Here is a 56623-nt window from a genome sequence, read left to right on the forward strand (position 1 = left end):
AAGCGAAAGGGGCCCCAGCATCATGGCTGGGGCCCCTTTCGAAAAGAAGTCCGGCGGTGTCCTACTCTCCCACAGGGTCCCCCCTGCAGTACCATCGGCGCTGTGAGGCTTAGCTTCCGGGTTCGGAATGTAACCGGGCGTTTCCCTCACGCTATGGCCGCCGAAACACTATTGATGTTTCAGTCGAATCCTAGCGGATTCCTGTTCTCGACCGTCCATCGAGAACCACAAAGTGGACGCAAGCATCACGCTCATGTGATGTGTTATCAAGTCATCGGCCTATTAGTACCGGTCAGCTCCACGGGTCGTTAGTCCCCGCTTCCACATCCGGCCTATCAACCCAGTCGTCTGGCTGGGGGCCTCTCGCCCGAAGGCATGGAAGTCTCATCTTGAGGCCGGCTTCCCGCTTAGATGCTTTCAGCGGTTATCCATCCCGAACGTAGCTAATCAGCGGTGCTCCTGGCGGAACAACTGACACACCAGAGGTTCGTCCAACCCGGTCCTCTCGTACTAGGGTCAGATCCTCTCAAACTTCCTACGCGCACAGAGGATAGGGACCGAACTGTCTCACGACGTTCTAAACCCAGCTCGCGTGCCGCTTTAATGGGCGAACAGCCCAACCCTTGGGACCTACTCCAGCCCCAGGATGCGACGAGCCGACATCGAGGTGCCAAACCATGCCGTCGATATGGACTCTTGGGCAAGATCAGCCTGTTATCCCCGAGGTACCTTTTATCCGTTGAGCGACAGCGCTTCCACAAGCCACTGCCGGATCACTAGTCCCGACTTTCGTCCCTGCTCCAGTTGTCACTGTCACAGTCAAGCTCCCTTGTGCACTTACACTCGACACCTGATTGCCAACCAGGTTGAGGGAACCTTTGGGCGCCTCCGTTACTCTTTGGGAGGCAACCGCCCCAGTTAAACTACCCATCAGGCACTGTCCCTGAACCGGATCACGGTTCGAAGTTAGATATCCAGAGTGACCAGAGTGGTATTTCAACGATGACTCCACCTGAACTAGCGTCCAAGCTTCACAGTCTCCCACCTATCCTACACAAGTCACGCCGAATACCAATACCAAACTATAGTAAAGGTCACGGGGTCTTTCCGTCCTTCTGCGCGTAACGAGCATCTTTACTCGTAGTGCAATTTCGCCGAGTTCGCGGTTGAGACAGCTGGGAAGTCGTTACGCCATTCGTGCAGGTCGGAACTTACCCGACAAGGAATTTCGCTACCTTAGGATGGTTATAGTTACCACCGCCGTTTACTGGGGCTTAAATTCAGAGCTTCGCTTGCGCTAACCCTTCCTCTTAACCTTCCAGCACCGGGCAGGCGTCAGTCCGTATACATCGTCTTGCGACTTCGCACGGACCTGTGTTTTTAGTAAACAGTCGCTTCCCACTGGTCTCTGCGGCCGTCAAACGCTCAGGGAGCAAGTCCCATCACGCCTCAGGCCCCCCTTCTCCCGAAGTTACGGGGGCATTTTGCCGAGTTCCTTAACCACGATTCTCTCGATCTCCTTAGTATTCTCTACCTGACCACCTGAGTCGGTTTGGGGTACGGGTGACTTGAACCTCGCGTCGATGCTTTTCTCGGCAGCATAGGATCGTCGACTTCCCTCTAGGGTTCGGCATCGGCTCTCAGGGAATGTTGAAGACGGATTTGCCTATCTTCACCCCTACGACCTTGCCCGGACTCAACCATCGGCCCGGTTCGACTACCTTCCTGCGTCACACCTGTTAATACGCTAGCCGCACCAGCATAGGGTCGAGTGCTAGCCCAACGGCTCTCACCCCGAAGGGATCGATACCGAAGGATTCGGACTCTTAGCATCACTGGATTGACTTGGGCGGTTCTTCGCCAGCGCAGGAATATCAACCTGCTGTCCATCGACTACGCCTGTCGGCCTCGCCTTAGGTCCCGGCTTACCCAGGGAAGATTAGCTTGACCCTGGAACCCTTGGTCTTTCGGAGGACATGTTTCTCACATGTCTTTCGCTACTCATGCCTGCATTCTCACTCGTGCAGCATCCACGGCTGGTTTCCACCGCCGCTTCGCTCGCTGCACGACGCTCTCCTACCGATCCGCACGCCTGGACAGCCATCAAGTGGCTGCCGAGCTGTTGCGCGAATCCCATAACTTCGGTGGTGTGCTTGAGCCCCGTTACATTGTCGGCGCCGAATCACTTGACCAGTGAGCTATTACGCACTCTTTCAAGGGTGGCTGCTTCTAAGCCAACCTCCTGGTTGTCTAAGCAACTCGACATCCTTTTCCACTTAGCACACGCTTAGGGACCTTAGTTGATGGTCTGGGTTGTTTCCCTCTCGACTATGAAGCTTATCCCCCACAGTCTCACTGCTGCGCTCTCACTTACCGGCATTCGGAGTTTGGCTGACGTCAGTAACCTTTTAGGGCCCATCGGCCATCCAGTAGCTCTACCTCCGGCAAGAAACACGCAACGCTGCACCTAAATGCATTTCGGAGAGAACCAGCTATCACGAAGTTTGATTGGCCTTTCACCCCTATCCACAGCTCATCCCCTCAGTTTTCAACCTAAGTGGGTTCGGTCCTCCACGAGGTCTTACCCTCGCTTCAACCTGGCCATGGATAGATCACTTCGCTTCGGGTCTAGGACATGCGACTGAATCGCCCTATTCAGACTCGCTTTCGCTACGGCTACCCCACACGGGTTAACCTCGCCACATATCGCTAACTCGCAGGCTCATTCTTCAAAAGGCACGCCGTCACAGCTACTAGGGCTGCTCCGACGGTTTGTAAGCAAACGGTTTCAGGTACTATTTCACTCCCCTCCCGGGGTACTTTTCACCTTTCCCTCACGGTACTTGTCCGCTATCGGTCATCTGGGAGTATTTAGGCTTACCAGGTGGTCCTGGCAGATTCACACGGGATTTCTCGGGCCCCGTGCTACTTGGGATCCCCCTCGCGCCATAACAGCATTTCGACTACAGGACTGTCACCCTCTATGGTGAGCCGTTCCAAGCTCTTCGTCTATACTGCGCTGTAACGCTCGTCGATCGGCAGACCGACATGAGAGGTCCCGCAACCCCGATCGTGCAACGCCTGCCGGCTATCACACACGATCGGTTTGGCCTCTTCCGCTTTCGCTCGCCACTACTAACGGAATCACGGTTGTTTTCTCTTCCTGTGGGTACTGAGATGTTTCACTTCCCCACGTTCCCTCTACCCGCCCTATATATTCAGGCGGGAGTCACTGGGTCGGCACGCCGCCCAGCGGGGTTTCCCCATTCGGAAATCCTCGGATCGAGGCTCGTTTATCAGCTCCCCGAGGCTTATCGCAGATTACTACGTCCTTCATCGGCTCCAGATGCCAAGGCATCCACCGTTTGCTCTTAAAGACTTGATCACACATGAGTGTTGGTTATCGGAAGCACCCATACGGGTGCACCAAATAATTTTGATCAGAACATCCAGACCGAAGCCTGGAGCTCTAAGATGCTCGCGTCCACTGTGTAGTTCTCAACATACGGTCGGTACCAACACTCCCCAACAACTGCTGGTTCATGCCGGTCCGAGGGTCGAGCCGAAGCCGCCGAAGCAGCTCGTCCGGTCCCTCAGGACCCAACAGCGTGCACGCACCACACCCCACCCGAGGCATCCGTTCCTAGCCGGCAAGCCGACTGTACTGAGACATCCCCGAGGAGACGCGATGCACATGTCAATGTTCCACCCTTGAGCAACCAGCGATCGACGAACGCGACCGAACTGGCCTCTGGATCGGTTGCCCGACCAGATGCTCCTTAGAAAGGAGGTGATCCAGCCGCACCTTCCGGTACGGCTACCTTGTTACGACTTAGTCCTAATTACCGATCCCACCTTCGACGGCTCCCTCCACAAGGGTTAGGCCACCGGCTTCGGGTGTTACCGACTTTCATGACTTGACGGGCGGTGTGTACAAGGCCCGGGAACGTATTCACCGCAGCGTTGCTGATCTGCGATTACTAGCGACTCCGACTTCATGAGGTCGAGTTGCAGACCTCAATCCGAACTGAGACCGGCTTTTTGGGATTCGCTCCACCTTACGGTATCGCAGCCCATTGTACCGGCCATTGTAGCATGCGTGAAGCCCAAGACATAAGGGGCATGATGATTTGACCTCATCCCCACCTTCCTCCGAGTTGACCCCGGCAGTATCCCATGAGTTCCCACCATAACGTGCTGGCAACATAGGACGAGGGTTGCGCTCGTTGCGGGACTTAACCCAACATCTCACGACACGAGCTGACGACAACCATGCACCACCTGTTTACGAGTGTCCAAAGAGTTCACTGTCTCCAGTGCGTTCTCGTATATGTCAAGCCTTGGTAAGGTTCTTCGCGTTGCATCGAATTAATCCGCATGCTCCGCCGCTTGTGCGGGCCCCCGTCAATTCCTTTGAGTTTTAGCCTTGCGGCCGTACTCCCCAGGCGGGGAACTTAATGCGTTAGCTACGACACGGAGACCGTGGAATGGTCCCCACATCTAGTTCCCAACGTTTACGGCGTGGACTACCAGGGTATCTAAGCCTGTTTGCTCCCCACGCTTTCGCTCCTCAGCGTCAGTAACGGCCCAGAGATCTGCCTTCGCCATCGGTGTTCCTCCTGATATCTGCGCATTCCACCGCTACACCAGGAATTCCAATCTCCCCTACCGCACTCTAGTCTGCCCGTACCCACTGCAAGCCCGAGGTTGAGCCTCGGGATTTCACAGCAGACGCGACAGACCGCCTACGAGCTCTTTACGCCCAATAATTCCGGATAACGCTCGCACCCTACGTATTACCGCGGCTGCTGGCACGTAGTTAGCCGGTGCTTTTTCTGCAGGTACCGTCACTCTCGCTTCTTCCCTGCTAAAAGAGGTTTACAACCCGAAGGCCTTCGTCCCTCACGCGGCGTTGCTGCATCAGGCTTGCGCCCATTGTGCAATATTCCCCACTGCTGCCTCCCGTAGGAGTCTGGGCCGTGTCTCAGTCCCAGTGTGGCCGGTCACCCTCTCAGGCCGGCTACCCGTCGTAGGCTTGGTGAGCCATTACCTCACCAACTACCTGATAGGCCGCGAGCTCATCCTTGACCGAAGTTCTTTCCAACTGTTGAAGATGCCTTCACAGCTCGTATCCGGTATTAGACGTCGTTTCCAACGCTTATCCCAGAGTCAAGGGCAGATTGCTCACGTGTTACTCACCCGTTCGCCACTAATCCAGGGAAGCAAGCTCCCCCTTCATCGTTCGACTTGCATGTGTTAAGCACGCCGCCAGCGTTCATCCTGAGCCAGGATCAAACTCTCCATAAAGAATCTTTGCTCCCACCGGCAAGCCGGCGACAGCGAGTTTGAAGCTGACAAAAGAAGGTCTACTGACTTTCTCGTTTGTCAAAAAGGAATCTCAACGCATCCGAAGATGCGACGAGGTAAATTTGGCATTTGACATTGTGCACGCTGTTGAGTTCTCAAGGATCGGACGCTCACGACCGCACCCTCACGGGATTGCATCGAGGCCCTGCTTGCTTGCCACGCGACTCTCCGCGAGATGGCAACCTGTGAAGGCTAGCATCTCGACTCGGCCGGAGCGAATCCGGCGTGTCGCACGCTCATCCGGAGCTGAATCCGGTAGTGCGGGCGATCGGCGTCGAGTGGCTCTCCACTGTACGAGCGACGGCGGCGTGGCGCAAGACCTGCCGGCCGGCTCTTCGTGGAGGTGGTCCCTCTTGAGGCCCCGACCCGTTCCGGGCCCGGCACCTTTGGGGTGACGAGTAGGAACTCTACGGTGCGCACCCGCTGCGCACCCAAATCCGGCCGATCCCGGGCGTGTCGAGCGGGGAGGCCCGGGGTGCGTCGCGACAGACGCACGAAGGGGCCCCGCGGATGCGGAGCCCCTGCTGCGTGCGTCGGTCAGCCGGCGTCGACGCCGGCGAGCGCCTTCTTGCCGCGTCGCAGCACGGCGTACCTGCCGTGCAGCAGCCTGCCGTCGAGGGTCGCGGAGGCGTCGTCGATGCGCTGGTTGTTCACCGACACCCCGCCCTGGGCGATGGCTCGTCGCCCATCGGAGAGCGAGTCGACGAGCCCGGCCTCCTGCAGCAGCTGCAGCACGGGCGCGTCGGGCGTCGCCGTGACGAGCTCGAGCGAGGCGATCGCCGCCGCGAGCGTGTCGACGCCGAGGGCCGCGAGGTCCCCGGAGCCGAAGAGCGCGGCCGAGGCGTCCATCGCCTGCTGGGTCGCCTCGGCTCCGTGCACGTAGGCGGTCACCTCCGCGGCGAGCACCTTCTGCGCCTCACGTCGGAACGGCGCCTCGGCGACGGCGACCTCGAGCGCGTCGATGCGCTCCCGGGTCAGGAACGTGAACGCCCGCAGCAGCTGCACGACGATCGCGTCGTCCTGGTTGAGCCAGAACTGGTACATCGCGTACGGCGTCGTCAGGTTCGCGTCCAGCCAGACCGCGTTGCCCTCGCTCTTGCCGAACTTGCGTCCGTCGGGCTCGGTGATGAGCGGCGTCCCGATCGCGTGCACGTGCGCGCCCTCGGCCTTGCGGATCAGCTCGGTGCCTGCCGTGAGGTTGCCCCACTGGTCCGAGCCCCCCGTCTGCAGGGTGCACCCGTACGTGCGGTAGAGCTCGAGGAAGTCCATGCCCTGGAGCACCTGGTAGCTGAACTCGGCGTACGAGATGCCCTCGTCGGACTCGAGTCGCGCAGCGACGGCGTCCTTCTTCAGCATCGTGCCGACGCGGAAGTGCTTGCCGACCTCCCTGAGGAAGTCGACCGTCGACAGCGGCGCCGTCCAGTCGAGGTTGTTCACGAGGCGCATGGGATTGGCGCCGTCGGTCGCCACGAAGCGCGAGACCTGCCCCTGCAGGTACGACACCCATTCCGCGACGGTCTCGCGTGCGTTGAGCTGACGCTCGCTCGTGGGCTTGGGATCGCCGATGAGCCCCGTCGAGCCTCCGACGAGGCCGAGCGGGTGGTGGCCGGCGAGCTGCAGCCTGCGCATGACGACGAGCTGCGCGAGGTTGCCGAGGTGCAGGCTCGGCGCCGTCGGGTCGAAGCCGCAGTAGAACGTGATCGGCTCGCCACCGAGGGCCGTGCGCAGTGCGTCTGCGTCGGTCGAGACGTGCACGGACCCCCGATAGACGAGCTCGTCCCACACGGTCTCGAAGGTCGGATCGAGCTGGATGGGCGCGGTCTGCACGTGGTCCAGCGTAGCGATCTCGCGGACGAACGTGTCCGACGACATCAAGCCCAGAGGCTTGTTGACTGCGGATCAAGCCTGTAGGCTTGATATCGATCGATGCAGCCTGAGGACTGGAGGTGCTCCATGCACGTCATCGTGCTCACGATCGACCGGCGGGGCTCGCGCAGCCACGTCGACGACGTCGACGAGACGCGCTCGGCGCTCGCCGACCGGTGGCGGCGCGCGCTGCGCTCCCCCATCGCCCGCTTCGCCGGCGACGAGCTGCAGCTCGTCTCCACCGATGCCGCTGCGGTCGTGCGCATCGCCCTCGACCTCACGCGCTCTCGGGACTGGAGCGTCGGCATCGGCATCGGCGAGGGCACGATCGCCGACGACCCGGCAGCATCGAGCGGACCGGCGTTCTTCGCCGCTCGCCGTGCCGTCGATCGCGCGAAGCACGCACCCACGCGCGTCGCCGCGGAGGTCGACGACGACGCGCTGGCGCTGGGCGCCGAGGAGCTCGAGGCCGTGCTGTGGCTCATCGTCGCGCTTCGCGACCGCCGCACGCGGGAAGGCTGGGAGGTCGCCGACCTGCTCGAGCGACTCGCCACGCAGCGGGAGGTCGCCGACGTGCTCGAGATCTCCGCGAGCGCCGTCTCCGCGCGCGCGGTCGCCGCAGGCATCCGCATCGAGTCGGTGGGCGTCGCTACCGTCGTGGGCATGCTCGATCGGCTCGGAGGTGGCGCGGATGCGTGACAGGACCGTCGTGTGGCACGGCGTCGCCGCGGTCGCAGGCACCGTCGCGGTGGGAGCGCTCGCCGCAGCCGGGATCGCATGGAGCATCGAGCCGGCCTGGCTGCAGGTCCTCGTCGTCGCAGGGGTCACCGCCGCCGGCACCGCGCACGGCGCGAGCGTCGTGCACGTGGTCTTCCGCCTCGCCGACCCGCCGACGCTCGCGCAGCTCGACTCCCCCGGCTCGCCTCCACGCGCAAAGCCCGACCTCGCGCCCCCGCAGGGCACGATGCGCGGAGGGTCGATGATCGGCGTGCTGGAGCGCGCGTCGACGATCCTCGCGATCGCCGTCGCCGAGCCGACGATCGTCGCCGCGATCGTCGCGATCAAGGCCGTCGGCAGGTTCGGCGAGCTCTCGGGAGACGGCGAGGGGGCAGCGGCGCGCATGCGCGAGCGATTCCTCGTCGGGTCGCTCGCGAGCCTCACCGTCGCGGGCGTGTGGGGCGTCGCGGCGTGGCTGCTCGTGCGCTGAGGCGCACGGACGCGACTCAGTCGAGCGCGGCCAGACGCGCCTGCAGCGACGCGAGCTGGGTCGCGACCGCCGACGGCGCAGTGCCGCCGACGCCCGACCTGCTGGCGATCGCACCGTCGACGTCGAGCACGGCCCGCACGCCCGGCGTCAGGCGCGGGTCGATCGCGGCGTAGTCGTCGTCGCTGGGCTCGTGCAGCTCGATGCCGCGCTCCTCGCAGTGCTGCACGAGGGCGCCGGCGATCTCGTGCGCCTCGCGGAACGGCACGCGCTCGCGCACGAGCCACTCGGCCACGTCGGTCGCGAGCGCGAAGCCCTCCGGCGCCAGGGAGCGCATGCGCGCCTCGTCGAACGAGAGCGTCGCGACGAGCCCCGCGAAGGCGGGCAGCACGAGGTCGAGCTGGTCGACGATGTCGAAGATCGGCTCCTTGTCCTCCTGCAGGTCGCGGTTGTACGCGAGCGGCAGCGCCTTCAAGGTCGCGAGCAGGCCCGTGAGGTCGCCGAGGATGCGCCCGGCCTTGCCGCGCGCGAGCTCGGCGACGTCGGGGTTCTTCTTCTGCGGCATGATCGACGACCCCGTCGAGAACGCGTCGTGCAGCCGCACGAACCCGAACTCGCGCGTCGACCACAGGATGATCTCCTCCGACAGCCGGGAGACGTTCGTGGCGATCAGGGTGCCGATGAACGCCAGCTCGGCGACGACGTCGCGGGCGCTCGTCGCGTCGAGGGAGTTCTCGGTGGGGCCGGACAGCCCGAGCTCGCGGGCGACGAGCGCGGGGTCGAGGCCGAGCGACGAGCCCGCGAGGGCGCCTGCGCCGTACGGCGACGCGCTCGCCCGCTCCCGCCACTGCGCGAGGCGCTCGAGGTCGCGCACGAGCGGCCACGCGTGGGCGAGGAGGTGGTGCGAGAGCAGCACGGGCTGCGCGTGCTGCAGGTGCGTGCGACCGGGCATGGGTGCGGAGGGGTGCGCCTGCGCCTGCTCGACGAGCGCGGCGATCACGGCGCGCACGCCGCGCTCGACGCGATCCGAGGCCTCGAGCATCCACATGCGCACGAGGGTGGCGATCTGGTCGTTGCGGCTGCGGCCGGCGCGGATGCGACCCCCGAGGTCGGCACCTGCGATCGCGATCAGGCCGCGCTCGAGCGCGCCGTGCACGTCCTCGTCGGACTCCGCAGCCGTGAACGTGCCGTCGGCGACCTGCGCCGCGAGCTCGTCGAGCGCGGCATGCATGCCCTGCAGCTCGTCGTCGGTGAGGTGCCCGGCGGCGTGCAGCGCCGTCGCGTGCGCCTTGGAGCCACGGATGTCGTGCGGCGCGAGCCGCCAGTCGAAGTGCGTCGATCGCGACAGCGCCACGAGCTCCGGGCTCGGTCCGTCGGCGAACCGCCCACCCCACAGCGATCCCTCACGCGTTCCCATGCGTCGAGGCTATCGGCCGACGGCCGCCCTCGCCGACACGTCGCTCGCGGCCCGCGACGCCGCGGACATCGCCCATTCGAGCGGTCCCTTCGGCAGCAGCGCACGCCAGATCGTGCAGCCGATCGCGACGCCGACCGAGAGGCGCACCCACGCCCACGGGTCGGACGAGAAGCCGTCGACGAGCAGGAAGACGACGGCGTGCGCCGTGTAGGCGGTCAGGCTCATCGACCCGATCGCCGCGATCGGGAACAGCACCCACCGCGCCCACCGCTGCACGAGCAGGCACACGGCGATGACGACGAGCGCGACGCCTGCCGAGCCCAGCAGGTCGAACGTGGAGCCCGAGTGCCCCTCGGGGTCGACGAGCGTCGCGACGTCGATGCCCGCGAGCGCGGGCCATCCGCCCAGCAGCGCCTCGGCGTGCGGAGCGAGGGCGAGGGCGCCGAGGCTCGCGGCGGCGATCGAGACGACGCCCGCGCCGAGGATGCCGAGCCGCACGCGCCACCGTTCGATCGGCAGCCTGCCGATGGCCATGCCCAGCAGCGTGTAGCCGAACCACGTGAAGGCCGGGTAGAAGCCGGTGAGCGCGAGCTCGACGATCGCCGAGTCGGTCAGGCGCGCGTCGCGCAGCCCCTCCACGATGACGACGCGCAGCAGCGGCATCGTCAGCAGCCAGCCGAACCCGAAGGCCGCGAGCCCCCACCACGGCATCCGCAGGAACGGCAGGCTCATCGCGAAGAGCACGGCATAGAACTCGAGGATGACGACGAGCTCGGTGCCGAGCGCGACGACGGCGCCGCCGACGACGAAGATGAGCACGGCGCGCACGAGGATGCGCATGCGCGCCTGCAGCAGCGGCACGCCGTCCGGGATGCGCGTGCGACCGGCGATGATCGCGACGGCGACGCCCGCGAGCACCGCGAAGGTCGCCGACGCGTTGCCCCACGCGAGCTCGCTCCACGAGGCGGGCTCCAGCCACGCGAACTCGAAGGCGATGACGCCGGTGTGCACCGCGAACATGCCCAGCACCGCGAGCCCGCGGGCGATGTCGAGGCCGATGATGCGACCGCCGTCGCCGACGAGGCCCAGGAGCCTGCGCACGATCCACGGTCGACGGAGCGTCGAGCGAGGTGCGTCGTCGACGACGTCGTCGACGACGTCCGCGCCCTGCGACCGCGCGGGTGCCGTCGTCGCCACCCGCGCGTCGTCGCTCACGCCTGCTCGAGGAGCCAGGCCAGGAGCGCCTTCTGCGCGTGCAGGCGGTTCTCCGCCTCGTCCCAGATGACGCTCTGCGGACCGTCGATGACCTCGGCCTCGACCTCGAACCCGCGGTCGGCGGGAAGGCAGTGCAGGAAGATCGCGTCGCCCGCGGCCTTCGCCATGAGCTCGCGCGTCACCTGGTAGCCGCCGAAGGCAGCGACCCTGGCCGCCTTCTGCTCCTCGCGCCCCATCGACACCCAGGTGTCGGTCACGACCACGTCGACGCCTGCGACGGCCTCGGCGGGGTCCGACAGCAGCGTGATCGACCCGCCCGTCGTCGCGGCGATGCGGATGGCGTCGTCGACGACGTCGCGGCGCGGCCCGTACGAGACGGGGTTCGCGACGCGCAGGTGGATGCCGGCGGTCGCGCACGCGAGCAGGTACGAGTGCAGCATGTTGTCGCCGCCGTCGCCGACGAACGCGACGGTGAGGCCCTCGAGGTCGCCCTTGTGCTCGCGGATGGTGAGCAGGTCGGCGAGCAGCTGGCACGGGTGGAAGTCGTCGCTGAGCGCGTTGACGACGGGAACGGTCGTGCCGGCGGCCATCTCCTCGAGACCCGCCTGCGCGTAGGTGCGCCATGCGATCGCCGCGACCTGCCGCTCCAGCACGCGAGCCGTGTCGCTCGCGGTCTCCTTGCCGCCGAGCTGGCTCGAGGCCGTCGAGATGACGAGCGGCACGCCGCCGAGGTCGGCGATCCCGACCGCGAACGACACGCGCGTCCGCGTCGACGACTTGTCGAAGATCACGGCGACGGTCTGCGGGCCGGCGAGGGGCTGCTCGCCGAACCGGTCGGCCTTCATGCGCGCCGCGCGGTCGAGGATCGCCGACTGCTCCGCTGGGGTCAGGTCGTCGTCGCGCAGGAAGTGGCGGGTCATGCGTGTCCTCCAGGGTCGGGGTGGACCTCCGTGCCGGAGCCGGAGTCGGTGAAGATCTCGAGCAGCACGGCGTGCGGCTCGCGTCCGTCGACGATCGCCGCCTTGGCGACGCCGCTCTCGACGGCGTCGAGGCACGCCTGCATCTTCGGGATCATGCCGCTGGCGAGGCTCGGCAGCAGCGCACGCAGCTCGGCGACGCCGATCGACGTCACGAGCGACGAGGTGTCGGGCCAGTCGCGGTAGAGGCCTGCGACGTCGGTGAGCACGACGAGCTTCTCGGCCTGCAGCGCGATCGCGAGCGCCGCCGCCGCCGCGTCGGCGTTGACGTTGAGCGACTCGCCAGGCAGGTCGCGGTCGGAGGCGACCGAGGAGACGACGGGGATGACGCCGTCGTCGAGCAGTCGCTGCACCTGGCGAGGGTCGACGGCGACGACGTCGCCCACGTGGCCGAGGTCGACCTCGCGTCCGTCGACGACCACGCCGCGACGCACCGCCTGGAACAGGCCGGCATCCTCGCCCGACATGGTCGCCGCGTGCGGGCCGTGCTCGTTCACGAGCGACACGAGCGTCCGCGAGACCTCGCCGGTGAGCACCATGCGCACGACCTTCATCGCCTCGGCGCTCGTCACGCGGTAGCCGCCGACGAACTCGCTGTCGATGCCGTGCCGTGCGAGCTCCGCCGAGATCTGGGGACCGCCGCCGTGCACGACGACGGGCTTGATGCCCACGTGGTGGAGGTAGACGACGTCCTGCGCGAACGAGCGCTGCAGCTCCTCGTTCACCATGGCGTTGCCGCCGTACTTGATGACCATCGTCGCGCCACGGAACCGCTGCAGCCACGGCAGCGACTCGATGAGGGTCGCGGCCTTCGCAGCGGGGGTGGCGTCGGGCGCCGTCGTGCTCGGTGTCGTCATCGTGCTGCCTCAGCTGGCGTAGGCGGAGTTCTCGTGCACGTAGTCGTGCGTGAGGTCGTTCGTGCGGATCGTCGCGGCCGCATCGCCGACGCGCAGGTCGACGAGGATCGTGGTCGCGCGCGGCGTGAGGTCGACCTCCTCGCGCGGACGGTCGGGTCCGCCCTGCGTGCAGACGCGGACGCCGTTGAACGACACGTCGACGTCGTACGGGTCGAAGACGGCGTCGGTGGTGCCGATCGCGGCGAGCACGCGCCCCCAGTTGGGGTCGTTGCCGAAGATCGCGGCCTTGAACAGGTTGTTGCGGGCGATGGAGCGGCCGACGACGACGGCGTCGTCCTCGGTGGCGGCGCCGACGACCTCGATGGCGATGTCGTGGCTCGCGCCCTCCGCGTCGGCCTGCAGGCGTGCGGCGAGGTCGTCGCTCGCGGCCGTGACGGCGTCGGCGAGCTGCGCCGCCGTCGGCGTGACGCCGGAGGCGCCGGAGGCCAGCAGCACGACGGTGTCGTTCGTCGACATGCAGCCGTCGGAGTCGAGGCGGTCGAACGTCACGCGCGTCGCTGCTCGCAGCGCGGCATCGAGCGTCGCGGCGTCGGCGACGGCGTCGGTCGTGAGCACGACGAGCATCGTGGCGAGCCCGGGCGCCAGCATGCCGGCACCCTTCGCCATGCCGCCGACGCTCCAGCCGTCGCGAACGACGTGCACCTGCTTCGCGACGGAGTCGGTCGTCATGATCGCGTGCGCGGCGTCGTCGCCGCCGTCGACGTGGAGCGCGGCCGCGGCATCCCGCATGCCGTGCAGCACGCCGGCACGGAACGTCTCGTCGCCGACGCCGATGAGGCCCGTCGAGCACACGACGACGTCCTGCGCGTCGAGACCCACGAGCTCGGCGACGCGCTCTGCGGTCTGATGCGTCGTCTGGAACCCGAACGATCCGGTGAAGCAGTTCGCACCCCCGGAGTTGAGCGCGACGGCGCGAGCTCGGCCGTCGGCGATCGCCTGCTCGCTCCAGAGGACGGGGTTCGCCTTCGCGCGGTTGCTCGTGAACACCGCGGCGGCGGAATCGAGCGGGCCGTCGTTCACGACGAGCGCGACGTCGCGGGCTCCCGACGACTTGAGTCCCGCTGCGACGCCGGCTGCCAGGAACCCCTTCGGCGCCGTCACGCTCACGGAGCGAGCCCGTCGGTCGCGAGGCCCAGGTGCTCGTCGAGTCCCAGCGCGATGTTCGCTGACTGGATCGCGGCGCCTGCGGTGCCCTTGCCGAGGTTGTCGATCGCGCACACCACGACGACGCGGCCGGCGCGCTCGTCGACCGTGACGCCCATGATGGCGCTGTTCGAGCCGACGACGTCGCTCACCCGCGGCGTCTCGCCGTGGGGCAGCACGTGCACGAAGCGCTCGTCGACGTACGCCGAGTGCCAGGACGACAGCACGTCGTCGAGGCTCGCGCCCTCGCGCAACGGCGCCGTCACCGTCGCGAGGATCCCGCGCGCCATCGGCACGAGGACGGGCGTGAACGAGATGCGCACCTCGTCGGCGCCCGCCGCGCGGAGGTTCTGCTCGATCTCGGGCACGTGGCGGTGGGAGCCGCCGACGGCGTACGCCTGGGCGTTGCCGAGCAGCTCGGAGGCCAGCAGGTGCGGCTTGAGCGCACGGCCGGCGCCGCTGGGCCCGACCGCGAGCACCGCCACGACGTCGGTGGCATCGACGAGACCGGCCTGCACGCCTGGCGCGAGCGCGAGCGTGATGGCCGTGACGTTGCATCCCGGCACGGCGATGCGGCGCACGCCGCGCAGGTTGCGTCGCTGGCGTCCGTCGCCGTCGGGCAGCTCCGGCAGGCCGTACGGCCACGCGCCGCCCCATCCCTCGCCGTAGAACGCGGTCCAGTCGGCCTCGGAGCGCAGCCGGTGGTCGGCGCCGCAATCGACGACGAGCACGTCGTCGGGCAGCTGCGCCGCGATCGCTGCGCTCTGCCCGTGCGGCAGCGCGAGGAAGACGACGTCGTGCCCCTGCAGCTGCGCCGCCGTGGTCTCGACGAAGGAGAGCGATGCGAGCGATCGCAGGTTCGGATGGACGGCGAGGAGCGGCTGCCCGGCGTTCGAGTGCGCCGTGACGGTGACGACCTCGAGCTCCGGGTGCTGGGCGAGCAGGCGGAGCAGCTCGCCACCGGCGTAGCCACTCGCACCCGCCACGGCGACGGAGACAGACATGCTCCCAGGCTACTCGCGCGGCGGCGGCCGCCCCGCCACGGCTGCACCGTGCACGCGTCACGCCTCGAAGTCGACGCGCACCTCGCTCGTGACCTCGATGTCGCTGCCCTGCAACGCGATCGACGTGTCGGCGGCTGCCGCGCCCGCGCGCATGCCCATCGCCATGGGCTGGGCCCTGAAGGTCGGGCCGTCGTCGAGGCCGCCCTCGCGGATGCTCGCGATGCGCGGCGTCGAGAGTCCGGCCGCGGCAGCGAAGTCGGCGGCCTTGCGCTGCGCGTCGGCGATCGCCTCCGCGCGCGCCTTCGAGCCGAGCGCGTGCGTCGTCTCGTCGGCGAGCGACCACTGGATGCCGCCGACCTGATGCACGGGCTTCGTGGCGATGGAGCCGATCCACGCGCCGAGCGCCTCGAAGTCGAGGAACGTGATGTGCACGCTCGCGGCCGCGTCGAACACGACCTCGCGACGCTGGCCGTCGCCGATCCACTGCTCGTGGTGGCTGACGAAGACCCGGTCGGCGTGCCATCGCTCGGCCTGCCCCGCATCGACGAACGCACGGGCCTGGGCTGCGATCGCCGCGTGCGACTCGCTCACGGTGCGGATGGCGTCCTCTGGGTGCTTCGCGCGGTGCTGGGTCTGCACGACGACGGTCGCGCGCTCTGCGGGTGCACGCTCGACGCCGGTGCCGGACACGGTGATCTGGGTCATGGCCCGGATGCTACCCGCGTCGCCCGTGCCATCCCCATCCGACGGGTGATCGTCGCCACGGCGCGACGACGCCCCGTCAGTCGCGCAGCACCGCCCCGGTGCGCTCGGTCGCGACCGCGAGGCCCGCGAGCTTCGCCTCCGTCGCCTCCGCGGCCGTGAGCGTGCGCTCCGGGTCGCGGAACCGCAGCGCGAACGTCAGCGACTTCGCGCCGTCGAGATCGCCACCTCGGAAGTCGTCGACGAGCGCGACGTGCTCGAGCAGCGCGCCTGCGCCCTCGCGCACGGCACGCAGCACCTCGCCAGCGGGCACGGAGGCGTCGACGACGACCGAGAGGTCCTGCGTCGCCGCGGGCGTCGCACCGATCGCGGCCGTGTCGAGCCCCACTCGCGCGAGCGCGACGAGCATGTCGAGGTCGAGCTCGACGACCGCGACCTGCCGCGGCAGGTCGGCAGCGACGGCGAGCGAGGGCAGCAGCTCGGCGGCGACGCCGACGACCTGCTCGCCCACGAGCACCTCCGCGGTGCGTCCCGGGTGCAGCCAGTCGCGCTGCGCCTGCCGCACCTCGACCGCGACGCCCAGGGCGCGCGCGGCGCGACGGGCCACGTCGACGGCGTCTGCCACGCCGTACGGCTGCCGAGCCTGGCCCGGCTGCTTCTGCACGCGCGCACCCAGCAGCAGCGCGCCGACGTGGCGCGGCTGCGTCGGCAGCGCGTCGAGGGTCGCGAGCGTCGCGGCATCGGGGCGCACCGCGCCAGCCGGCACGGCATCCGTGCCGTGGTCGCCCTCGATGCGGAACACCGCCCCCACCTCGAAGATGCCGAGGTCGGTGAGACCACGTCCCACGTTGCGCTGCGCCGTCTCGACGAGGCCCGGCACGAGCGACGTGCGCAGGAACGGACGACGCTCGTCGAGCGGGTTCGTGAGTCGCACGGGCTCGTGGCCGACGCGTCGCGCATCCGCCTCCGACTGGAAGGGTGCGACGAGCACCTCGGTGAGGCCGCTCGAGGCGAGCGCGTTCGACACGGCGCGACGCAGCCGCTGCGGGCGCGTGAGACCGCGGCCGGACGGCGGCGACGGCAGCACGGACGGGATGCGGTCGTACCCGACGACGCGGGCGGCCTCCTCGACGAGGTCGACGCGCTCGGTGATGTCGGGACGCCACGTCGGCGGCGTCACGAGCCACGTGCCGCCCGCACCGTCGACGACGGTCGCGCCGATCGCGACGAGCGCGCGACGCGTCTCGTCGTCCTGATAGTCGGCGCCGGTCACGCGCGCCGCGTCCTGCGGCGCGAACGCGATGGTCGGCTGCGCAGGCGCCGTGCCGACGGATGCGCCGAGCTCGTCGGCCGTGCCGCCCGCGAGCTCGACGAGCAGGTCGACGACGCGCTGCGCGGCGACCGCCTGCAGCGCGGGGTCGACGCCGCGCTCGAACCGCTTCGACGCCTCGCTCCACAGCCGGTGCCTGCGCGCGGTGCGCGCGATGGAGACGCCGTGGAACCAGGCGGCCTCGACGAGCACGTCGGTCGTCGTCGCCGACATCTCGGTGCGGTCGCCGCCCATGACGCCCGCGAGCCCGACGGGACCCATGTCGTCGCAGATGAGCAGGTCCTCGACGTCGAGCGTGCGCGTGACGTCGTCGAGCGTGACGATCGTCTCGCCCGGCGTCGCACGGCGCACGACGATGCCGCCCTGCAGCAGGTCGAGGTCGTAGCCGTGGATCGGCTGGCCGAGCTCGAGCATGACGTAGTTCGTGATGTCGACGGCGATCGAGATGGGCCGCATGCCCGCGAGGGTCAGCCGCTGCTGCATCCAGCGCGGCGTCGGCCGGGTCGCGTCGATGCCGCGCACGGCGCGGGCGACGAAGGCTCCGCAGCCGGCGACGCCGCGGATGGGCGCGTCGTCGGCGATCGTCACGGGGAAGCCCGTGCCCTCGGCGGGCTCGATCGCGGCGGGGTCGTGGAAGGCCCAGCCGGTCGAGAGCGCGAGCTCGCGCGCCATGCCGCGGATCGACAGCACGTAGCCGCGATCGGGCGTCACGTTGACCTCGACCGCGACGTCGTCGAGGCCGAGGAGGGCGAGCGCGTCGTCGCCGGGGGTCGCGTCGTAGCCCTTGGCGTTCAGGCGCAGGATGCCGTCGTGGTCGTCGCCGAGGCCCAGCTCGCGCTCGGAGGCGATCATGCCGTCGGACACGTGTCCGTACGTCTTGCGCGCCGAGATCGCGAAGCCGCCCGGCAGCACGGCACCCGGCAGCGACACGACGACGAGGTCGTCGACGAGGAAGTTGCCTGCACCGCATACGATGCCGCGGGGCTCGGTCTCGCCGACGTCGACCTGCACCCAGCGGATCGTCTTGCCGTTCTTGTGCTGCTCCTCCTCGAACGACAGCACGCGGCCGACGACGAGCGGGCCCGTGACGTCGCCGCCGTGCAGCGCCTCCTCCTCGAGCCCGACGCGGACGAGCGCCGCGTGGACGTCGTCGCCGGTCGTGCCGGCAGGCACCTCCACGTGCTCGCGGAGCCAGGACATGGGGGCGCGCATCAGATGACCATCCCGAACTGCTCGGAGAAGCGGACGTCGCCCTCGATCATGTCGCGCATGTCGTCGAGCTGGTAGCGGAACTGGAGGGTGCGTTCGATGCCCATGCCGAACGCGAAGCCCGAGTAGCGGTCGGGGTCGACGCCGGCGGAGCGCAGCACGTTGGGGTGCACCATGCCGCAGCCGCCCCACTCGACCCAGCGCGGGCCTCCGCGCATGCCGGGATGCCACACGTCCATCTCGGCGCTCGGCTCGGTGAAGGGGAAGTGGTTGGGGCGCAGGCGGATCCTCGCGTCCTCGCCGAACATCGCACGGGCGAGGTGCTCCAGGGTGCCGCGCAGGTGCGCCATCGTGATGCCCTCGTCGACGGCGAGGCCCTCGATCTGCGTGAACACCGGCAGGTGCGTCGCGTCGATCTCGTCGGTGCGGTACGTGCGGCCGGGTGCGACGACGTAGACGGGCAGCTCGCGCGTGAGCAGCGAGCGCACCTGCACGGGGCTCGTCTGCGTGCGCATGACGAGGTGCTTGGAGGCCGGCTCGACGTAGAACGTGTCGGACTCCCCGCGTGCGGGGTGGTCGGGGTCGACGTTGAGGGCGTCGAAGTTGTACCACTCGTGCTCGAGCTCCGGCCCCTCCGCCACCTCCCAGCCCATGCCGGTGAAGATGTCGGCCATCTCGTCCATGAGCAGCGTGAGCGGATGCCGCGAGCCGGGTCGCTGCTGCGTCGGCAGCGCCGTGACGTCGACGGCCTCGGCCTGCAGCCGCGCCTGCTCCTCGGCGACGGCGAGCTCGCCCTGGCGCGCCTCGATCGCGTGCGCGACGCGGCCGCGAGCCTGGCCGATCGCGGCGCCCGCCTCCTTGCGCAGCTCGGGGGCGAGGTCGCGCAGCGAGCCGTTGAGCGAGGCGAGCTCGCTCCCCTGCCCGTTGTGCGCGGACTTGGCGGACTGCAGCTCGGCGACGGTGGTCGCCGACGCGATGGCATCGAGCGCGGCCGTCACGGCGGCCTCGAGCCTCGTCGTCAGATCGGGGATGGACACAGTGGTCCATCGTATCCGCGGCGAGCGCTCGACCCGATCAGGGGCGCGGCGCCTCCGGCGGCAGGTCGTCGCCCTCGTGCTGCGTGCGCAGCGCCTGCGTCGACAGCTGCAGCGGCTCGGTCTTCGTGCCGTCGAGGTTCTTGCCGCCCTTGCGGGGCTTCGAGACCTGCTTGGACGCGAAGCGGGCGACCCAGGAGAGGGAGAGGTTGAGCGCGAGGTAGATCGCGAGGAGCACGAAGAACATCGACAGCGCGTAGCGACCGGCACCGAAGAACTCCGCCAGGTCGCGACCGATCGTGATGAGGTCGGAGCTCGCGACGATGTAGCCGAGCGCCGTGTCCTTCAGCAGCACGACGAGCTGGGCGATGATGATCGGCAGCATGTTGCGCACCGCCTGCGGCAGCTCGATGAGCACCGTGGCCTGGAACGGGCGCAGGCCGATCGCGAGGCCGCTCTCGCGCTGCCCCCTCGGCAGCGACGCGATGCCCGATCGGATCGCCTCGCCGATGATCGCGCCGTTGTAGATGCCCAGCGCGATGACGACGGCCCAGAAGGCTCCCGTGTTCGCGACGATGAAGACGAACAGGATCATGAGCAGCACGGGCATGCCGCGGAAGAACTCGAGCACGATCGTCGCGGGGATGCGCACGAACGGCGTCTTCGCGGCGCGGGCCAGCGCGAAGGCGAAGCCGACCGCGAGCGCGAGGAGGCTGCCGAGCGCGAAGGCGCTCAGCGTCGTGCCGAGCCCCGCGAGCAGCGCGCGACGGCCCGTCCAGGTCTCGGGCTGCAGGTAGATGTCCCAGCGGTCCTGGTAGAACGCGCCGCCGAGCCAGAGCTGGTAGACGCCGAAGCCGAGCAGTCCTGCGAAGACGACGGCGAAGATGACCGACAGCAGGCGGGAGACGCGCTTGGCCTTCGGGCCGGGCACGTCGTAGAGGACGTTGGCGCTCATCGCTGCACCCTCCACTTCTTCTCGAGGTAGTCGGCGAGCTGGCCGAGCGGCACCGTGATGATCAGGTAGGAGAACGCGATGCCGACGAAGATCGACAGCGCCTGGTCGCCGTCCGTGTTGGAGAGCCGCTGCGCGACCGACGTGAGGGTGAAGATGAAGAAGCCCATCGCGACCGAGGTGTTCTTCGTCAGCGCGATGATCACGTTGATGAGCGGCGGCACGACCGAGCGGATCGCCTGCGGCAGGATGACGAGCGTCATGGTCTGCCCGAACCCGAGGCCGACCGACCGCGCAGCCTCGGCCTGGCCGACGGCGACGGAGTTGATGCCCGAGCGCACGGCCTCGGCGAAGAACGCGCTCGTGTAGAAGGTCAGCGCCGCGATCGCGCCGACGAGGAAGTCGAGCGTGAGCCCGACGCGCGGCAGCACGAACGCGGTGAAGAAGAACACGAGCGTCAGCGGCGTGTTCCTGGCCAGCTCGATGTAGATGGTGCTCGCGACGCGGAACGCCGCGACGGGAGAGACGCGCATGCCCGCGAGGACCGCGCCGAGCGGGAGGCCGACGAGCGTCGTGATCGCGACGAGCATGAGCGTGCTGCCCATGCCCTGCAACCAGAGGTCGCCGTTCTCGAAGAGTGCTTGCATGTCCCTCGTCCAAGGATGGTTCGTGGGGCCCGGATGTCCCGGGCCCCACGAATGCGGATCAGCGGATCAGTAGCGGTCGACGGCCGGGGGCTCCGGCGTCGGCAGGACCGCACCTGCGGTCTGCTCCCACAGGGAGTCCCACGTGCCGTCCTCGTACGAGGCCTCGAGCACGTCGTTGATCCAGTCGCGGAACTCGGTGTCCTCGAGCGCCAGGCCGATGCCGTAGGGCTCCTCGGTGAACGTCGCGCCGTCGCCGACGAGCTCGAACTCGCCCGCGTTCTGGTCGACGAAGCCCGAGAGGATCACGTTGTCGGTCGTGACCGCGACGACCTGGCCGTTGCGCAGCGGGTCGAGGCAGTTGGAGTAGGTGTCGGTCGCGACGAGCTCGGCGCCGTACTCGTCGACGATGTTCGCGGCCGGGGTCGATCCCTCGACCGAGCACACCGGCTGGCCCTCGACGTCCTCGGGACCCTCGATGCCCTCGGGGTTGCCCTCGGCGACCATCAGCGCCTGGCCGGCCTCGTAGTACGGGCCTGCGAAGGAGATGACCTCCTTGCGGGCGTCGTTGATCGTGTACGTCGCGACGACGATGTCGACCGTGCCGTTGGAGATGAAGGTCTCGCGGTTGGCGGAGACCGTCTCCTCGAACTCGATGTCGTCGAAGGCGATGCCGAGCTCCGCCGCGACGAGCGCGCCGATCGCGACGTCGAAGCCCACGGGCGAGCCGTCGGGGCCCACGAGGCCGAAGAGCGGCTGGTCGTACTTCGTGCCGATCGTGATCGAGCCCGCCTCGGCGAGCGCAGCCATCGTCGAGCCCTCGGGGAACTCGGGGTTCTCCGCGACCTCGAGGCCGTACGGGTTGTCGGCCGACGTCTCGGCGCCAGCGCCCGACTCCTCGTCGCCGTCGGACGTCGTGCCTGCGGGGCCGCCGCACGCCGTGAGGGCGAGCAGCGCGATCCCGGCGATGCCGAGACCCAGCTTGTTCATGCGCATGTGTGGTGCCTCCTGGTAGGGGGTGTGCTTCCTCGAGCCTCAGTGCGTGAGGATCTTCGAGAGGAAGTCCTGGGCGCGCGCGCTCTTGGGCGCGGCGAAGAACTCGTCGGGCGTCGTGTCTTCCACGATCGCGCCCTCCGCCATGAACACCACGCGATCGGCTGCCTTCTTGGCGAAGCCCATCTCGTGGGTCACGACGATCATCGTCATGCCCTCCTTGGCGAGACCCACCATGACGTCGAGCACCTCGTTGACCATCTCGGGGTCGAGGGCGCTCGTGGGCTCGTCGAAGAGCATGACCTTCGGCTGCATCGCGAGCGAGCGCGCGATCGCCACGCGCTGCTGCTGGCCGCCGGAGAGCTGCGCGGGCATCTTGTTGGCCTGGTTGGCGATGCCGACGCGATCGAGCAGGGCCATGCCGCGCTCCTCCGCCTCCTTGCGCCGCATCTTGCGCACCTGCATCGGGCCGAGGGTGACGTTCTCGAGGATCGACTTGTGCGCGAAGAGGTTGAACGACTGGAACACCATGCCGACGTCGGCGCGCAGACGCGCGAGCTGCTTGCCCTCGTTCGGCAGCAGGGTGCCGTCGATCTTGATCGAGCCGTCATCGATGGTCTCGAGGCGGTTGATCGCGCGGCAGAGCGTCGACTTGCCCGATCCCGACGGACCGAGCACGACGACGACCTGACCCTTGTCGATCGTGGTGGTGATGTCCTTCAGGACATGGAGCTCGCCATAGTGCTTGTTGACGTGCTCGATCTCGACCATCGGCTGCATGACCCCAGTCAAGCGCACCCCATGTGTCGTCGATGTTTCCGCCGAGAGATCGTCACCGAATGGTTATGGCGACGACCTCCCGGGTCACCCGTCGGCGTGGGCGAATGCCGACTGGTACAGGCACACCGATGCTGCGGTGGCGAGGTTCAGCGACTCGGCGCCGCCGTAGATCGGCACGCGCACGACGGCGTCGGCGAGCGCGAGCGTCTGCGGGTCGAGCCCGCGTGCCTCGTTGCCGAACAGCCACGCCGTCGGGCGCGCGAGCCGCTCGCGGATCGCGGGGGCGGTGAGGTCGTCGCCGGAGACGTCGGCGGCGAGCACCTGGAGGCCCGCCATGCGTGCGGCGAGCACGGCATCCTCGGTCGTGACGCCGACCGAGTGCGGCACGTGCAGGATCGACCCCGTCGTCGCACGGACGACCTTCGGGTTGTAGGGGTCGACGCTCGACCGCGTCACCACGACGCCGTCGGCACCGGCCGCGTCCGCGACGCGCAGGATCGTGCCGAGGTTGCCGGGATCCTGCACCTCGTGCAGCAGCACGGCGAGGGTCGCGCCCTCGAGCACGCGCTCGAGTCCGCGCGGCTGCTGCCTGCACACCGCGACGACGCCCTGGGGCTGCACGGTGTCGCTCAGCGCCGCGAGCACGCGGTCGCCCGCGATCTCGAGCGTGTCGCCGAGCGCGGCGGCGAGATCCGGGTGGCGGTCGACGAACGCCTGGGTCGCGAACGCCTCCGCGACGGCATCCGCCGCGATCGCCTCGCGCAGGGCGTTCGGGCCCTCCAACAGGAACAGCCCGGTCTCCGACCGGGCTGCTCGCTGCTGGAGTCTCGACGCCGCACGCACCAGCTGGTGCCGTGGGCTCTCGATCACCGGGTGACTACTCGGCGGTCTTCGCTGCCGAGGTGTCGGCCGGCAGTGCGGCCTTCGCCGTCGCGACGAGCGACGCGAACGTGGCGGGCTCGTGCACGGCGAGCTCGGCCAGGATGCGACGGTCGACCTCGACGCCGGCCAGGTTCAGACCCTGGATGAGGCGGTTGTACGTGAGGCCGTTCTGACGCGATGCGGCGTTGATGCGCTGGATCCAGAGGCGACGGAACTCGCCCTTCTTGGCGCGACGGTCGCGGTACGCGTAGGTGAGGGAGTGGGTGACCTGCTCCTTCGCCTTGCGATAGAGACGCGACCGCTGACCGCGGTAGCCCTCTGCGCGCTCGAGGATGACCCGACGCTTCTTGTGGGCGTTGACTGCCCGCTTGACACGTGCCATTGCTGTTCTCCTACGTTCTTCGGCTCAGCGGCCGAGCAGCTTCTTGATGACCTTGGCGTCCGCGGGCGCCAGCACCTTGTCCTTGTTGAGGCGACGCGTCTGGACCGACGACTTCACCTCGAGGTTGTGGCGCATGCCGGCCTGCTGCTTGCGGATCTTGCCGCTGCCGGTGACCTTGAAGCGCTTCTTCGCACCGGAGTGCGTCTTCTGCTTGGGCATGGATGCTCCTACTTCGATGCGGGCTTGGCGGCGGGAGTCGCCGGCTTGGCCGCGGGCTTGGCGGCAGCGGACGCTGCCGGCTTCGCCGCGGACGCTGCTGGCTTGGCAGCGGGTGCGGCTGGCTTCTCGTCCGCTGCGGGCTTCGCAGCAGAGTCGTCGGGCTTCGCAGCCGGCGCGGCGGCGGGCTTCGCGGCGAGCATGCGCGCCGCCGCCGATGCCGCGACGCCGGGACGCGCTGCGGGGACCTTCGGCGCCGTCGCACCCGAGCCGGAGCTCGAGGTCGAGCTCGGACGCGGCGGACGCGACTCGCGCGACTCGGACGAGCGGGGCTCGGACGAACGCGGCTCGCGCTCCTCGCGGTCACGGCGGGGCGGACGGTCGTCGCGATCGCGATCGCGGCCACCGCGCGACGGACGCGTCGCAGCCTGCTGGTTCGCCATCCGGGCCGCACGCGTCTCGCGGACGGGCTCGACGGCGCGAGCGGGACGCTGCGCCTCGATCTCGGCCTGGTGCGCAGCCTGCTCCTCGGCAGCGGCGCGACGCTTCTCCTGCTCCGCCTCGCGGATCTGGGCACGAGCGGCGTTCTGCTCGGCCTTCGCGTCGCTCTTCGAGCGCAGCGGGCCGACGATCATCGTCATGTTGCGGCCGTCCTGCGTCGGACGGTTCTCGACGACGCCCCACTCGCCGATGTCCTCGGCGAAGCGCTGCAGCAGGCGGACGCCCATCTCGGGACGCGACTGCTCGCGGCCGCGGAACAGGATCATGGCCTTGACCTTGTCGCCGTCCTGCAGGAAGCCCTCCGCGCGCTTGCGCTTGGTCTCGTAGTCGTGCTCGTCGATCTTCAGACGGAACCGGACCTCCTTGAGGACCGTGTTCGCCTGGTTGCGACGAGCCTCCTTGGCCTTCTGCGCCTGCTCGTACTTGAACTTGCCGAAGTCCATGATCTTCGCGACGGGCGGGCGTGCCTCGGGTGCGACCTCGACGAGGTCGAGATCGGCCTCGCGGGCGAGACGCAACGCAGCGTCGACTCCGACGATGCCGACCTGCTCGCCGGCGGGGCCGACGAGACGAACCTCGGGGACGCGGATGCGCTCGTTGATGCGGGGATCGCTGATGTGATGCTCCTGGTGCTTCGAGATCGATGGCACGGAGGAGGAGCCTTCAGATCGCGAGACGACCTGGCTCGGCACCCGCTGCCGTCACCGGCGGGGCGCCTGGACCCGATAGCCTCGAATACGGCTGCGGGTGGGAGAGACTCCACTTCCATGAGCCTGGGCGAGCCCAGACCAACCAGTAGCGTACCAGAAGCCCGGCATCCCGGGCGAGCATCAGACAGGGAGACCACCGGTGCAGGACGACGACCTGACGCGGGACATCGCAGAGGTGCCCGCAGTCGAGCTCATCAACACGGTGGCGATCCACCTGCTGAGCGCGGCGGCGGTGAAGCTGGGGCTCGGCGACGGGCCGGACGCGACGACCGAGGTCGACCTCGACGAGGCGCGCAAGCTCATCAACGCCCTCGCGGGCCTCGTGACGGCGGCGGCGGCCGAGATCGGCGGGATCCACGCCGCTCCCCTGCGCGACGGCCTGCGCTCGGTGCAGCTCGCGTTCCGCGAGGCCTCCGCCATCCCCGACGCGCCCGGCAAGGGCCCTGGCGAGCGGTTCACGGGCCCCGTCACCTGAGCGGCGCCGACGCGTGGTCGTCGGCTCCCGCACCGGTCAGCGCGCGCGGTAGACCGCGACGTTCGCGCCAGAGGCGATGCGCGTCGGCTGCGCGAGCCAGACGACCTCGATCGCGACGTCGGTCACGGCGTCCTGCCACGTCGAGCGACGCGTGCCGATCGCGGCGACCGTGCGCTCGAAGTCCGACTGCACGCTCGCGCGGTCGACGCCCGGCGATGCGATGGCGCGCACCTCGAGCTCGCGCCCCAGCAGCCGCGCCGTCGGATCGGCGTCGGCGAGCGCGACCGCCTCGACGCCGTCGATCGCGAGCAACGGCCCCACGAGCTCGGCCTGCACGATCGGATGCCGGTGCGGCGGCATCCACGGCTCCCCCGTCAGCAGCGCCACGAGCGCGCTGCGCCGCAGCACGACCTCCGACGGCGATCCTGGATCGACCACGACGCGCCCGGCGTCCTCGAGCGCCGCAGCCGCGCAGCGCTCGATCGACGCGGGCACGGGCCGCGCATCCGGCCGCCATGCGCGCATGGCCTCGGCGCTCGACGTCATCGGCAGGATGGGCGCGCCGTCGGGCCCTGCGACCGCGACGATCGAGAGCTCCTGGCTCGTCTCGGCCGTGCGGCCGCCGATCGTCTCGGTCCCGCCCGCCTCGGCGACGAGCGGCACGAGCAGCCGGGCTCCGCGCAGCGCCTCCACGACGCCTGCGACGTCGCCGGAGCCGTCGCGCAACGCTGCCGCAGCCACGAGGAACGCGGGCGGCGCGCTGCCGTCGTCACCCGCGTACGCCGTGTCGTGATGCTGGAACGTGCGACCGCCCCACGGGCGTCCGGCGGAGTCGCCCGTGCCCGTCACTTCCCCGCGACGTCGAGCGCCGCCTTGAGCGTGAAGGCGCCCGCGTACAGTGCCTTGCCGACGATCGCACCCTCGACGCCCACCGGCACGAGCTCGCGCAGCGCAGCGATGTCGTCGAGGCTCGACACGCCACCGGAGGCGACGATCGGCCGGTCGGTGCGCTCTGCGATCTGCTGCAGCAGCTCGACGTTCGGACCGTTGAGCATGCCGTCCTTCGTCACGTCGGTGACGACGTAGCGGCTGCATCCGGCGTCCTCGAGGCGGTCGAGCACCTCCCACAGGTCGCCGGAGTCCTGCGTCCAGCCGCGCGCGGCGAGCGTCGTGCCGCGCACGTCGAGACCGACGGCGATCTGGTCGCCGTACTCGGCGATGACGTGCGCCGTCCACTCGGGGTTCTCGAGGGCCGCCGTGCCGAGGTTGATGCGCTTCGCGCCGGTCTCGAGCGCCGCCTCGAGCGAGCGGTCGTCGCGGATGCCGCCGGAGAGCTCGATGAGCGCATCGCCCCGGACGGCCTTGATGACCTTGCGGATCGCGCCGCGATTCTCGCCGCGACCGAAGGCGGCGTCGAGGTCGACGAGGTGGATCCACTCGGCGCCCTGGTGCACCCAGTCGAGCGCGGCGTCGACGGGGCTGCCGAACGACTGCTCGGTGCCCGCCTTGCCCTGCGTGAGCCGCACGGCCTTGCCGTTCGCGACGTCGACGGCGGGCAGGAGGGTCAGGCGGGGTGCCTGGGAGAAGTCGGTCATGGATCGCTTTCGTCGGTGCCGGAGGGGATGCTACTGAGGGCTGAGCGTGCCGACCCAGTTGGCCAGCAGGCGCACGCCCGCCTCCCCCGACTTCTCGGGGTGGAACTGGGTGGCGCACAGCGGGCCGTTCTCGACCGCGGCGAGGAAGCGCTCGCCGTGCTCGGCCCACGTCGTGATGGGACGCCGGATGCGCGGGTGCGGGTCGATGAGCCACTCGGTCGCGGCATACGAGTGCACGAAGTAGAACCGCTCCCGCTCGAGCCCGGCGAACAGCCGCGACCCCTCGCCGGGCTCGACGGTGTTCCAGCCCATGTGCGGCAGCACGTCGGCGTCGAGCCTGCGCACGGTCCCCGGCCACTCGCCGAGCGCCGTCGTCTCCTCGCGCCCCTCCGAGCCGTGCTCGAACAGCACCTGCATGCCGACGCAGATGCCCAGCACGGGCCGCCCGCCCGCGAGCCTGCGGCCGATGAGCTCGCCACCGCGCACGGCCTCGATGCCCGCCATGCACGACGCGATCGAGCCGACGCCGGGCACGACGAGTCCGTCGGCCTCCATGATCGTCGCGCGGTCGGCGGTGAGCGTCACCCTCGCCCCGGCAGCCTCGAGGGCCTTCGCGGCGGAGTGGACGTTGCCCATCCCGTAGTCGAGCAGCGCGACGGTGGGGGTCAGAGCGCCCCCTTGGTGGAGGGGATGCCCGAGACGCGGGGGTCGGGCTCGACCGCGACGCGCAGCGCACGTGCGAGCGCCTTGAACTCGGCCTCGGCGACGTGGTGCGGGTCGCGGCCGGCGAGCGCCTCCACGTGCACGGTCATGCGCGCGTTGAATGCGATGGCCTCGAAGACGTGGCGCACGAGGGAGCCGGTGAAGTGGCCGCCGATGCGGTGCAGCTCGAACCCGGCCGGCTCGCCGGAGTGCACGAGGAAGGGGCGGCCGGACAGGTCGACGACCGCGCGAGCGAGCGCCTCGTCGAGCGGCACCGTCGCGTCGCCGTAGCGGCGGATGCCTGCCTTGTCGCCCAGCGCCTCGCCGAGCGCGAGGCCGAGGCAGATCGCCGTGTCCTCGACCGTGTGGTGCGCGTCGATGTCGGTGTCGCCCGTCGCGCGCACGCGCAGGTCGATGAGCGAGTGCTTCGACAGGGCCGTGAGCAGGTGGTCGTAGAACGGGACGGTCGTCGAGATCTCGCTCGTGCCGGTGCCGTCGAGGTCGAGCTCGAGCTCGATGGAGGACTCGCTCGTCGTGCGGGCGATGCGTGCGGTGCGCATGGTCATAGATCCTACGGTCGTGCGGAGGGCGCGAAGCGCGCGACGGATGCGAGGAAGGCGTCGGTCTCGGCCGGGGTGCCGGCCGTGACCCGCAGCGTGTGGGGGATGCCGACGTCGCGCACGAGCACGCCGTCGGCGAGCAGGCCCTCGAACGCGGCCTGGGGATCGGCCAGGCCGCCGAACAGCACGAAGTTCGCGTCGGACGGGTGCGGGGCGAGGCCGAGGCGCGCGAGCTCGACGACGATGCGGTCGCGCTGCGCGCGCAGCTCGTCGACTCGCGCGAGCATCGTGGGTGCGTGCCGCAACGCTGCGAGGGCAGCGGCCTGCGTCAGCGCCGAGAGGTGGTACGGCAGTCGCACGAGACGCAGGGCGTCGATGACGGCCGGGTCGGCGGCGAGGTAGCCGACGCGCACGCCCGCGTACGCGAACGCCTTGCTCATCGTGCGCGAGACGATGAGTCGCTCGAAGCGGGGCAGGAGCGTGAGCGCCGTCTGCGTCCTGTCGTGCGCGAACTCCCCGTACGCCTCGTCGACGAGCACCATGCCACGGGCTGCGGATGCTGCGGCCTCGATCGTCTCGATCGAGATCGCGGTGCCCGTGGGGTTGTTGGGCGCGCAGAGGAAGACGACGTCGGGGTCGTGGCGCTCGATGGCGGCGACGACCGTCTCGGGAGCGAGCGTGAAGTCGTCGGCGCGCGGCTCGACGACGTACTGCGCCCCCACGCCCTGAGCGAGCAGCGGGTACATCGAGTAGGTGGGCGAGAACGACAGCAGCGTGCGACCCGGACCGCCGAACGCCTGCAGCACGTGCTGCAGCACCTCGTTCGAGCCGTTCGCAGCCCAGATCCGCTCGGCGGTGAGCCCGTGGCCGAGATACGCCGCGAACGCCGCACGCAGCTCGGTGAACTCGCGGTCGGGGTAGCGATGCACGCCCGCGACCGCCTCGCGCACCGCAGCGACCACGTCGTCGACGACGACGTCGTCGATGGGGAACGCGTTCTCGTTGACGTTGAGCCGCACGGGCACGTCGAGCTGCGGCGCGCCGTAGGGCACGCGACCGACGAGGTCGGCACGGAGCGGGAGGTCGTCGAGCGAGGCCACCAGGCAAGCCTAGGCGCGAGCGCGTGCAGGAGACGACGAACGCCCCACCCCTGCACGGGGTGGGGCGTCGCGGCCGAGCCGATGCTCGGTGCGCGCGAGGCGCTGCGTCAGCGCGTGTACTCGGCGGGGATCGTCAGCTGCTGACCGGGCTGGATCGCGCCGCCGACCTCGTTGAGCTGCTGGATGTCGGCGATGACCTCGCGGGGGTCGACGTCGGGTGCGACCGCGGAGGCGATCGACCACAGCGTCTGCCCGGGCTGCACGACGACGGTCTCGTACGAGACCTCCGATGCCTGCTGCCCTGCGGATGCGGTGGCGGCCTGCAGCACGCCGAGCCCTCCGAGCGCCAGCACGGGGGCCGCGACGAGCACGGCGAGCGCACGACGTCCGCGCACCGTTACGCGGAGCTGGGGTGCCTGCAGGCGAGGGGCCTGGGTGGCGATCGTGGTCATGTCTCGCTCCTTCCGGGAGTCGGATCGCGGGTGCGGCGCTCGGCCGGGAGCGCTGCACCCGCGTTCCGTCATTCGAACGTACCTTCGGATCATCCGTTCGTCAAGAGCCGGAATAGCCCTCGATTGCTGGACGACACGCTCGAACACGCGTACGCCTCGGGGGTTCCGTCGGATACGCTTTCGAACGAGGCACAGTCAATCGGCGACCACCGACACGGTCGCTCGAGGAGGACGACGGCGATGACCCAGCGGCAGCTCACCGAGAAGCAGCAGGCGATCCTCGCCTGCATCCAGCAGTCCGTGCGCCAGCGCGGCTACCCGCCCAGCTATCGCGAGATCGGCGACGCCGTCGGGCTCTCCTCGCTCTCGAGCGTCACGCACCAGCTCGGCCAGCTCGAGCTCGCGGGTGCCATCCGACGCGATCCCGCTCGGCCCCGCGCCATCGAGGTGCTCGTCGAGTCCGTCGACCCCGCCGATGCCGTCGGCGCCGACGCGACGGCGTTCGTGCCGCTCGTCGGACGCATCGCCGCAGGCGTGCCCATCACGGCCGAGCAGCAGGTCGAGGAGGTCTTCCCCCTCCCCCGCTCGCTCGTCGGCAAGGGCGACGACCTCTTCATGCTCAAGGTCGTGGGCGAGTCGATGATCGACGCGGCGATCTGCGACGGCGACTGGGTCGTCGTCACGCAGCAGGCGACCGCCGAGAACGGCGACATCGTCGCGGCGATGCTCGACGACGAGGCGACGGTCAAGGTCTTCCGGCAGCGCGACGGCCACACGTGGCTGCTGCCGCGCAACTCGGCCTTCGAGCCGATCCTCGGCGACGCCGCGGTCGTGCTCGGCCGCGTCGTGGCCGTGCTCCGCTCCGTCTAGACCCCGGAGCGCCGGCGTCGCGGAGCGTCACACGGTGCGGAACTCCTCGAGTCCGTCGACGGCGTCCTCGGTGACGAGCACGTCGAGCCGGGTGCCGTCGGCGTCGTACGTCTCGCGCTCGAGCGTGAAGTGCTCGTGGATGCGCGAGACGACGTCGCCGCGGTCGAAGGGCACGAGCAGCGACATGGGCACCGTGGGCCGTGGGAGCAGCTCGGCGATGCGCTCGCGCAGCTCGGCGATGCCCCTGCCGGTCCTCGCGGAGACGAAGACGGCGGTGGGCACGAGCCCACGCAGCACGAGCAGCTCGTCGTCGGAGACGAGGTCGGCCTTGTTGAACGCGACGATCTCGGGGATGTCGCGCGCACCGGTCTCGCCGATGACCTCGCGCACGGTCGCGAGCTGTGCCGCGGGGTCGGGGTGGCTCGCGTCGACGACGTGCACGATGACGTCGGACTCGCCGACCTCCTCGAGCGTCGATCGGAACGCCTCGACGAGCTGATGCGGGAGGTTGCGCACGAACCCCACGGTGTCGGCGAGCGTGAACAGTCGGCCGTCCGGCGTCTCGGTGCGGCGCACGGTCGCGTCGAGCGTCGCGAACAGCGAGTTCTCGACGAGCACGCCTGCGTTCGTCAGTCGGTTGAGCAGGCTCGACTTGCCTGCGTTCGTGTACCCGGCGATCGCGACCGACGGCACCGCGTTGCGGTCGCGGTTGGCGCGCTTCGCCTTGCGGGCGGGCGCGAACTCCTTGATCTGCTTGCGCAGCCGCGCCATGCGCGTGTGGATGCGGCGACGGTCGAGCTCGATCTTCGTCTCGCCGGGGCCGCGCGAGCCCATGCCGGCGCCCTGACCGCCGACCTGTCCACCCGCCTGCCGCGACATCGACTCGCCCCAGCCGCGCAGGCGCGGCAGGAGGTACTCGAGCTGTGCGAGCTCGACCTGCGCCTTGCCCTCCCTGGACTTCGCATGCTGGCTGAAGATGTCGAGGATCACGGCCGTGCGGTCGATGACCTTCACCTTGACGACGTCCTCGAGCGCACGCCGCTGGCTGGGTGCGAGCTCGGTGTCGGCGATGACCGTGTCGGCGCCGGTCTCCTTGACGAGCGCGGCGAGCTCGGCGGCCTTGCCCTTGCCGACGTAGGTCGCCGCGTCGGGGTGCGGGCGGCGCTGCAGCACGCCGTCGAGCACGGTCGCGCCAGCGGTCTCGGCGAGGGCTGCGAGCTCGCGCAGCGAATGCTCGGCGTCGACGACGCCGCCGGCGTGCACGCCCACGAGCACGACGTTCTCGAGCCGCAGCTCGCGGTACTCGACCTCCGTGACGTCCTCGAGCTCGGTGCGCAGACCGCTGACGCGGCGCAGGGCCGCACGATCGGCGCGATCGAGCTGCTCGCCGTCGAAGTCGCCGTCGGCCGCACCCGGCTGCAGCGCCTGCGCAGCCGCGTCGAGCACGCGCTCGTCGGTGGTGTCCGCCCACTCGAGGATGCGATCCGCGCGCGAGGTGCCGTCCGCCATGCTGTCTCCTCCACTACGGTCGGTGCGTGACCGACCACTACTTCTCCGCCGCCGAGGGCGATGCGCCCACGCGCGAGGTGCGCGTGCCCCTCGCCGGCCGCGAGCACTCGCTGCTCACGGCGCCCGGGGTGTTCTCGGGCGACGGCCTCGACGTCGGCACGAGCGTGCTGCTCGACGAGACCCCGGAGCCGCCGCAGTCCGGCGACCTGCTCGACCTCGGCGCAGGCTGGGGCCCGATCGCCCTCTCGCTCGCGCTCCGCGCACCGGATGCGCGGGTGTGGGCGGTGGATGTGAATCCGAGGGCGGTGGACCTCGTCCGGCGCAATGCCGAGCGTGTCAGCGTAGCAAACGTCACGCCCGCCCTGCCCGGCGATGTGCCGGATGTTCGCTTCCAGGGGATCTGGTCGAACCCGCCGATCCGCATCGGCAAGCAGGCCCTGCACGCGCTGCTGCTGGAGTGGCTCCCCCGGCTGGCCGTGGGCGGGGAGGCGTGGCTCGTCGTGCAGAAGCACCTCGGCTCCGACTCGCTGCTGCGGTGGCTCGACGAGCAGGATGGACTGGCGGCCGAGCGCGCCACGTCGAAGAAGACGTTCCGCATCCTGCGCGTGACGCGCGTCGAGGCGGCGGAGCCTGGCGCCTAGAGGATGTCGGTCTGGCCGCGGAAGACGATCTGCGCGGGACCGGTGAGCCACGCGTGCTCGCCGTCGGGGCGGACGTCGACGTCGACGTGCACGACGCCGCCTGGCACCTCCACGCGCCAGCGGTCGGGCGCGCCGCCCGCCCAGTGCCGGGTCGCGAACGCGGCGGCGACGGCACCCGTGCCGCACGAGAGCGTCTCGCCCGAGCCGCGCTCGTGCACGCGCATGCGGATGCGCCCCTCGTCGCCGGAGATCCCCTGCGGCACGACGAGCTCGACGTTCGCGCCATCGGGCGCGACAGGGTCGAGCGTCGGCGCCTCGTGCAGGTCGAGGCTCGCGAGCTCGTCGTCGTCGGCGAGCGCGACGACGACGTGGGGGTTGCCGACGTCGACGCGCTGACCGGGTCTGGGCACGGCGAGCCCGCGAGCGCGCACGATCGGCTCGCCGTCCTCGAGGCGCACGAGCCCGAGGTCGGCGGCGAACCCGCCGTCGACGGCGCGCACGCGGCGGATGCCCGCGCGGGTGCCGACCGCGAGGTCCGCGACGTCCGCGAGCCCCTCCTCCTCGAGCAGGCGCGCGAAGACGCGGATGCCGTTGCCGCACATCTCGGCGACGCTGCCGTCGGCGTTGCGGTAGTCCATGAACCACTCGGTGCCGCCGCCGAGCGCGCGCTCCTGCTCGGGCATCGCGTCGGTGCGCGTCGCGAGGATGAGGCCGTCGCCGCCGATGCCGAAGCGCCGATCGCACAGCGCCGCGACCTGCTCCGGCGTGGGTCGCAGCTCGCCTGCCGGGTCGACGATCAGCACGAAGTCGTTGCCCGTGCCATGACCCTTCGCGAATGCGACCATGCCGTCGAGCCTAGGCGAGCAGGGTCGCCGCGATCGCATCGGCACCCACGGGACCGTCGACGTCGAGCGCGGGGTACCGCTGGAACCACGACACCTGCCTGCGCGCGTAGCGGCGGGTGAGCCGCTGCGTCTCGGCGATCGCCTCCTCGCGCGTGGCGCGTCCGCGGAGCTGGTCGAGCGCCTGCCGGTATCCGATGGCCGCCCGCGCCGTGGAGCCCCGCTCGAGCCCTGCGTCGACGAGCGCGCGCACCTCGTCGAGCATGCCCGCCGCCCACATGCCCTCGACGCGAGCGTCGAGCGCCGCCACGAGCTCGTCGCGCGCCCTGCGCACGTGCACGATCGTCGTGCCGGGCAGCACGTCGGGCAGCCCGACGGGGAACGGCTCGCCCGTCGCCGTGACGACCTCGAGCGCGCGCACGATGCGGCGACCGTTGTGCGGGCCGATCGCGTCCGCTGCGCGCGCGTCGACCGCCGCCAGGCGCGCGTGCATGGCCGCGGCGCCGTCGCGCAGCAGGTCGACCTCGAGCTGGGCGCGCAGCGCCTCGTCGGCGCCTGGGAAGTCGAGCGGCCCGAGCACGCTCGACGTGTACAGGCCGCTGCCACCGACGAGGATCGGCACCGCACCGCGCTGCTCGATCGCGGCGACGACCTCGCGCGCGCGCGGCTGGTACCAGGCGACGCTCGCCTCGTCGGTGACCTCGAGCGCGTCCATGAGGTGGTGCGGCACGCCGCGCCGCTCGTCGAGGGCGAGCTTGGCCGTGCCGACGTCCATGCCGCGGTAGAGCTGCATCGCGTCGGCGTTCACGACCTCCGCCTCGCGACCGTGCGCTGCCAGCGACGCGGCGACGTCGAGGGCGAGCTGCGACTTGCCGGTGCCGGTCGCGCCGACGATCGCGAGCATCAGGCGCGCAGGGTGGGCATGCCCAGGCGCACGGGCACCGCGCCGCGGGGCGTGCCGGGGCTCACGGGCACGCCGCACGACTCGGCCTGCGCGAGGTCCCACGCGTCGCCGGCGCGCGTGCGCCGCACCGCGACGGGTCCGCGGTCGGCCTCGAGGTGGAAGGTCGACGCACGCGTGATCTCGACGGTCGCGACGTCGCCGGGTCGCAGCTCGTGCTCGCCGGGCACGAGGTGCACGAGCCGATGGTCGGGTGCGCGTCCGGTGACGCGATGCGTCGCGGCGTCCTTGCGCCCCTCGCCGCTGCCGACGAGCACGTCGACCGTGCGACCGACCTGGCGCTGGTTCTCCTCGAACGTGATGTGGTCCTGCAGCGCGACGAGCCGCTCGAAGCGCTCCTGCACGACGGCCTTCGGCACCTGGTCCGGCATCGTCGCGGCAGGCGTGCCCGGGCGGATGGAGTACTGGAACGTGAACGCGGACGCGAAGCGCGACTGCTCGACGACGCGCAGCGTGTCGTCGAAGTCCTCGTCGGTCTCGCCTGGGAAGCCGACGATGAGGTCGGTGGTGATCGCCGCGTCGGGCATCGCGGCGCGCACGCGGTCGAGGATGCCGAGGAAGCGCGCCGACCGATACGACCGACGCATGGCCTTGAGGATGCGATCGGATCCCGACTGCAGCGGCATGTGCAGCTGCGGCATCACCGCGTCGGTCTCGGCCATCGCGTCGATGACGTCGTCGGTGAACGCCGCAGGGTGGGGACTCGTGAAGCGGATGCGCTCGATGCCGTCGATCTCGCCTGCCGCACGCAGCAGCTTGCCGAATGCGAGCCGGTCGCCGAACTCCACGCCGTACGAGTTCACGTTCTGGCCCAGCAGCGTCACCTCCGCGACGCCCTCGGCGGCGAGCGCCTCGAGCTCGGCGAGGATCTCGCCGGGGCGGCGGTCGCGCTCCTTGCCTCGCAGCGACGGCACGATGCAGAAGGTGCACGTGTTGTTGCAGCCGACCGAGATCGACACCCATGCCGAGTACGTCGACTCGCGCTTCGTGGGCAGCGTCGACGGGAAGGTCTCGAGCGACTCGAGGATCTCGAGCTGCGCCTCGTCGTTGTGTCGTGCGCGCTCGAGCAGCGTCGGCAGCGAGCCGAGGTTGTGGGTGCCGAAGACGACGTCGACCCACGGCGCCCGGTCGAGGATCGTGCCGCGATCCTTCTGCGCGAGGCAGCCGCCGACGGCGATCTGGAAGCCGTCGCGCTCGCGCTTCGTCTTCGCGAGCTGGCCGAGATTGCCGTAGAGCCGCGAGTCGGCGTTCTCGCGCACGGCGCACGTGTTGATGACGATGAGGTCGGGCTCGGCGCCTGCGGCCTCCGCGTAGCCGGCGTCGAGCAGCGATCCGCGCAGCCGCTCGGAGTCGTGCACGTTCATCTGGCAGCCGAAGGTGCGCACCTCGAACGTCCTGGTCATGCCATCCAGGGTACGACGCAGGGGACGGCGCGAACGCCGTCCCCTGCATGCCGTCCCGCGGGAGCCTCGGCTCCCCTCGGCGTCAGCGCTGGTTGAAGGTGACCGAGTACCCGGCGGTGCCGACGCCGTCGACGCCGGTCATCGTGAGCGAGGGCGTGACGCCCGTGAACGGCCCCGTGAGGTCGATGTAGTTGATCTCCTCGATCTGCGACAGCGTCATCTCGAGGGTGCCGTCCTGCACCGACCACGTGTCCTGCGCGGAGTCGAACGGCACGCCCGTCTCGTCGCTCCAGACCGTGATGTAGAGGGTGCCGTCGGCCTCGAACGAGAACTCGAGGTCGATGAAGATCTCGGGGCCCTCGACCGTGCCGATCCACTCGGTGTCGACGAGCGCGTCACCGGGGTCCTCGGCGGGCTCGCTCGTGGCGGGTGCAGACGTGCCGGGCTCGGACGTCGTGGGCGTCGTCGTCGTCGGCGTCGAGGTCTGCGGCGTCTGCGGGGAGGGGAGCTGGATGCAGCCGGCGAGCGTGAGGATCGCTGCCGCGCCGAGCGCGGCGGCGCCTGCGATGCGGGAGATGTTCATGGTGCGAGCGTACGCGGAGCAGCCGACCGCTTCCTGAACGCGCTGTGCGTGTCGCCTGGGTGCGTTCGTACGACGCCGCACGCGCGACGAGGGCGACGGACGGCGGTCCGTCGCCCTCGTCGTGCTGGGGCCGAGGTCAGCTGCCCTGCGAGATGTCGAGGGTCTGGCCCTCTGCCGTGCCCGAGCCCGTGAGGCTCATGGACCCGGTCGAGGCGGCACCCGTGTAGACCAGGTCGCCCGCGTTCGTGCTGATGGTCAGCGTCACGTCGCTGCCGGAGACGACCCAGGTGTCCTGGGGGACGTCGAAGCCGCCCTCGTCGTTCCACTCGGTGAAGTCGATGGTGCCGTCCTCGTTGAGCGTGAACGTCATCTGGTTGCCACCGTCGGAGCCGCTCCAGGTCGTGCCTGCGAGCTCGGTGGTCTGCTCACTGCTGCCGCCGCCGCCACCATCGGTGGGGTCCGCGGTCGAGCCGGAGTTGGTGGTGGGTGCGCCCGGCAGCTGGAAGCAGCCGGTCATGGTGAGCAGCGCGGCGGCAGCGATGGCCGGGAGCGCAAGGAGGCGGGAGGTCTTCATGCCGCCACCGTAGTCCAGCGCACGGCCACGACGGTGAACGTCGGCTGAATCTGCGCTCAGGGTGCCCCGAGCGCGTCGATGCGGGCCTTCGCCTCGTCGAGCGCACGTCGGCAGATGCCCGAGGCGAAGCCGCGCCTGGCCAGCTGGCCCGCGACGCGGCGCAGCACGACCTCGTCGATCGGCCCTCTGCGAAGGCGCTGCTCGGCGAAGCCGACCGCGCGCTCGAGCTCGTCGTCGTCGGAGGGCGCCTCGGCCCGATCCGCCTGCGCGATCCCACGTCGAGCGAGCTCCTGCTCGACGACGCGAGCGCCAGCCTTGCGCCGCGTGCGCACACGCTCGGCGACCGTCTCGGCGAGCGCCCGATCGTCGATGGCGCCCTCGTGCTCGAGACGATCGAGCGCCGCGTCGCGATCGTCGGCCTCGACGCCGTGCTCGTCGAGGCGCTTCGCGACCTCGGCTCTGCTGAGCGCACGCCTGCTCAGGACGCGCCGTGCGACGTCGAGCGCCTCCGCCGAGGCGCGCTCCTTGGCGGCGCGCACCTCGGCGAGGTCGACGACCCTCACGCTCCCACGCGCTCCGCGCGGCGGTCGGCGAGGGACTCGACGGGCGCGGCTGCGGCTGCGGCAGCAGCAGCCTTGCCGACCCCGAGCTTCGTCAGGATCTTCGTCTCGATCTCTGCGGCGATCTCGGGGTTGGTGCGCAGGAACTCGCGCGCCTTCTCCTTGCCCTGCCCGAGCTGGTCGCCGTCGTACGTGTACCAGGCGCCCGACTTCTTCACGATGTTGTGCTCGACGCCGAAGTCGATGAGGCTGCCCTCGCGCGAGATGCCGATGCCGTAGAGGATGTCGAACTCCGCCTGCTTGAACGGCGGTGCCATCTTGTTCTTCACGACCTTGACGCGCGTGCGGTTGCCGACCGCGTCGGTGCCGTCCTTGAGCGTCTCGATGCGACGGATGTCGAGGCGCACCGAGGCGTAGAACTTCAACGCCTTGCCGCCGGCGGTCGTCTCGGGGCTGCCGAAGAACACGCCGATCTTCTCGCGCAGCTGGTTGATGAAGATCATGGTCGTCTGCGTCTGGTTCAGACCACCCGTGAGCTTGCGGAGCGCCTGCGACATGAGGCGCGCCTGCAGGCCGACGTGGCTGTCGCCCATCTCGCCCTCGATCTCGGCACGGGGCACGAGCGCGGCGACCGAGTCGATGACGACGAGGTCGATCGAGCCGGAGCGCACGAGCATGTCGGCGATCTCGAGCGCCTGCTCGCCGGTGTCGGGCTGCGACACCAGGAGGGCGTCGATGTCGACGCCGAGCTTCTTCGCGTACTCGGGGTCGAGCGCGTGCTCGGCGTCGATGAACGCGGCGATGCCGCCGTTGCGCTGCGCGTTCGCGATCGCGTGCAGCGTGAGCGTGGTCTTGCCGGAGGACTCGGGACCGTAGATCTCGATGATGCGGCCACGAGGGAGTCCACCGATGCCGAGAGCGACGTCGAGGGCGATCGAGCCCGTCTGGATGACCTCGACCGGCGCGCGCTCGTCGCTGCCGAGGCGCATGACCGTGCCCTTGCCGAACTGCTTGTCGATCTGCGCGAGTGCCGCCTCGAGCGACTTCTCGCGATCTGCTTGCGTAGGCATCCTTCAACCCTCTCGTTCGTGTCCGCTCGCCCACAGGCAGCCGATGCTCGGCCGGGCGCAGTCACCACCGGTGACCGGCGGCGTCCTTGACCCGGCTCACGCTAGGCGGGACCGCCGACACGCGGTCGGCAGGAGCCCCTCCTGTGCAGAGCGCCGGGCTGTGGAACGCTGCGGGGCCAGCGTACGACGGATTCGAACGCATCTTCGAATGCGCACGCGGCGTGTCGCGCGCTCGTGGCGCGGTCGCCGCTCAGCGCTGCGGCGCGCGCCTGCCTGCCCCGTGGCGGCGCGGGTCCGGCACGTCCTGCGCCTCGCACAGCGCGAGCCACACGGTGCGAGGGGGCACGCCGTCGGCGAGCGCCTGCCTGCCCGTGCGGTCGTCGAGCCCTGGCAGCACGAGATCGGCGAGCAGCACGTCGCCGAGCCGTCCGAACTCGTCGTCGACCGCTCGCTGGAGCTCGCTGGTGCGCATGGTCCTCCACGATATGCGACGAGGGGCCACGCGATGCGCGGCCCCTCGTCGTGATGCGTCCTGTCAGCGACGCGCTCAGCGCGTCATGGTCGACAGCTCGCGCACGAGCTCGTCGGGCACCGCATCCGGGATGCGCTGCAGCGACGGCTCGAGCGAGCGCACGTCGATGCCCTCGAGCACGGCGAGACGGTCCCCCACCTCTCGCAGGATGCTCGACAGCGGCACGTCGAGCGCCTCCGCGACGGAGGCGAGGATCTCGCTCGACGCCTCCTTCTGACCGCGCTCCACCTCGGAGAGGTAGCCGAGCGCGACCGACGCGCGCGACGCGACCTGACGCAGCGTGCGTCCCTGCTGGAGGCGTACGTCGCGCAGCACGTCGCCCAGCTCCTGTCTCAGCAACACCATGGGATCCCCCTTCACCCTCGGCGGGTCACCAGCCTAGCGCTGGTCGTCCACCAAGATCTGACAACGTCAGTGTCACATCTCGTATTCCAGTTCGGACCCGGGACCGCCTGTGGATGGTCTGTGGGTCTGCGCGCTCGTCTCGCGCAGCGCGTCGACGAGCGCCGCGAGCGCCGCGTCGACCGACGCCGCACGGATCTGGGCACGCGTGCCCGAGAGGTCGAGCCGCACCGAGCGCGCGCCGCTGGCCGACGCGATGCCGACGTGCACCTCCCCCACGTCGTGGCCGCCCTGGCGATCGGGTCCTGCGACGCCCGTCGTCGCGACGCCGAGGGTCGCCGGACCCTGGACGCTCGCGAGCATGCGCACGCCCGCCGCCATGGCGGCGGCGACGTCGCCGTCGACCGGCCCGCGCTGGGCGAGCAGGGATGCGTCGACGCCGAGCACCGACGCCTTCATCGCCGTGTCGTACGCGACGACGCCGAGGCGCAGCACCGCGGAGGCTCCCGCGACGTCGACGATCGCGCTCGCGAGCGCGCCACCGGTCAGCGACTCCGCGACCGCGATCGTCGCACCCCGCTCGCGAGCGAGGCGCACGACGTCGGCTGCGCTCACCGCCGGCGGCCGCGTCGCACGTGCCACACGTACTCGAGGCCCGAGACGAACGTGAGGATCACGGCGATCGTCATGGTCGCGACGTGCACGATCGTCGCGGGCGCGTCCCCGATCCAGGATGCGAGCGGCAGCAGGGCCGCGGCGAGCGCGACGGCCTGCGCCCACGTCTTCGCCTTGCCGGGCCACGACGCGGGGATGACGATGTCGTTCGCGATCGCGAGTCGGTGCACCGTGATGCCGATCTCGCGCACGAGCACGACGATCGTGATCCACCACGGCAGCTCGCCGAGGATCGACAGCACGACGAACGCGGCGCCCGTGATCGCCTTGTCGGCGATGGGGTCGAAGAGCTTGCCGAAGTCGGTGACGAGGTTGCGGCTGCGCGCGATCCAGCCGTCGACGAAGTCGGTCGCGATGAGCACGACGAAGAGCACGGCGGCCACGAGCCGCACCGAGCCCATCTCGCCGTCGTCGGCGAGCACGAGCCAGACGAACAGCGGCGTGAGCACCACCCGGACGACCGAGATGACGTTCGGCACGCTCGCCACCGACGCCGGCGTCTCGCCGCGAGCCCAGACGCGGCCCCGCCAGGGGCTCAGGATGCTCATGCTCCCAGGCTACCCGTGGCCGACGCACCCTCGCCGCGACGTCAGTCGCGCCCCGTGAGCCCCCACGCGTCGTCGGAGGAGTCGTCGGCGTCGACGACCTCGAGGCCGCGGTTCGCCTCGTCGATCGACTCGGCGACGAGGTCGCGCTGCTGCGCGGGCGCAGCGGGCGCAGCGGGCGCAGCGGGCGCCGCCGGAGCCGCCGCGGCCGCGGGCGGCGTCTCTCCGCGCAGCGACGCGAGCACGCCAGCAAGCCCGTCGGGAGGCACGAGCACGTCGCGCGCCTTCGACCCCTCGGAGGGGCCGACGATCTCGCGGCTCTCCATGAGGTCCATGAGCCTGCCCGCCTTCGCGAAGCCGACGCGCAGCTTGCGCTGCAGCATCGACGTCGACCCGAACTGCGTCGTGATGACGAGCTCGGCGGCGGCGCAGAGGTCGTCGAGGTCGTCGCCGATGTCGGCGTCGATCTCCTTCTTCGTCGACACCTCCTCGACGTCCTGCCGATAGTCCGGCTGCGCCTGACCCGTGACGTGCTGCACGACGCGCGCGATCTCGGCCTCGTCGACCCACGCGCCCTGCACGCGCATCGCCTTCGACGACCCCATCGGCAGGAACAGGCCGTCGCCCTGGCCGATGAGCTTGTCGGCGCCCGGCTGGTCGAGGATGACGCGCGAGTCGGTGACGCTCGACACCGCGAACGCGAAGCGCGAGGGCACGTTGGCCTTGATGAGCCCCGTGACGACGTCGACCGACGGCCGCTGCGTCGCCAGCACGAGGTGGATGCCCGCGGCGCGCGCGAGCTGCGTGATGCGCACGATCGAGTCCTCGACGTCGCGCGGGGCGACCATCATGAGGTCGGCGAGCTCGTCGACGACGACGAGCAGGTACGGGTACGGCTTGAGGGTGCGCTCGCTGCCCGGCGGCAGCGCGAGCGTGCCCTCGCGCACGGCCGTGTTGAAGTCGTCGATGTGGCGGAAGCCGAACGACGCGAGGTCGTCGTACCGCATGTCCATCTCCTTCACGACCCACTGCAGCGCCTCCGCTGCCTTCTTCGGGTTCGTGATGATGGGCGTGATGAGGTGCGGCACGCCCTGGTAGGCGGTGAGCTCGACGCGCTTGGGGTCGACGAGCACCATGCGCACCTCGGACGGCTTCGCGCGCATGAGGATGCTCGTGATCATCGAGTTCACGAACGACGACTTGCCGGAGCCCGTGGAGCCCGCGACGAGCAGGTGGGGCATCTTCGCGAGGTTCGCGACGACGAAGCCGCCCTCGACGTCCTTGCCGATGCCGATCGTCATGGGATGCACCGACGTCGTCGCGCGCTTCGAGCGCAGCACGTCGCCGAGCTTCACCGTCTCGCGGTCGGGGTTCGGGATCTCGACGCCGATCGCGCTCTTGCCGGGGATGGGCGCGAGGATGCGCACCTCGTTCGACGCGACGGCGTACGCCAGGTTGTTCGACAGCGCCGTGACCCGCTCGACCTTGACGCCCTGGCCGACCTCGATCTCGTAGCGGGTGACGGTCGGGCCGCGCGAGAAGCCCGTGACGCGCGCGTCGACCTTGAAGTTGTCGAGCACGCTCGTGATGGCGGCGACCATGTCGTCGTTCGCCTGCGAGCGCGCCTTGCCTGGCGGGCCCTCCGAGAGCGACTGGATCGACGGCAGGCGGTACGGCCGGTCGCTGGGCGGTCCCGCGAGCGGCTGCATGCCCTCCGGCTCCGCGGGTGCCTCGTCGACGACGGGCGCCTCGCCCGTGATGCGCCGCACGGCCTCCTCGGCGTGCTCGAGGTGCGCGATGACCTCGGTCTCGTACGCGTCCTGCTCCGCCCACTGCTCGAGCACGCTCGTGGCGTCGTCGGATGCCGCGAGCGGCGTCGGCTCGACCGGCGCGGTCTCGGCGCGCTCGACGAGCACCGGGGTGTCGTATGCGGGGTCGACCTCGCGGCCGGTGGCGTTGCGACGCCAGAACGGCAGCGTGGCGTCGTCGCCCTCCTCCTGGTCGCCCTCGCGCTCCGCACGGGCGGCGAGGCGCTCGGAGCGCCGGCGCTCGCGCTCCTCCTCGCTCTCGGGGTCCATGCCGAAGAGGTAGCGGTACAGGTCGCCGACGCGCTGCACGATGCGGTTCGGTGGCGTCGCCGTGAGCACGAGGATGCCGACGACGACGAGCAGGCCGGCGACGATGCCTGCGCCGACGGGCGTGATGAGCGCGGCCAGCGGCGCCCCGAGCACCCAGCCGAGGATGCCGCCCGCCGTGGCGACGGCAGGCAGGCCGTCGGAGGCGGCGGGCTGGCCGAGCATGACGTGGCACAGCGCCGCGACCGAGACGACGAGCATCGCCAGGCCCACGCCGACGCGGCCGTTGTCGGCGACCGACGCGGGATGCCGGAACATCCACAGCGCGAGCAGCGCGAGCACGACGGGCAGCGCGATGGCCACCTGGCCCATGAGGCCGCCGAACGTGACGTCGCTCAGCACCTGGCTCACGGGGCTCGCCGGCAGGATCCACTCGACGACCGCACCCGCGATGGCGAGGAGCGTGAGCAGGAACGGCACGCCGTCGCGGCGCTCCTCCTTCGCGAGCGACTCGCGGCCGAAGACGCGCGCGGCACCGCCTGCGAGGTGCGCGAGCGCCATCCAGCCGCGCGCCACGGCGTTCGGACGCTCCTGCTCGACGGGGAGCACCTTCGTCTGCGCGCGCGTGGACGTCGACGTCTTCGAGGTCGCGCGCTTCGCGGCAGGCTTGCGCGCCGGCTTCGTGGTGGCCATGGCGCCACGGTAGCCGCGACGGACGACGCGGCTCGTGAGGCGCACCGTGCCGCGCCTCGACTCGCCCGGCCCTCGCGGCGCGGGCTCAGAATCGGATGGCGTCGATGACCTTCGACCGCACGGCGACGAGCGCCGGGATGATGCCTGCGAGCGCACCGACGGCCGTCGCGACGCACAGGCCCGTGACGGCCGCCGCCACCGGGAACGGCGGCAGCTCCCCCGCGATGCCGATCGAGACGACGCCGTCGACGAGCAGCACCCGGTACGCGAGCACGACGAGCATGATGCCGACGAGCCCCGCCGCGACGGTGCCGACGACCGACTCGAGCATGACGCCGACGAAGACGCGCGACTGGCTCGCGCCGAACGCGCGCCGGATGCCGAGCTCGCGCACGCGATGCCGCACGGTGATGACGGCGATGTTGATCAGGCTCAACGCACCCAGCAGCAGGACGACCCCCGAGATGCCCAGCAGGATCTGCTGCACGAACGCCGTCGGGTCGTTCGCGGGGTCGAAGTACGCCGCGTAGTCCTGCCGGTAGGCGTCGACCTGCGTGCCCTCGAACGCGCCCCGCAGGTCGCGCGACACCATCGTCTCGACGGCGTCCGCCGACTCCTCGGGCACCCACATCTCGATCGTCGGCTGCGCGGAGGCGGCCGCCTCCTCGCCGACGATCGCCATCGCCGTGTCCGGCAGGCCGAACACGTACGGGTAGCCCTCGTACATGCCGCCCTCGACGACGCCGACCACGACGGCCGTGCGACCGTCCGGCAGCGTCATCGTCGGATGCTGGTCGACGCTGGCAACGCCCATCATGTCGAGCGCGTACCGGTTCACGACGACGACGGGCGCGAGCCGCTCTGCGTCGGAGTCGACGAACCAGCGGCCCTCCGCGAGCGCGATGCGGTGCATCGCCTGGTAGTCGACGCCGACGCCCATCACCTGCGCGTCGGTGCGGACGCCCGCGAGGTCGACGGCACCGCCGAGCCACATCACGGGGCTCGTGTAGCGGATGTCGTAGCGGTCGGCGATCTCCTCGGCCTCGGCCATGACCTCGTCTGCGGCGGGCGACTCCCCCGTCGTCGAGTACACCGTGAAGGCGAACGTCGCGGGCCTGCCGGAGGACTGCTCCATCGACTCCGTCGACACCTGCCGCACGATGTCGCCCATCGCGACCGACGCCGTGAGGGCCGCGACGGCGACCGCGACGCCCACGAGGCTCAGCAGCACGCGCACCCTGTGGATGCGCAGCTGCGCGAGCGCCTCGACGAACGTGGCGGCGACGACCCTCATGCGGGCACCTCAGCGACCTGCTCTGCAGGCGACAGCACGCCGACGTCGAGCCGATGCATGCGCTCGGCGCGTGCGGCGACGTTGACGTCGTGCGTGATCGTGACGAGCGCCGCACGCGAGTCGCGCGCGACCGACTCGAGCAGATCCATGATCTGCGCGCCCGTCTCAAGGTCGAGCGCGCCGGTGGGCTCGTCGGCGAGGATGAGCCTCGGCGACCGCACGAGCGCTCGAGCGATCGCGACGCGCTGCTGCTCGCCGCCGGACAGGGTCGTCACCTGCGAGTCGGCGCGGTGCCCGAGCGACACGCGCTCGAGCATGTCGCGCGCGAGTCGGTCGCGGCGCCAGAAGTGGGCACCCGAGCCGTACAGCAGCGGCATCTGCACGTTCTCGAGCGCCGTGAGGCCCTCGATGAGGTGGAACTGCTGGAACACGAAGCCGACCGCGAGGGCGCGCAGCCGGTCGCGGCGCCGTGCCGACATGAGCAGCACGGGCTCGTCGTCGAACCGCATGCGACCCGTCGTCGGCTGGTCGAGCAGGCCGAGGATGTTGAGCAGCGTCGACTTGCCCGAGCCCGACCGGCCGACGATCGAGACGCGATCGCCCGCGTCGACCGCGAGGTCGATGCCGCGGAGGATCTCGAGCGGCGGCCGGTCGGGCAGCACGACGTGGCGCGTGACGTCCTCGAGCGACAGCAGGGTCACGGGATGACCTCGCCGCACACCATCGGGTCGAAGGTCATCGGGTCGGCGCAGGGGTCGACGACGGGCTCCCCGCCCGGCACGAACTGCAGCACCTCGTCGCCCTCGGCGAGGCCGCTGCGGATCTCGATCTGCTGCCCGTCGGTGAGGCCGAGCTCGACCTGCACCTCCTCCTGCGCGCCGTCGGCGCCGATGCGCACGACCGTGCCGGTGTCGGCGCTGCCGAGCACGGCCGTCGTCGGCAGCGTCAGGACGCCCTCCGCGACGCCGCCTGCGATGGTGACGTCGGCCGCGAGGCCGGAGAAGACGCGCACGTCGCCAGGCACCTGGCAGCGCATCGTCGCCGTCGACACGCCCGTGCCGCCCTCGCCGGCGGGCGAGCCGGCTGCCGGCGTGGGCTGCAGCACCGTGAGACCCGTGCACGCGAAGGGTGCAGGGCCACCTGGGATCTGCACCTGCGCCTCGGTGGGCTGCGTCGTGAGCCGGTACTGCTCCTGCGCCGTGAGCGCGGCGTCGACGTGGAACGTGGCGGGCTGCACCGCACCCGTCTCGGTGCCGACCTGCACCTCCTGGTTCAGCAGCAGCTCGAAGCCGGTGAGCACGCCGGCGGTCGGCGAGGCGATCGTGAACAGCCGCACCGTCGGGGCGGGCAGCGAGCCGTCGTCGTTCGGCTGCGTCGCGGGCGTCTCGACGCGCACGACGTACAGCTCGGTGCCCGCAGCGACGCCCTGGCCGTCGGTCGCGAGGATGCGCGTGACGGTGCCGGTCTGCGTCGAGCGGACCGCGACGGTGTCGTCCGGCAGCACCTGGCCCTCGAGCGCGAGGTCGTTGCGCACGGTGCCGACGCTCGCCGCCACGAGCGGCTCCTCCATCGCCGCGGTGGGCGGCAGGTCGCCGCCGGCCTCGGAGGCGGCAGGGTCGGGGAAGAAGGCGAGCTTCACGAGCGCGACCGCGATGATCGCGAACACGACGAGCCGCAGCGCGGGCCACACGACGGTGCGCCACACGCCAGGGCCGCGCGACTGGCGCTCGGCACGCCGCGCCGCCTTCCGCTCGGCGGCCTCGAGCCGGCGCTGCGCAGCGCCGGCCCGGCGCTCGTCGCCACCGAGCGCCGCGTGCTGCGGCCGGCCCGACTCGAGCGCCGGCGTCGTCGACGCATCGGTCGACGCCGCAGGCTCCCGGCCGTGCGTCGGGGGCGTGCCGACGCCCTCGGGTCCGTCGATCCGTCCGCCGTCTGCGCTCATGCCCGCCTCGCTCCACGCCGAACGTGCGTCGGCCAGGAGCGAGGCTATGCGGCCGTCCTGCGAGCCCGCCTCATCCTCGCGGACGAGACTCGGTCACGCTTCGATCACGCCTCGATGACGACCGGGACGATCATCGGGCGGCGGCGGATGCGCGTGCCCACCCAGCGTCCGACGGTGCGGCGCACGGCCTGCGAGAACTGATGCGTGTCGCGCACGCCCTGGCCGGCGGCCTCCTCGAGCGCCGCGAGGATCTTCGGGCGGATCTCGTCGAAGATCGAGTCGTCCTCCGCGAAGCCGCGCGCGTGGATCTCGGGGCCGACGACGCACCTGCCGGTCTGCGCCTCGATCGCGATGAAGATCGAGATGAAGCCCTCCTCGGCGAGGATGCGGCGGTCCTTGAGGTCCGCGTCGTCGAGACGGCCCACCGACGAGCCGTCGACGTACACGAAGCCGATCTCGAGCTGGCCCGCGACGCGGACGTCGCCGCCGCGCAGATCCCACACCGTGCCGTTCTCGCCGACGAACGCGCGCTCGTGCGGCACGCCCGTCTGCCGTGCGAGCGACGCCGCCGCGTGCAGGTGCCGGAACTCGCCGTGCACGGGGATGACGTTGCGCGGGCCGAGGATGTTGTAGCAGTAGAGCAGCTCGCCCGCCGACGCGTGGCCGGAGACGTGCACCTTCGCGTTGCCCTTGTGCACGACGTTCGCACCGAGCTTCATGAGGCCGTTGATCACGCGGTACACGGCGTTCTCGTTGCCGGGGATGAGGCTCGAGGCGAGGATGACGGTGTCGCGCTCGCCGACGACGATCTGATGCTCGCCGTTCGCGATGCGCGACAGCACCGCCATCGGCTCGCCCTGCGAGCCCGTCGACATGAACACGATCTTCGACTCGGGCAGGTCGTGCGCCTTCTTCGCGTCGATGAGCACGCCGTCGGGCACCGTCAGGTAGCCGAGGTCGGCGGCGATGCCCATGTTGCGCACCATCGAGCGACCCATGAACGCGACGCGGCGACCGTGCGCGTGCGCGGCGTCGAGCACCTGCTGCACGCGGTGGACGTGGCTCGAGAACGATGCGACGACGACCTTGCCCTGCGTCGCGGCGATGACCTGCTCGAGCACGGGTCCGATGCCGCGCTCGGGGGCGGTGAAGCCGGGGACGTCGGCGTTCGTCGAGTCGACGAGGAACGCGTCGACGCCCTCCTCGCCGAGCCTGGCGAACGCGCGCAGGTCGGTGATGCGGTCGTCGAGCGGCAGCTGGTCCATCTTGAAGTCGCCCGTGGCGAGCACGAGGCCGGCCGTCGTGCGGATCGCGATGGCAAGCGCATCCGGGATGGAGTGGTTCACGGCGATGAACTCGAGGCCGAAGGGTCCGAGCTGCTCGCTGCCGCCCTCGCGCACGGTGTGCGTGTACGGCTTGATGCGATGCTCCTTGAGCTTCGCCTCGACGAGCGCGAGCGTGAGCTGCGAGCCGATGAGCGGGATGTCCTGACGCAGCCGCAGCAGGTACGGCACGGCGCCGATGTGATCCTCGTGGCCGTGCGTGAGCACGACGGCCTCGATGTCGTCGAGGCGATCCCGGATGGGGCCGAAGTCGGGCAGGATCAGGTCGACGCCCGGCTGATGCTCCTCTGGGAACAGCACGCCGCAGTCGACGATCAGCAGTCGCCCGTCGATCTCGAAGACCGTCATGTTGCGGCCGACCTCGCCGAGGCCGCCGAGCGGGACGATGCGAAGGGTGCCGGGCTCGAGCGGAGCCGGCTGTGCGATGCCCGTCATGGGCCTCCTCTTGACGTCAGCGCGTCGTCCCGTGCACCTTCGGCAGCGCACCACCCGCAGCCGCGTTCCGGTCGGGCCGGAAGCGGGTCAGGTCGAGGCCGTCGATGTCGCGCACGAGCGCGATCTCGTCCTCGATGAGCGCTGCCTCGGAGTCCTCGGGACCGACGAGCGGCAGGCGCACGCGCGGGCTGGAGATGCGGCCGAGCGCGTGCAGGATGTACTTGGTCGCGACCGTGCCCGGCACGTGCGTCATCGTCGCTCGCACGAGCGGCTCCAGCGCCTTGTGCTGCGCCTGCGCCGTGCGCAGGTCGCCCGCGTTCACCGCGTCGACGATCGTGCGGTACGGGCCAGGCGCGATGTTCGCCGTCACGCCGATGAGCCCCGCGGCGCCGACGGCCAGGTGCGGCAGCACCATCGCGTCGTCGCCGGAGAAGTAGAGCAGGTCGGTCTGGTTGAGCACGCGGCTCACCTCTGCCAGGTCGCACTTGGCGTCCTTCACGGCGAGGATGTTCGGGTGCTTCGCAGCGCGCAGGATCGTCTCGTAGCGGATGGGGACGCCCGTGCGGCCGGGGATGTCGTAGAGGATGACCGGCAGGTCGGTCGCGTCCGCGATCATGCGGAAGTGCGTGAGCAGGCCGGCCTGCGTCGGCTTGTTGTAGTACGGCGTGACGATCATGACGCCGTCGGCGCCCGCCTTCTCCGCCTGGCGGTACAGGTCGATCGCATGGGCGGTCTCGTTCGAGCCGCCGCCCTGGATGATCTTCGCCCGGCTGCCGGCGACGTCCTTCGCGACCTCGACGAGTCGGATCTTCTCCGGGTCGGTGAGGGTCGAGGTCTCGCCCGTGGTGCCGGAGACGACGATGCCGTCCGCACCCTGCGTGACGACGTCGTCGATGAGGCGCTCGACGTCTGCCCAGTCGACCTCGCCGTCGGCCTGCAGCGGCGTCACGAGGGCGACGAGGACCTGGCCGAAGGGGTTGTGGATCACGTGCTCCAGGCTATCGCGCGTCGCGTCGAGGCATGTCGCCGGAGGGCACTGCGACGACGCGGGCGAGCGTGCGGAAGCGGTAGCGCAGCCCACCCGCCGACTCGTGCCACCCCTCCTCGGGGTCGAGCACGGTCGTCGCCCACTCGGGCCCGAGCTCAGGGGCGGTCGTGTCGCCGTCGAGGTCGGCGTCGATCTCGGTGAGCTCGATCGTGTCGGCGAGCGCGAGCGCCTGCCGGTACACCTGGCCGCCGCCGATGATCCACACCGTCTCGGCGTCGTCCTCCTCCGCGACGATGCGCGCGACGTCGAGGGCGGTCTCGAGCGTCGAGACGACCGTCGCTCCCGGCGCCTCGTAGGTGTCGTCGGAGGTGATGACGACGTTCGTGCGCCCCGGCAGCGCCGTCGGCGGCGAGCCGAACGACTCCCACGTGCGACGCCCCATGACGACGGGCGAGCCCATCGTGACCCGCTTGAAGCGCCGCATGTCCTCCGGCAGGCGCCACGGCATGTCGCCGCCCGCGCCGATGACGTGGCCGTGGGCCTCTGCCCAGATGAGCCCGATCCTCTGCGTCATGCTCGGTGCGCCGCTCAGACCGCGACGGGCGCCTTGATGCCCGGGTGGTGCTCGTAGCCGACGACCTCGAAGTCGTCGTAGTCGTAGTCGAGGATGCTCGCCGGCGTGCGCGCGATGCGGAGCGTCGGCAGCGGGAACGGCTCGCGGGAGAGCTGGCGCTCGACCTGCTCGACGTGGTTGTCGTAGACGTGGCAGTCGCCGCCCGTCCACACGAGGTCGCCGACCTCGAGCCCCGTCTGCTGCGCGAGCATGTGCGTGAGCAGCGCGTAGGAGGCGATGTTGAACGGCACGCCGAGGAACATGTCGGCCGAGCGCTGGTAGATCTGCAGCGACAGGCGGCCGTCGGCGACGAACACCTGGAAGAACGCGTGGCACGGCGCGAGCGCCATGTCGGGGATGTCGGCGGGGTTCCACGCCGAGACGATGAGCCTGCGCGAGTCGGGGTTCGATCGGATCTGCTCGACGAGCTGCGAGAGCTGGTCGATCGACTCGCCAGACGGGGTCGGCCACGAGCGCCACTGCACGCCGTAGACGGGGCCGAGGTCGCCGTCGGCGTCTGCCCACTCGTCCCAGATCGTCACGCCGCGCTCCTGCAGCCACCGCACGTTCGAGTCGCCGCGCAGGAACCACAGCAGCTCGAGGGCGATGGACTTGAAGTGCACGCGCTTCGTCGTCACGAGGGGGAACCCCTCCGACAGGTCGTAGCGCAGCTGCCTGCCGAACACGCTGCGCGTGCCCGTGCCGGTGCGGTCGCCCTTCGCGACGCCGTTCGCGACGACGTCGGCCAGGAGGGTCTCGTAGGGCTGGCTCATGATGGCTCCCAGTCTCGCATCTGCCACCGACTACGCGGCTGCACGGCTCAGGCGGATCGCCTCGCGTGCCGAGCGCCGGGCACGCCGGCGGTCGCGGGCGGCGTCGTACGCCATCGACAGCCGCAGCCACGACTCCCACGACTCCGGATGCGCCTCGACGTCGGCCTTCGCGACCGGGAAGGCGTCGTCGGCGGCGTCCTTGTCGGCGCGTCCGCTCGGCGCCTTCGGCAGCGGCGTGGGCATGCCGCCTGCGGCATCGAGCCTGCGCACGAGGCGGTCGAGGCGCACGCCGAACACGAGCTCGGTCACGAGCGCCCACGCCCCGATGGCGGCGAGCACGATGAGCGCGGCGCCGAGGCCGATGCCGAGGATCTCGCCGCTGGCCATGAGCTGCACGGCCCACGAGCCGGCGAGGACGACGTAGAGGGTGAGCACGCCGCCCATGAACCACGCGAACGCGCGGCTCATCGTGCGAGGCCGAGCAGGTCGTCGAGCCCGACGACGACGCCTGCAGGCGACGCCGCGCGCAGCGCGAGCAGGATGCCCGCGGCGTACGCGTCGTGCCCGAGCGTGTCGTGGCGGATCGTGAGCGTCTCGCCCGTGCCGCCCAGCACGACCTCCTGCCGAGCGCTCACGCCAGGCAGCCGCAGCGCATGCACGGGGATGCCGGCGACGAGCGTGCCGCGGCCGGGCTCGTCGGGCGTCGGCGCGTGCACGTCGCGCACCGCGGCGATCGCCTCCGCCGTGCGCACCGCGGTGCCGCTGGGGGCATCGACCTTGCGCTCGTGATGGGTCTCGACGATCTCGACCGCGCCGAGGTGCCTGGCCGCGATCGTCGCGAGGTGCGTGCCCACGACGGATCCGATCGAGAAGTTCGGCACGATGCGCACGCCGGAGGCGCCACCCTCGCGCAGCGCGTCGACGCGTGCGGCACCCCATCCGCTCGTGCCGACGACGATCGGCACGCCCTGCGCGACGGCAGCGTCGACGATGCGCTCGGATGCGGCGTGGATCGTGGCGTCGAAGACGACGTCGAGCCCGTGGAGGTCGAGGTCGCCGCGCGGGTCGAGCTCGACGGCCTCGAGGTCGTCGGTCGACGCGATGGCGGCGACGGCGGCGGCGCCGAGCCGTCCGCTCGCGCCCAGGACGCCCACACGCAGCATGCCCGAAGCCTACCGGCGCACGGCAGCGCCGCCGTCGGCGCTACCGTGGCGGCGTGCTGACGCTCCACGACGCCTCCCCCGACGATGCCGACGCCCGAGCGCTGCTCGATGCCTACCTCGCGGACCGCGTCGCGACATGGGCGGACGCGTCACGGCCCTACCAGCCGAAGACGGCGCCGAGCGCGCAGCTCACCCCGCCGGACGGCGCACTGCTGGTCGCTCGCCTCGACGGCGAGCCGGTCGGCGTCGGCGGCGTGCGCCGCATCCCGTCCGACGATGGCGCGTGGTTCGAGGTCAAGCACCTGTTCGCCACGCATGCCGCGCGTGGGCACGGCGTCGGCAAGGCGCTGCTGGCGGCGCTCGAGGAGCGTGCGGTCGCGCTCGGCGCGACCGACGTCGTGCTCGACACGAACAGCTCGCTCGCCGCGGCAGGAGGCCTCTACGCCGCCGCGGGATTCGTGCCCGTCGCGCCCTTCAACGACAACCCCAACGCGAACGCCTGGTACCGCAAGCGCGTCGAGCGCTGAGCGGAGCGGGCGCTGACCGGAGCGAGGCTCAGACGGGCAGCTGCGTCGGCATGCCGGTGCGCAGCTCGACCGGCAGGTGCCCGAGGTCGTTGTGGCACAGCAGCTGCGGAGGGCGACCCGGGCGCATGTGGATGACGGTGAGGCCGCCGTTGGCCTGGTTGAGCGTCATCCACTTCCAGTCGGGCGCGTCGAGCACGTGGCGCACGAACCAGCCGATGACGAAGTTGTGGGTCACGAGCAGCACGTCGCTGCGCTCGCCGCGGGGCATGAGCCACTGCTCGACGGCGTCGGCCATCTGCGCGCTGCCGGCATCGACCTCCGCGTCCGTGACTCCGGAGAAGAACGACTGGTAGGCGTGCGGCATGTCGGGCTCGACGCCGGAGGGCACGCAGTCCATCAGCAGCGCGTGCGGCTGGAACGGCGTCGCGGGCATGAGCTCGCGCATGGCGCGCGCCGTGTCCTCGCCGCGGACGAGCGGCGAGTGGTACGCCTCGGTGAAGCCGACGCCGCTGAGCCGCTCGGCGACGAGATGCGCCTGACGCACGCCACGGGCCGACAGGGGGCCGTCGTCGACGCCGTGCTCGGCATCCTGCTGCTCGCCGTGACGCACGAGGTACAGATGATGCGGCACGTGCGTTCCTCTCCGGCTCCGCGCGACGTCGCGAGCAGCCGTGGACACCATACCCACCCGACCCTGTGGCTCAGCCCAGCGCAGCCGGGATGGAGCCAGGACGCGGGCTCAGGCGAGCGACGCGAACGCGTCGGCGCGCACGGGACCGACGGCGGCGACGGAGCGACGGCCCGACGCGAGCTCCGCGGCGATCGCCCGCACCTCGTCGGCCGTGACCCGGTCGACGGCGGCGAGCACGGCGTCGAGGTCGGAGAACTCCCCCATCGTCAGCTCCGCGCGACCCAGACGCGACATCCGCGAGTCGGAGTCCTCGAGCGCGAGCGCGCTCGCGCCCGCGATCTGCCCCTTCGCACGCACGAGCTCCTCGTCGGTGACGCCGTCGGCCGCGAGACGGTCGAGCTCGCCGAGCATGATGCGCGCCACCTCGCCCGCCTTCTTCGGCGTGCAGCCCGCGTACATGCCGAACGAGCCGGCGTCCGAGTACAGCGACGCGTACGAGTACACCGAGTACGCCAGGCCCCGACGCTCGCGGACCTCCTGGAACAGGCGCGACGACATGCCGGCGCCGAGCACCGTGTTCATCACCGACATGTGCGTGCGGCGACGATCGGATGCGAGGAGGCCCGGCATGCCGATCATGAGGTTCACCTGCTCGAGCGGCCGGTCGATGACCTCGATGCCGCCGCCGACGATCGCGGCCGCGTCGGTGACGCGTCGCGCACGCGGCGCCGAGGGGGCGTCGTCCCAGCCGCAGTCGGCCAGCGCCCGCTGCACGAGCGTCACGAGCTCGTCGTGGTCGACGGCGCCCGCAACCGTCACGACGAGGTCGCGTGCCCGGTAGTGCTCGCGGTAGTGCGCGGCGACGTCGTCGCGCGACACGGCGAGGATCGTGTCCTTCGTGCCGCCGATGGGCCGACCGAGCGCATGCTCGCCGTAGACCAGCCGCGCCAGCAGCTCGCCTGCGACGTCACCGGGGTCGTCGTCAGCCATCGCGAGCTCCTCGAGGATGACCCCGCGCTCGCTCTCGAACTCGTCCGCGTCGAGCAGCGACGACGTGACCATGTCGGCGATGACCTCGACCGCCATCGGCAGGTCGCGGTCGCGCACCTTGGCGTAGTAGCAGGTGTGCTCCTTCGCGGTGAGCGCGTTCTGCTCGCCGCCGACGGCGTCGAACGCGACCGCGATGTCGAACGCGGTGCGGCGCTGCGTGCCCTTGAAGAGCAGGTGCTCGAGGAAGTGCGTCGATCCGTACGTCACGGGCTGCTCGTCGCGCGAGCCGACCGGCACCCAGAACCCGATCGTGACGCTCGACGCACCCGGCACGTGCTCGCTGAGCACGCGCAGCCCCGTCGGCAGCACCGTGCGCCGCACGAGCGCACCGCCCGAGGCGGCGATGGTGGTGTCCGGGGACTCGAGCGGCAACGGCACGGGCGCAGACATGCCTCCAGCCTACGTGCGTCTGCACCCGCCTCCCGACGCGCGCGGATCAGGCGAGGAAGGCGTCGACCTCGGCTGCCGACGGGATGGATGCCGTCGCGCCGACGCGCGTGACCGAGATCGCCGCCGCCGCCATGGCGCGCGCGGCCGCCGCGTCGAGGCTCGCGCCGTCTGCGAGCGCCGCCGCGAGGGTGCCGGAGAACGTGTCGCCAGCGGCGGTGGAGTCGATGGCGTCGACGACGTGGCCTGGCAGCGTGCGTGCGCCGTCGCCGTCGACGAGCACGGCCCCCGCCTTGCCGAGCGTGACGATGGCGGCCTCGACGCCGCGATCGAGGAACCAGCGCGCCGCCTGCTCGGCCGACGCGGCATCGGTCACCTCGACGCCCGTGAGCAGCCCCGCCTCGTGCTCGTTGGGCTTCACGAGCGCCACATGCTGCCAGATCGACTCGGGCAGCGGCGCCGCGGGCGCCGGATCGAGCACCACGCGGATGCCACGGGCACGGGCTCGTGCAGCGGCCGCGAGCACGACCTGCTGCGCGACCTCGAGCTGCAGCAGCAGCACGTCGGCGTCGGTCGCGTCGATCGCGGCCTCGGCCTGCTCGACCGTGAGATGCGCGTTCGCGAGCGGCACGACGACGATCGAGTTGTCGCCGCCGGCGACGCGGATGTGCGCGATGCCCGTGCCGCCGTCGACGACGCGCACGCCGTCGGCGTCGACGCCCGCCGCGCGCAGGCCGTCGAGGGCGACGTCGGCGAAGGCGTCCGATCCGACGCACCCCACCATGGCCGTGCTCGCGCCGGCCTTCGCAGCGGCGACGGCCTGGTTCGCGCCCTTGCCGCCGAGCCCCGTCTCGAGCGCGGAGCCCGTGATGGTCTCCCCCGCCGCTGCCATGCGGTCGGCGACGACCGTGACGTCCACGTTGATGCTGCCGACGACGATGACGCTCATGCCCACGAGCCTAGGCGCGGACGAGCGCTCCCAGCGCGCGTGTCATCTGCGCAGTGGTGCTCGGGTGCGGTGGCGGCGCGGGTACGCGGCGGTGATGCGCCAGCGGCGGGGTCGGGTGCGGGATCGGCGGGTGCGTGGTGCGGCGGTGCGGTCGCCTGCGGGTTCGGCCGCGTCGGGTGCGATGTCGGGTGCGCGCGTGATGGTGAGGGCGCCGCGGTGGACCTCGGTGTGGTGGTGCTGGCAGAGGAGGATGCCGTTGTCGACGTCGGTGGTGCCGCCGTGCGACCAGGGCAGGACGTGGTGGGTCTCGCACCAGCCGGGCGG

At 70.5% G+C, this 56623-nt stretch carries 55 protein-coding genes, 3 rRNA genes and 1 pseudogene; 6 read left to right on the forward strand and 53 right to left on the reverse strand.

Annotation, left to right across the window (positions count from 1 at the left end; all coding sequences use genetic code 11):
• Positions 1 to 48 precede the first annotated feature (48 nt).
• The 4 genes from rrf to tyrS all read right to left on the reverse strand — a co-directional run bounded on the left by rrf (position 49) and on the right by tyrS (position 7239).
• Positions 49 to 165, reverse strand: a 5S ribosomal RNA gene (gene rrf, locus ACZ6H8_RS07050).
• A 97-nt stretch (positions 166 to 262) separates the two neighbouring features.
• Positions 263 to 3385: ribosomal RNA gene (locus ACZ6H8_RS07055) — 23S ribosomal RNA — on the reverse strand.
• A gap of 398 nt (positions 3386 to 3783) precedes the next feature.
• A 16S ribosomal RNA gene (locus ACZ6H8_RS07060) occupies positions 3784 to 5307 on the reverse strand.
• The 16S, 23S and 5S rRNA genes sit together here, the layout of an rRNA operon.
• A 597-nt stretch (positions 5308 to 5904) precedes the next feature.
• The gene (tyrS, locus tag ACZ6H8_RS07065; RefSeq protein WP_464145932.1) at positions 5905 to 7239 is read right to left on the reverse strand and encodes a tyrosine--tRNA ligase; all 1335 of its coding nucleotides are present in this window, start codon (positions 7237 to 7239) and stop codon (positions 5905 to 5907) included.
• A gap of 81 nt (positions 7240 to 7320) precedes the next feature.
• Between tyrS and ACZ6H8_RS07070 the strand changes: the two genes are divergently transcribed.
• Positions 7321 to 7932: a DNA-binding protein gene (locus ACZ6H8_RS07070; protein ID WP_464145843.1), complete on the forward strand. Its 612-nt coding sequence runs from the start codon at positions 7321 to 7323 to the stop codon at positions 7930 to 7932.
• Entirely contained in the window at positions 7925 to 8440 is a 516-nt protein-coding gene (locus ACZ6H8_RS07075) for a hypothetical protein (RefSeq protein WP_464145845.1), read from the forward strand. The genes ACZ6H8_RS07070 and ACZ6H8_RS07075 overlap by 8 nt, the downstream gene beginning before the upstream one ends.
• 16 nt (positions 8441 to 8456) lie before the next feature.
• On the opposite strand, the gene argH is transcribed toward ACZ6H8_RS07075, so the two are convergent.
• The 17 genes from argH to infC form a co-directional block, all read right to left on the reverse strand.
• Positions 8457 to 9854, reverse strand: coding sequence for an argininosuccinate lyase (gene argH, locus ACZ6H8_RS07080; RefSeq protein ID WP_464145847.1), 1398 nt, complete (start codon positions 9852 to 9854; stop codon positions 8457 to 8459).
• A gap of 9 nt (positions 9855 to 9863) precedes the next feature.
• Positions 9864 to 11069, reverse strand: coding sequence for a heparan-alpha-glucosaminide N-acetyltransferase domain-containing protein (locus ACZ6H8_RS07085; protein WP_464145848.1), 1206 nt, complete (start codon positions 11067 to 11069; stop codon positions 9864 to 9866).
• On the reverse strand, positions 11066 to 11989 hold the full coding sequence (gene argF, locus ACZ6H8_RS07090) for an ornithine carbamoyltransferase (RefSeq protein ID WP_464145850.1): 924 nt from the start codon (positions 11987 to 11989) through the stop codon (positions 11066 to 11068). The genes ACZ6H8_RS07085 and argF overlap by 4 nt, the downstream gene beginning before the upstream one ends.
• Positions 11986 to 12903 carry an acetylglutamate kinase gene (gene argB / locus ACZ6H8_RS07095; RefSeq protein ID WP_464145852.1) on the reverse strand — a complete coding sequence of 306 codons (918 nt, stop codon included), beginning with the start codon at positions 12901 to 12903 and terminating at the stop codon, positions 11986 to 11988. The genes argF and argB overlap by 4 nt, the downstream gene beginning before the upstream one ends.
• 9 nt (positions 12904 to 12912) lie before the next feature.
• A complete protein-coding gene (argJ, locus tag ACZ6H8_RS07100; protein ID WP_464145854.1) occupies positions 12913 to 14070 on the reverse strand; it encodes a bifunctional glutamate N-acetyltransferase/amino-acid acetyltransferase ArgJ in 1158 nt (385 codons plus the stop codon).
• Positions 14067 to 15110, reverse strand: a complete 1044-nt coding sequence (gene argC, locus ACZ6H8_RS07105) for an N-acetyl-gamma-glutamyl-phosphate reductase (protein ID WP_464145855.1) — start codon at positions 15108 to 15110, stop codon at positions 14067 to 14069. Before argC ends, argJ begins: the two co-directional genes overlap by 4 nt.
• Positions 15111 to 15167: 57 nt before the next feature.
• A complete protein-coding gene (locus ACZ6H8_RS07110) occupies positions 15168 to 15815 on the reverse strand; it encodes an SIMPL domain-containing protein (RefSeq protein WP_464145857.1) in 648 nt (215 codons plus the stop codon).
• A gap of 76 nt (positions 15816 to 15891) precedes the next feature.
• Positions 15892 to 18354 (reverse strand): phenylalanine--tRNA ligase subunit beta, encoded by a 2463-nt coding sequence (pheT, locus tag ACZ6H8_RS07115; RefSeq protein ID WP_464145859.1) that lies wholly within the window; start codon positions 18352 to 18354, stop codon positions 15892 to 15894.
• Positions 18354 to 19382, reverse strand: coding sequence for a phenylalanine--tRNA ligase subunit alpha (pheS, locus tag ACZ6H8_RS07120; RefSeq protein WP_464145934.1), 1029 nt, complete (start codon positions 19380 to 19382; stop codon positions 18354 to 18356). The genes pheT and pheS overlap by 1 nt, the downstream gene beginning before the upstream one ends.
• Before the next feature lie 43 nt (positions 19383 to 19425).
• Positions 19426 to 20340 (reverse strand): amino acid ABC transporter permease, encoded by a 915-nt coding sequence (locus tag ACZ6H8_RS07125; protein ID WP_464145861.1) that lies wholly within the window; start codon positions 20338 to 20340, stop codon positions 19426 to 19428.
• Positions 20337 to 20984: an amino acid ABC transporter permease gene (locus tag ACZ6H8_RS07130; protein ID WP_464145863.1), complete on the reverse strand. Its 648-nt coding sequence runs from the start codon at positions 20982 to 20984 to the stop codon at positions 20337 to 20339. The genes ACZ6H8_RS07125 and ACZ6H8_RS07130 overlap by 4 nt, the downstream gene beginning before the upstream one ends.
• A 66-nt stretch (positions 20985 to 21050) precedes the next feature.
• On the reverse strand, positions 21051 to 21977 hold the full coding sequence (locus tag ACZ6H8_RS07135) for a glutamate ABC transporter substrate-binding protein (protein ID WP_464145865.1): 927 nt from the start codon (positions 21975 to 21977) through the stop codon (positions 21051 to 21053).
• A gap of 39 nt (positions 21978 to 22016) precedes the next feature.
• Positions 22017 to 22745 carry an amino acid ABC transporter ATP-binding protein gene (locus ACZ6H8_RS07140; RefSeq protein ID WP_464145936.1) on the reverse strand — a complete coding sequence of 243 codons (729 nt, stop codon included), beginning with the start codon at positions 22743 to 22745 and terminating at the stop codon, positions 22017 to 22019.
• Positions 22746 to 22838: 93 nt separating this feature from the next.
• Positions 22839 to 23624: a TrmH family RNA methyltransferase gene (locus tag ACZ6H8_RS07145; protein WP_464145867.1), complete on the reverse strand. Its 786-nt coding sequence runs from the start codon at positions 23622 to 23624 to the stop codon at positions 22839 to 22841.
• A gap of 7 nt (positions 23625 to 23631) precedes the next feature.
• Positions 23632 to 24018, reverse strand: coding sequence for a 50S ribosomal protein L20 (rplT, locus tag ACZ6H8_RS07150; protein WP_464145869.1), 387 nt, complete (start codon positions 24016 to 24018; stop codon positions 23632 to 23634).
• Between the two features lie 24 nt (positions 24019 to 24042).
• On the reverse strand, positions 24043 to 24237 hold the full coding sequence (gene rpmI, locus ACZ6H8_RS07155) for a 50S ribosomal protein L35 (protein ID WP_092502023.1): 195 nt from the start codon (positions 24235 to 24237) through the stop codon (positions 24043 to 24045).
• A gap of 8 nt (positions 24238 to 24245) precedes the next feature.
• A complete protein-coding gene (gene infC, locus ACZ6H8_RS07160; RefSeq protein ID WP_464145871.1) occupies positions 24246 to 25385 on the reverse strand; it encodes a translation initiation factor IF-3 in 1140 nt (379 codons plus the stop codon).
• A 166-nt stretch (positions 25386 to 25551) separates the two neighbouring features.
• On the opposite strand from infC, the gene ACZ6H8_RS07165 reads away from it, so the two are divergent.
• Positions 25552 to 25920, forward strand: coding sequence for a DUF1844 domain-containing protein (locus ACZ6H8_RS07165; RefSeq protein WP_464145938.1), 369 nt, complete (start codon positions 25552 to 25554; stop codon positions 25918 to 25920).
• 36 nt (positions 25921 to 25956) lie between these two features.
• Here the strand turns inward: ACZ6H8_RS07165 and ACZ6H8_RS07170 are convergent, their stop codons facing one another.
• From ACZ6H8_RS07170 to ACZ6H8_RS07195, 6 genes are all read right to left on the reverse strand, one after another.
• Entirely contained in the window at positions 25957 to 26769 is an 813-nt protein-coding gene (locus ACZ6H8_RS07170; RefSeq protein WP_464145872.1) for an SseB family protein, read from the reverse strand.
• Positions 26766 to 27515: a bifunctional 1-(5-phosphoribosyl)-5-((5-phosphoribosylamino)methylideneamino)imidazole-4-carboxamide isomerase/phosphoribosylanthranilate isomerase PriA gene (priA, locus tag ACZ6H8_RS07175; RefSeq protein ID WP_464145874.1), complete on the reverse strand. Its 750-nt coding sequence runs from the start codon at positions 27513 to 27515 to the stop codon at positions 26766 to 26768. The genes ACZ6H8_RS07170 and priA overlap by 4 nt, the downstream gene beginning before the upstream one ends.
• Positions 27516 to 27545: 30 nt before the next feature.
• Positions 27546 to 28184 (reverse strand): imidazole glycerol phosphate synthase subunit HisH, encoded by a 639-nt coding sequence (gene hisH / locus ACZ6H8_RS07180; RefSeq protein ID WP_464145940.1) that lies wholly within the window; start codon positions 28182 to 28184, stop codon positions 27546 to 27548.
• Positions 28181 to 28783, reverse strand: a complete 603-nt coding sequence (hisB, locus tag ACZ6H8_RS07185; protein ID WP_464145876.1) for an imidazoleglycerol-phosphate dehydratase HisB — start codon at positions 28781 to 28783, stop codon at positions 28181 to 28183. Before hisB ends, hisH begins: the two co-directional genes overlap by 4 nt.
• Positions 28784 to 28788: 5 nt before the next feature.
• Complete coding sequence (locus ACZ6H8_RS07190) at positions 28789 to 29877, reverse strand: histidinol-phosphate transaminase (protein WP_464145878.1); 1089 nt, start codon at positions 29875 to 29877, stop codon at positions 28789 to 28791.
• 107 nt (positions 29878 to 29984) lie between these two features.
• The gene (locus ACZ6H8_RS07195; RefSeq protein WP_464145880.1) at positions 29985 to 30329 is read right to left on the reverse strand and encodes a LysM peptidoglycan-binding domain-containing protein; all 345 of its coding nucleotides are present in this window, start codon (positions 30327 to 30329) and stop codon (positions 29985 to 29987) included.
• A 172-nt stretch (positions 30330 to 30501) separates the two neighbouring features.
• Here ACZ6H8_RS07195 and lexA point away from each other — a divergent pair.
• A pseudogene (gene lexA / locus ACZ6H8_RS07200) lies at positions 30502 to 31199 on the forward strand (transcriptional repressor LexA).
• 27 nt (positions 31200 to 31226) lie between these two features.
• On the opposite strand, the gene hflX reads toward lexA, so the two are convergent.
• Positions 31227 to 32708: a GTPase HflX gene (hflX, locus tag ACZ6H8_RS07205; RefSeq protein WP_464145881.1), complete on the reverse strand. Its 1482-nt coding sequence runs from the start codon at positions 32706 to 32708 to the stop codon at positions 31227 to 31229.
• Between the two features lie 26 nt (positions 32709 to 32734).
• On the opposite strand from hflX, the gene ACZ6H8_RS07210 reads away from it, so the two are divergent.
• Positions 32735 to 33349 (forward strand): class I SAM-dependent methyltransferase, encoded by a 615-nt coding sequence (locus ACZ6H8_RS07210; protein WP_464145883.1) that lies wholly within the window; start codon positions 32735 to 32737, stop codon positions 33347 to 33349.
• Here ACZ6H8_RS07210 and dapF read toward each other — a convergent pair.
• The 21 genes from dapF to dapB all read right to left on the reverse strand — a co-directional run bounded on the left by dapF (position 33346) and on the right by dapB (position 52755).
• Positions 33346 to 34194, reverse strand: coding sequence for a diaminopimelate epimerase (gene dapF / locus ACZ6H8_RS07215; RefSeq protein WP_464145885.1), 849 nt, complete (start codon positions 34192 to 34194; stop codon positions 33346 to 33348). The genes ACZ6H8_RS07210 and dapF overlap by 4 nt on opposite strands.
• A 10-nt stretch (positions 34195 to 34204) precedes the next feature.
• Positions 34205 to 35095, reverse strand: coding sequence for a tRNA (adenosine(37)-N6)-dimethylallyltransferase MiaA (gene miaA, locus ACZ6H8_RS07220; protein ID WP_464145886.1), 891 nt, complete (start codon positions 35093 to 35095; stop codon positions 34205 to 34207).
• Positions 35095 to 36555, reverse strand: coding sequence for a tRNA (N6-isopentenyl adenosine(37)-C2)-methylthiotransferase MiaB (gene miaB / locus ACZ6H8_RS07225; RefSeq protein ID WP_464145888.1), 1461 nt, complete (start codon positions 36553 to 36555; stop codon positions 35095 to 35097). Before miaB ends, miaA begins: the two co-directional genes overlap by 1 nt.
• A gap of 82 nt (positions 36556 to 36637) precedes the next feature.
• Positions 36638 to 37138, reverse strand: coding sequence for a hypothetical protein (locus ACZ6H8_RS07230; protein WP_464145889.1), 501 nt, complete (start codon positions 37136 to 37138; stop codon positions 36638 to 36640).
• A 136-nt stretch (positions 37139 to 37274) separates the two neighbouring features.
• Positions 37275 to 37712, reverse strand: a complete 438-nt coding sequence (locus tag ACZ6H8_RS07235; protein WP_464145891.1) for a hypothetical protein — start codon at positions 37710 to 37712, stop codon at positions 37275 to 37277.
• Between the two features lie 56 nt (positions 37713 to 37768).
• The gene (locus tag ACZ6H8_RS07240; protein ID WP_464145893.1) at positions 37769 to 38275 is read right to left on the reverse strand and encodes a regulatory protein RecX; all 507 of its coding nucleotides are present in this window, start codon (positions 38273 to 38275) and stop codon (positions 37769 to 37771) included.
• Positions 38272 to 39342: a recombinase RecA gene (recA, locus tag ACZ6H8_RS07245; RefSeq protein WP_464145894.1), complete on the reverse strand. Its 1071-nt coding sequence runs from the start codon at positions 39340 to 39342 to the stop codon at positions 38272 to 38274. Before recA ends, ACZ6H8_RS07240 begins: the two co-directional genes overlap by 4 nt.
• 250 nt (positions 39343 to 39592) lie before the next feature.
• On the reverse strand, positions 39593 to 39814 hold the full coding sequence (locus ACZ6H8_RS07250) for a DUF3046 domain-containing protein (RefSeq protein ID WP_464145896.1): 222 nt from the start codon (positions 39812 to 39814) through the stop codon (positions 39593 to 39595).
• A 75-nt stretch (positions 39815 to 39889) separates the two neighbouring features.
• On the reverse strand, positions 39890 to 40219 hold the full coding sequence (locus tag ACZ6H8_RS07255) for a helix-turn-helix domain-containing protein (RefSeq protein ID WP_464145898.1): 330 nt from the start codon (positions 40217 to 40219) through the stop codon (positions 39890 to 39892).
• A gap of 72 nt (positions 40220 to 40291) precedes the next feature.
• On the reverse strand, positions 40292 to 40831 hold the full coding sequence (locus tag ACZ6H8_RS07260; protein WP_464145900.1) for a CinA family protein: 540 nt from the start codon (positions 40829 to 40831) through the stop codon (positions 40292 to 40294).
• Complete coding sequence (gene pgsA, locus ACZ6H8_RS07265) at positions 40828 to 41439, reverse strand: CDP-diacylglycerol--glycerol-3-phosphate 3-phosphatidyltransferase (RefSeq protein WP_464145902.1); 612 nt, start codon at positions 41437 to 41439, stop codon at positions 40828 to 40830. Before pgsA ends, ACZ6H8_RS07260 begins: the two co-directional genes overlap by 4 nt.
• A gap of 41 nt (positions 41440 to 41480) precedes the next feature.
• Entirely contained in the window at positions 41481 to 44204 is a 2724-nt protein-coding gene (locus tag ACZ6H8_RS07270; protein WP_464145904.1) for a DNA translocase FtsK, read from the reverse strand.
• Positions 44205 to 44289: 85 nt separating this feature from the next.
• Positions 44290 to 45498 carry an ABC transporter permease gene (locus tag ACZ6H8_RS07275; protein WP_464145906.1) on the reverse strand — a complete coding sequence of 403 codons (1209 nt, stop codon included), beginning with the start codon at positions 45496 to 45498 and terminating at the stop codon, positions 44290 to 44292.
• Positions 45495 to 46199 (reverse strand): ABC transporter ATP-binding protein, encoded by a 705-nt coding sequence (locus tag ACZ6H8_RS07280; protein WP_464145908.1) that lies wholly within the window; start codon positions 46197 to 46199, stop codon positions 45495 to 45497. Before ACZ6H8_RS07280 ends, ACZ6H8_RS07275 begins: the two co-directional genes overlap by 4 nt.
• Complete coding sequence (locus ACZ6H8_RS07285; protein ID WP_464145910.1) at positions 46196 to 47440, reverse strand: efflux RND transporter periplasmic adaptor subunit; 1245 nt, start codon at positions 47438 to 47440, stop codon at positions 46196 to 46198. Before ACZ6H8_RS07285 ends, ACZ6H8_RS07280 begins: the two co-directional genes overlap by 4 nt.
• Positions 47441 to 47544: 104 nt before the next feature.
• Positions 47545 to 49218, reverse strand: coding sequence for a ribonuclease J (locus ACZ6H8_RS07290; protein WP_464145912.1), 1674 nt, complete (start codon positions 49216 to 49218; stop codon positions 47545 to 47547).
• A 16-nt stretch (positions 49219 to 49234) separates the two neighbouring features.
• Positions 49235 to 50206: a 4-hydroxy-tetrahydrodipicolinate synthase gene (dapA, locus tag ACZ6H8_RS07295; RefSeq protein ID WP_464145914.1), complete on the reverse strand. Its 972-nt coding sequence runs from the start codon at positions 50204 to 50206 to the stop codon at positions 49235 to 49237.
• Positions 50207 to 50216: 10 nt separating this feature from the next.
• Positions 50217 to 50780, reverse strand: a complete 564-nt coding sequence (locus tag ACZ6H8_RS07300) for a dihydrofolate reductase (protein ID WP_464145915.1) — start codon at positions 50778 to 50780, stop codon at positions 50217 to 50219.
• Between the two features lie 14 nt (positions 50781 to 50794).
• Complete coding sequence (locus ACZ6H8_RS07305) at positions 50795 to 51592, reverse strand: thymidylate synthase (protein WP_464145917.1); 798 nt, start codon at positions 51590 to 51592, stop codon at positions 50795 to 50797.
• Between the two features lie 30 nt (positions 51593 to 51622).
• Positions 51623 to 52060, reverse strand: a complete 438-nt coding sequence (locus tag ACZ6H8_RS07310; protein WP_464145919.1) for a hypothetical protein — start codon at positions 52058 to 52060, stop codon at positions 51623 to 51625.
• Positions 52057 to 52755 carry a 4-hydroxy-tetrahydrodipicolinate reductase gene (gene dapB / locus ACZ6H8_RS07315; RefSeq protein ID WP_464145921.1) on the reverse strand — a complete coding sequence of 233 codons (699 nt, stop codon included), beginning with the start codon at positions 52753 to 52755 and terminating at the stop codon, positions 52057 to 52059. The genes ACZ6H8_RS07310 and dapB overlap by 4 nt, the downstream gene beginning before the upstream one ends.
• A 53-nt stretch (positions 52756 to 52808) precedes the next feature.
• Between dapB and ACZ6H8_RS07320 the strand changes: the two genes are divergently transcribed.
• Positions 52809 to 53282, forward strand: a complete 474-nt coding sequence (locus tag ACZ6H8_RS07320) for an N-acetyltransferase family protein (RefSeq protein WP_464145922.1) — start codon at positions 52809 to 52811, stop codon at positions 53280 to 53282.
• Positions 53283 to 53310: 28 nt separating this feature from the next.
• Here the strand turns inward: ACZ6H8_RS07320 and ACZ6H8_RS07325 are convergent, their stop codons facing one another.
• From ACZ6H8_RS07325 to ACZ6H8_RS07340, 4 genes are all read right to left on the reverse strand, one after another.
• The gene (locus ACZ6H8_RS07325; protein WP_464145924.1) at positions 53311 to 53913 is read right to left on the reverse strand and encodes a histidine phosphatase family protein; all 603 of its coding nucleotides are present in this window, start codon (positions 53911 to 53913) and stop codon (positions 53311 to 53313) included.
• A gap of 108 nt (positions 53914 to 54021) precedes the next feature.
• Complete coding sequence (locus tag ACZ6H8_RS07330; protein WP_464145926.1) at positions 54022 to 55353, reverse strand: M16 family metallopeptidase; 1332 nt, start codon at positions 55351 to 55353, stop codon at positions 54022 to 54024.
• 46 nt (positions 55354 to 55399) lie between these two features.
• Positions 55400 to 56299 carry a ribokinase gene (locus ACZ6H8_RS07335; RefSeq protein WP_464145928.1) on the reverse strand — a complete coding sequence of 300 codons (900 nt, stop codon included), beginning with the start codon at positions 56297 to 56299 and terminating at the stop codon, positions 55400 to 55402.
• A gap of 42 nt (positions 56300 to 56341) precedes the next feature.
• A partial coding sequence (locus tag ACZ6H8_RS07340; protein ID WP_464145930.1) for an HNH endonuclease signature motif containing protein occupies positions 56342 to 56623 on the reverse strand: 282 nt, incomplete at its 5' end.

The sequence above is a fragment of the Agrococcus sp. AC640b genome, assembly GCF_979255995.1.

Coding starts and splice junctions, on each gene's coding strand:
- recA (WP_464145894.1), bottom strand. CDS start 39,342: ATGCCTACGCAAGCAGATCGCGAGAAGTCGCTCGAGGCGGCACTCGCG.
- ACZ6H8_RS07300 (WP_464145915.1), bottom strand. CDS start 50,780: ATGACGCAGAGGATCGGGCTCATCTGGGCAGAGGCCCACGGCCACGTC.
- hisB (WP_464145876.1), bottom strand. CDS start 28,783: ATGACCATGCGCACCGCACGCATCGCCCGCACGACGAGCGAGTCCTCC.
- hflX (WP_464145881.1), bottom strand. CDS start 32,708: ATGGCGGACGGCACCTCGCGCGCGGATCGCATCCTCGAGTGGGCGGAC.
- ACZ6H8_RS07070 (WP_464145843.1), top strand. CDS start 7,321: ATGCACGTCATCGTGCTCACGATCGACCGGCGGGGCTCGCGCAGCCAC.
- ACZ6H8_RS07290 (WP_464145912.1), bottom strand. CDS start 49,218: ATGACGGGCATCGCACAGCCGGCTCCGCTCGAGCCCGGCACCCTTCGC.
- ACZ6H8_RS07075 (WP_464145845.1), top strand. CDS start 7,925: ATGCGTGACAGGACCGTCGTGTGGCACGGCGTCGCCGCGGTCGCAGGC.
- miaA (WP_464145886.1), bottom strand. CDS start 35,095: ATGCTCGCGATCGTCGGCGCGACCGGCACCGGCAAGTCGCAGCTCGCC.
- rplT (WP_464145869.1), bottom strand. CDS start 24,018: ATGGCACGTGTCAAGCGGGCAGTCAACGCCCACAAGAAGCGTCGGGTC.
- ACZ6H8_RS07335 (WP_464145928.1), bottom strand. CDS start 56,299: ATGAGCGTCATCGTCGTCGGCAGCATCAACGTGGACGTCACGGTCGTC.
- ACZ6H8_RS07305 (WP_464145917.1), bottom strand. CDS start 51,592: ATGAGCCAGCCCTACGAGACCCTCCTGGCCGACGTCGTCGCGAACGGC.
- priA (WP_464145874.1), bottom strand. CDS start 27,515: ATGACCGACTTCTCCCAGGCACCCCGCCTGACCCTCCTGCCCGCCGTC.
- ACZ6H8_RS07110 (WP_464145857.1), bottom strand. CDS start 15,815: ATGACCCAGATCACCGTGTCCGGCACCGGCGTCGAGCGTGCACCCGCA.
- argB (WP_464145852.1), bottom strand. CDS start 12,903: ATGACGACACCGAGCACGACGGCGCCCGACGCCACCCCCGCTGCGAAG.
- ACZ6H8_RS07255 (WP_464145898.1), bottom strand. CDS start 40,219: ATGGTGTTGCTGAGACAGGAGCTGGGCGACGTGCTGCGCGACGTACGC.
- ACZ6H8_RS07310 (WP_464145919.1), bottom strand. CDS start 52,060: ATGAGCCGCGCGTTCGCGTGGTTCATGGGCGGCGTGCTCACCCTCTAC.
- ACZ6H8_RS07275 (WP_464145906.1), bottom strand. CDS start 45,498: ATGAGGGTCGTCGCCGCCACGTTCGTCGAGGCGCTCGCGCAGCTGCGC.
- tyrS (WP_464145932.1), bottom strand. CDS start 7,239: ATGTCGTCGGACACGTTCGTCCGCGAGATCGCTACGCTGGACCACGTG.
- pheT (WP_464145859.1), bottom strand. CDS start 18,354: ATGCGCGCCCCCATGTCCTGGCTCCGCGAGCACGTGGAGGTGCCTGCC.
- ACZ6H8_RS07330 (WP_464145926.1), bottom strand. CDS start 55,353: ATGTCTGCGCCCGTGCCGTTGCCGCTCGAGTCCCCGGACACCACCATC.
- ACZ6H8_RS07270 (WP_464145904.1), bottom strand. CDS start 44,204: ATGGCCACCACGAAGCCGGCGCGCAAGCCTGCCGCGAAGCGCGCGACC.
- dapB (WP_464145921.1), bottom strand. CDS start 52,755: ATGCTGCGTGTGGGCGTCCTGGGCGCGAGCGGACGGCTCGGCGCCGCC.
- ACZ6H8_RS07130 (WP_464145863.1), bottom strand. CDS start 20,984: ATGCAAGCACTCTTCGAGAACGGCGACCTCTGGTTGCAGGGCATGGGC.
- miaB (WP_464145888.1), bottom strand. CDS start 36,555: ATGACCAGGACGTTCGAGGTGCGCACCTTCGGCTGCCAGATGAACGTG.
- ACZ6H8_RS07135 (WP_464145865.1), bottom strand. CDS start 21,977: ATGCGCATGAACAAGCTGGGTCTCGGCATCGCCGGGATCGCGCTGCTC.
- ACZ6H8_RS07230 (WP_464145889.1), bottom strand. CDS start 37,138: ATGAACATCTCCCGCATCGCAGGCGCCGCCGCGCTCGGCGCGGCAGCG.
- ACZ6H8_RS07195 (WP_464145880.1), bottom strand. CDS start 30,329: ATGACCACGATCGCCACCCAGGCCCCTCGCCTGCAGGCACCCCAGCTC.
- argF (WP_464145850.1), bottom strand. CDS start 11,989: ATGACCCGCCACTTCCTGCGCGACGACGACCTGACCCCAGCGGAGCAG.
- ACZ6H8_RS07285 (WP_464145910.1), bottom strand. CDS start 47,440: ATGAGCGCAGACGGCGGACGGATCGACGGACCCGAGGGCGTCGGCACG.
- ACZ6H8_RS07125 (WP_464145861.1), bottom strand. CDS start 20,340: ATGAGCGCCAACGTCCTCTACGACGTGCCCGGCCCGAAGGCCAAGCGC.
- dapF (WP_464145885.1), bottom strand. CDS start 34,194: ATGGTCGCATTCGCGAAGGGTCATGGCACGGGCAACGACTTCGTGCTG.
- rpmI (WP_092502023.1), bottom strand. CDS start 24,237: ATGCCCAAGCAGAAGACGCACTCCGGTGCGAAGAAGCGCTTCAAGGTC.
- ACZ6H8_RS07140 (WP_464145936.1), bottom strand. CDS start 22,745: ATGGTCGAGATCGAGCACGTCAACAAGCACTATGGCGAGCTCCATGTC.
- argC (WP_464145855.1), bottom strand. CDS start 15,110: ATGTCTGTCTCCGTCGCCGTGGCGGGTGCGAGTGGCTACGCCGGTGGC.
- ACZ6H8_RS07250 (WP_464145896.1), bottom strand. CDS start 39,814: ATGCGCACCAGCGAGCTCCAGCGAGCGGTCGACGACGAGTTCGGACGG.
- ACZ6H8_RS07235 (WP_464145891.1), bottom strand. CDS start 37,712: ATGAAGACCTCCCGCCTCCTTGCGCTCCCGGCCATCGCTGCCGCCGCG.
- pgsA (WP_464145902.1), bottom strand. CDS start 41,439: ATGAGCATCCTGAGCCCCTGGCGGGGCCGCGTCTGGGCTCGCGGCGAG.
- argH (WP_464145847.1), bottom strand. CDS start 9,854: ATGGGAACGCGTGAGGGATCGCTGTGGGGTGGGCGGTTCGCCGACGGA.